The sequence below is a fragment of the Paenibacillus sp. W2I17 genome (genome assembly GCF_030815985.1).
Lineage (GTDB): Bacteria > Bacillota > Bacilli > Paenibacillales > Paenibacillaceae > Paenibacillus.
In genome coordinates, this window is the sequence record NZ_JAUSXM010000001.1 from 115,343 (window position 1) to 173,013 (window position 57,671).

Genomic DNA, 57,671 nt, shown 5'->3' on the forward strand with positions numbered 1-57,671 from the left:
ATTGTTGCAGGGCCGGATACGACCGTGGACTTGAGAGGTTCGCTCGAAGTAACTTGTCCTCCGCGAGAGATTGATCATTGGGAGCCGTCTCATCGGGGACAAGGGATTGGGAAATATCAATGGTTAATGTCGGGAAATCCGAGATGGATCCGTAAAGAAGATATTTTACGTTTGGATGAACCAACGGAAGGGAATATGATAGCACAGACAGAGGTGATATTAGATCATGAGGGGTGGTTTGTATTCAGTTACGCGCATTTGCTTAGACCTACTGAAGCTTTTGAAGTAAAAGTTAACGGAATGTTAGTACATTATACGTCCATGCAAAGTGCCAGGGAACTAGTGCGTATTCCATTAAAGGCTGGACACAACATCATAGAGTTTCATATTCAAGATAGATTGACAGAGGAGCCATTTAAGTATCAGAAGAATCATTTGTTCACCTATGGTAATAACACGGGTAATACATACCGTACAACGTCACCGCTAGGTTCATATGTTGATGTGACACGTGGATGGGATGTAACCGATGCTGGAGCATCTACACAAACAAATGGAGATACAATTACATACAGCGCAGAGCTCAATCCTGGTGCCAAATTAAAAATTAAAGAGCACATGCGAATCTATCCTGCAATGGATTCCAATTATGACCCAGATAAAGGGACTTCAAGAGATATCGAAATATTTGGAGAGTTATTTAATAAAAAGGATGTGTATAAACCGTCTTTGAAATTTATTGGTGGTTGGAAATGGAAAGATATCAAACCTCCGCAATATAACCCTGACAATCCCCCTGATCCAATCCCGGTTGGAGATGGTGTAATGTGGGCGCAGGGACATAACCAAAATTTTATTTGTGAATTTACAGCTTCAATGAATAACTCTGGATATATATGCTGGCAGTATGGTGGCGACTTTGATACGGGGGAGAAGTTGGAACTACAAATAGATGGCATCAGCGTATGGACAGGAAGTCAATCCAACGGTGATAAAGGTACAGATTGTATGTATCCCCTCCCTGCTGGTAACCATATATTCCGCTGGATATACCAGGATGGGAAGGCATATACTCCTGGTGCCGGAAGTTCAGGAGGCTCTGGAAATACCGGTGGAAATGGTCCAACAAATGAGCAAATAAGAGATGTAGTCACCGATCCTTTTGGACAAAGCTGTTTTCCAGCAGGTACTCAAACTCACAAAATTCAATATGGGCAAGTCTCATATGACGGAAACTCAGCACAGTCTAGCCAGTGGGGATGGAAGAACGATGGATTAATTTATAGTGATAATGGTATGCAGGGTATTAAAGTGCTGGATGAAGGTAAGACAGTCACACGGTATTTTAAAGCTCCACCTACTGGAAGTATCTTATACAGTGAGCAAATTACCGTTTATCCGGTGAAAAATAAAAAAGTTCAAGGTCTAAGAAAAATTATTCCAACTATCATTCCAAGTTCAGGAGTAAGATACCCTAAATTTTTGGGAACATCTTATTATTCTATAAACGTTAAAGGTACAGAGCCTGGAGATAATAAGTCTGATTTTGATAGTAAATACACGAAAAAAATAGAAATCTCTTTTCATTGTGAAGGCAAATTTAGACTCAACTACAAATTTATTAGTTACCTTGTAGACAAGAACCCAAGAGCTAAACTCAGAGTGTATTTCTATCCTGAAGGTCAGTCAAAACAAAAAAAGCTAATTCATGAAGAGAATAATAACAGAGGATACAATAGTAGCACTGTTGATTATGACAATTTTACCAATGAATTTTGGGAAAGATCGGCAGCATCCTATCAATCTGATGTAATTAATGTACCCCGGCCAGGTAGATATACAGTAAGTATTGGTGTTACGGATACCTATCCAGACGAGGATCAAAATAAGCAAAATGTCCGCTATCATGCGACAATTGGTAATTTGCAGATACACACTGAAGACCCTTACAGTAATAATAAAAATAGTCTGATCGGGTATCCCGATTATGATTATGAAACGAAAGTACAAGCAGTAATATGGGATTTAACACTAGATGTGAAAGCGGGAAGTGCCACTTATAATTTATTATTAAACGGAGAGCCTAGAAAATTTACAGACAGCTTTAAAACTTTAACACCTGGTCATACCTATCGAATTGAGTATACACTTCACAAAAAAAAGGGTGAAACAACGAATTCTGGATTGGATGCTGGTGGATTCACTCTCAGTGGAGGCAGCTATTTAGAAACATGGGATGCATACTGCGAAGATGCTCAGGGACTATTGTATGGAGAAGGACAATCACCACATCCTGGGGAGGACTCATGGAATCCACCATTACCAGAAACAACGGCACCAGATGGTGGAAGTCATGCCTGGCTCGATGTAATTCGTTTATATAAAAATAAAAGTAGAGCTTGTTCGGGAACTAAAATTGTCATCGAAACTCTTGAAGAAGGTCAAGTAATTGATACTCGACCAGTTACAAATGAAGATGACCAAATCATTTCTATTGAGGTAGAAAATACATCAGATCAGAAGAAAAGTTATGAGGTTCGTGTTCGATTCGAGCAGGGCTGCCCGGGAGATGGAGCCATGATCTGGGGTGGTTCGATGCAACTCGATGATATAAGCAAATTAGATCCATCCTGGGCTGAGGTGACTCACTTCGAAGTTTGGAATAACAAACCAATCTGGATGGGCGGCTGTGATAACAGTAATATGCGTGTAAAAATTACCCGCGAGGACGGAAAAGTGTTATGGGATGAAAAGTATTACGGGGATGGGTATCGTGGCTTCGAACTGAATGATCTAGCTCCCAAGCCTTATAGCAAGTATAAGGTGGAGATTACAACAGATCAGAAGGGGCAAATCAGCGATTGGACAGGAAAACGATATCTGACCACCTTCAGGGTACATGACTTCAAAGCCTACGAAAGATGGGTATGGGTGCCTGAGCCGTTTGATTGTCAATTGGATTTCTTCATTGACGATGAACTGATCAAAACATTCACCCAAGAGGGTGGATACTATACATTTTCACATCCAGTGCCCAAGGGCAAACATGAGTTCAAATGGGTGTTCACCTCACTTCAGGAAGTGGGTACGCGGAGTTACGAATACGCTAATCTGGACTGGATGGAACTGACCAACTGGATCTGTGATGACGTCTATGTCATTCCTTACTGCGAAGGTGGTGGGGGAGACAAGTGTGTTGAAGCACTTATTAAATGTTTGCTGGAAGTTTGGAAAGCAAGGCCTAAGATGTGTGTAATCGGTAAACGCATCTGGTTATTCACGTAAAGAAAGGAGGATCTGGATGGGAATTGTGAGACGTCAGGAAAAAGGGCTAATCTATTTTGATGAATTCAATAAATCCGAACTTGACTCAGGGTGGGAAGTATTGACTGACGATCATGGAAGGTACAATGCTGATCATGGGGTACTTGAACTAAGACATGGAGAGTCTCCAATATATATGTTTTTCACGGAGTTAACGGAAATTGAAGAGTTCGTGTTTGATGTCAAGAATGAGTATAATCCAACTGTTGAGGGAGACTCCGGGGGACTTATTGTATATGCAGACGATGAGAATGTGGTGAAACTGGAAGAGTATTTTGATGCGGAAAAAGGGATGGCTAGAAGTTATCCTTGGATCCGTCTGGTACGAAGTTTTAATGTATATTCCGCATACTGGTCAGAGGACGGGAAGATATGGCGGTTTATTGGTAATCAGGAAGTCATCTCTTCTGTACCTAAGATCGGGCTTTTCTTAGAATCAGGAACACAAGGTGAACCACTACTTATTAATCATATTCGAATTCAAAGAAGTGCCAGAGTGAAGGTAGATAATCTGAAACAAGGTTATCAGGTTGAACTCCGGGATCAGGCAGGAAAAACTCTTGAAAAGAAAATATGTAAATATGAGAATACCTCCATCATGTTTGACTTTCAACGATATGGTTATCCGTTTACAGGCAGCTTTGCTGTGACTTTGCCTGACGGCAATAGATTTGAGTCTTCAGACATATTAAGTATATACGGTGGCGATACATATTACTTTGAACCTAGAGTGGATCTTTACTATCGTGAGTATAGCGACAATGGAGAATTCCTTGACATGCGGTTACAAGACAACCAGGAACGTTTCCTCGGTTATATGTCCTCTGGTCAATCCGTAACGGAGAATGTATTGTTTATTGCCAAAAATTCATTGAACCAAGGTGTTTTTCAAAATGTTAACTTCGAGCTTGCCTCTTATCGGGGAGATCAGTACCAAAACGTAGTTCGGTTAGCGCCCGATGTTGAGGGAGAACCAGGAGCTTGGAGTATGCAAGTGAACGCAACCGAGATAACTCCAGAAAGCCCTTATCAATTCTGGGTGAGAGTAGAGAGGCTGGATACCAGCACCAATTATGAAGCCCAGGTCACGTTCGGGATCAAAGTTTCTTCAACGTATATATAACTCTAAACTTTAAGTGCTCGACCACGTATAGATTCAGTAAGGGTTGAGTTGGAGGTGAGAATATGTCTGTCCGCTTTAGCGGGACAAGTTCAGGAACGAACAATGGCGAGTTGCTTGACCACAATAGTTTGTTAAACAAAGGGACTCGATCCCACCAAGAAATTGATGAGCATCTTTCAGAGATGGAGGAAGCCAGAAGCGTATATGTCAGCCTCCCTGAGCGTTTGGATCAGATGGAACTTGTAGGCAAACAGAATGAAACAGGGATAACCGGTCATGAATTGCGTATTGCTGAGCTGGAACCTCGGGTATTGAATCAGGGAATATTGTTGGAAGACCAGAAGTCCAAGTTGGGTGAAGTTGAGAAAATCGTAGCGGATCTCAGCACGGATGTTCATGAACAAAATGAACGGTTGGAGAGTTTGGAAAATGAATTAGGAGATAGTCGGGGGAATCGTGAATCACTTGCAGATGTTATATCTGATATAGAGGATTCCATTGATGAACTAAAAACAATCCCTTTGTCTGATTTAGCAATAAGAGCCGCAGCTATGGATTCTAATGGTCTGCTTAAGGTTCAGATCAACGGTGGCAATGCAAGCATTAACAGTACACTCGTTCAAAAAGAGGAGTCTTTCTATTCATTTACAGCTGAGCAAGATACCAGATATTATATATTTCTAAAAAATGATGGAACCTTTGTACATCAGTTGGTTTCCGATGAACCCGATAACGGCATGATTCTGGGATCTGTCACAACAGGTGCCACCTCTGATGCGGTATATCTTAAAGATCAACGCTATTATCTGACCAAAACGGTGTCTACAGGTGATTTTCAAGATCTCCAGGAAAGAATCACAGATGCTCAATCTCAAATCAATGAATTGGACGAAGAAGTGGTCAGGTGGATTGATCATACCGAAGATTTGTCCAAACAAGTTGAAGGTTTTGGTGAAATTAAGGCTGAAGTGTCAAAAGCTAGAGTAGACAAAGATGGCTTTGAATTTGATAAGCTGCCGGATCGTTTAAACCACATGCAATCCAAGCTTGAGCTTGCTGCATCCAGGGGGACGATGGAAAATCAATCGATTTTTCGAATTGAGTACCCACCTGATATAAGGCTCTCAGAACAAAAGAGCTTTTATTGTCCAAAGTATAGCATTGGTTCTGATAGTGTAGAAGTACTTCTGGATGGCGTTAGGGTAACTCCTTGGGGAAGATTATATCGAATATACGGATACGGAAATCCGTTTTCTCTATGATATTCCGGTGGATTCACGTGTGACACTGCTTAGCCGAGGATCGATCATCAATACGTCTTCAACTTCAGAGTATGAGTATGACTCCAAAGGCAGAATGAAGCGTGAGATTATTACTGGAGGTATTAACCGCGTTATTGATTATGAGTACGATCTTGAGGGGAATCTTATAGCGGAACTCATTACGGAGAGTGATGGGCAAGTTAAGACGATAACCTATGAACGGGAAGAAGGAAGAATTAGACGCAAGTTGAACAAAGGGGCAATGTACTTTTACTTACAGGGTAGTTCAGCCTATGATGACCGCCCTATTAAGCAACGTGTGTCTGTGCTTGAAGATATGGAAGAACAGGACGTTTATTTTGAGTATGATCATCAAAGCGGCCTGATTATCAAAGAGATTACATATAACAACGATATAAAACCATTAGTTATAAAGATTATTGAATACAATTATAACTCTGATGGTAGTGTGGATACCGAGATGGTCGACTTTAATGGTTCGAAAATAGTGAAAAAATATAAGTACGATTCGGATGGAAATATCCTTGGCGTCCAAAAAAGAAAGGTAGGCTGATAGAGTGGAATCACACTTCTCAATGACCAAAATTAAAACAGGATTTCGTCCTTTGTTCGACAAAATGGTAGGTACGAACCTTACGCCAATTACAGAGGAAGAGGTGGAACTCCTGATGTTTATGTTGCGGAGCGATATTATCTTCGATGGGACAGGGCAGCAGTACCTTCCGGTGCTTGAAGCTTTGGAACAGGTGGTTCCTCTTGAGTTAACGGACGAAATTAACCAGGAGCTAGTAGATCAGGATACACAACGTCAAGAGCAAGATAGACACATGCAGATCCGCACCGTGTTTCTCACAGCAATGAAAGAGTCGATGCTTCAGGAATTGAAAGTTCGATATGGTATTTAAGGAGGTGAGCGCATGACAGCAACAGTGGTACAGGGGTTTAGACGGTACGAGTTCACGAGCACCGTGACCAATTTTTTGAGTACATTGGCAAAGGAGATGAATACTTATCCATATGAAGATGTCAACTGGAAAGTGACTTATTATCCTAAAGATCCGTATTCTCAGCCGAAGGCCTACAATTCACAGAATCAGCCATATTCTAATCCTCTGGGTGCGGTGACACTTGAGAATATAAATGATGCTTCGCTATTTTTCACTTTGAGTCTAAACCTTTCTGTTTCGTATGGATGGACTACTTTTGGTTACCAATTAAGGTGTGGTTTAAACCGTCCTACTGTTGGAGAGGAGCCTTACCCAGATGTTTCACTTGCTATTGGAGAAGAAAGTAATATCCCCTTCCATACTTCGTCTAATAATGTAACTTTGAATATCACATATAAATGGACCGTGTTCCCCTTGAAAGAAGCTATATTTATTTTTGGAGAAGCTATTACAAATATAGGAAACGCTTATCCGTTTAGGTTATATATGGGAAATGTTACATCTTATGAAAAAGAAGACCCAGCTATAAAGAATGATTTTGTTGGTATATTCTCTCATGCACCTATTGGAAATGATACTAACTGGGCAAATAATAATTTATACAGTGTTGGTAGAGGGGTAGTCAGAACTTCCCGTAATAACAAAAAGTACGAATTATATAACTTTTGTACTAGTGCCCAAGCTACATCTCCTGGTTCAGGAAATCGCTATTTTGTTTCCCCTTGGTATGTGTTTCAACCTAAGGAAGGAGTACGAGGTGAATTTCAACAAATGAGGTCTGCAGTATTTAAAGATGCTAACCAACATCCAGACGGATCCATGATTGATCTGGATGGTAAAAGGTACCATGTATTTCACGTTACCGATCAACAACAACCGACAAGTTACAAATATTGGGTCGACATCTCAGGTCAGACTAGATATATTCAACCCTACTTCTTTGACAGCAACACGCTCTTGGGAGATGGACAGAGAGCAATTTTATTCGAATTACCAACGGAGGGGTCTAAGTAATGGCAGTACCTAAACGATATTCATGGGTGAGTACGATATCCGAGTTTTCAAACACCGCTGAGTTACAGATGGCAGGGGACTCATGGTGGGAAGTGAAAAAATATGCTGCTGGAGCAGTTAGCGGTGGTGGTAATTGGGGAAATGTAGTTTTTACGAATTTGATTGATCGAAGCCTTGAATTGACGATGGCGATCCAAACCAATAATGGTGCTACGATTCGATGGGGTATCAACAGCAATTTATCACCAAGAGCGGATATTCATTTGGATTCTCAGGATAAGCAGATGACGGATACCCCATTTTCTTGTGATACGGGTAACTACAACATAACCTACAAATGGACTTTATTCACTACAAAAGATGGGATTTTTATCCATGGAGAGTATCAAAGTAACATTAATTATGCCTACCCAGTTCGTATCTATATGGGTAGACTTGCTCCACTAGAGCCTGAAGATCCAGCAATTGCAAATGATTTTGTTGGGATATTCACACACATGCCTTCCAATGTGAGTAATAACAGTGCAGCTACATATGGTGACAATAATGTTGGTAGAGGGATTGTGCGAAAATCCCGAAATGGAACTAAGTACGAATATTATAATTTTACTACTGACGCTCAACTTACTTCTCCAGGTGTAGGGGGGAGATACTATGTTAATCCCTTTATGGTATTCAATCCAGCAGAAGGAGTTAGGGGACAATTTCCAGATGTATATGCTGCTTGCCTGAAGGATGCTTCTCAGCACCCGGATGGTTCAATTCTAGATTTGGGAGAAAACAAATATTACGTATTTCATGTCGTGGATCAACAGATGCCGTATAACACGAATTATACTCGATGGTACACCTCATTAGGGGGGATACGCTACTGCGTTCCTTGCTTCTTCGGTAGCAACAACGTCATGGGTGGGCAACGAGTCATTCTATTTAAGATATAAGGAGGTTTTCTATACATGTCATTCTTCAGTGGTAAAGTCAAAATGAATCTGTTATTTCAAGCATTAATTAATGGCTTCAAGGGAATTGCATCCTCGCCTTGGTCGATCTATTTTGAAACATCGGGTATCCTCGTCATTAAATCAGTGGGCTCAACAGGAAAAGATAAGTTATTTATTAAGTTTGAGAAAGGAAATACCAAGGAATTAAACGGCAACTACATCACGGTAACTTCAGCAGAAGATATATTACTTGCTGACGGGAGTATTCCGGAAGGAAAAATGTTTACTACACGGAATTTCTACTGCCATACATCTGTTGTTGATTCCAACCTCTTAACAGACTACCAGGTATCAGTTACAGCAGATCGTGTAATTATGTGGTTGGCGGGGGATGTGAACTCGGTAACAGGGATATCCAATTTGGGGTATTTCGGTCTTATGTATCGCTATTCCCAAGAAAATCACTCGGGTGCTCAAGGGATCGGAGTAAGCTACCAGGGATTCAATGGTATTCGTACAGTTAAGGATCTGGATAACATTCAGACCAATAATGTGTACAAATCTTATTCAGCAATGGTTCCGACCAACCCGGGTTGGGGCGCACTCTATCATCTCTCACCGTGTATTATGGCTAATAATGCAGAAGGCCCACGAGGCGAACTACATGATATTTACTTTGCACCAGCAGCAGGTGTAAGCCACGGGGATGAAATTACAGTAGCAAATAAGACTTACAAAGTATATTCATTGACAACAGGAGGTTCAAGCCTCCTACCGGGAAACACCGTAGCCGTATTGATGCAGTAGAGGAGGAAGAGTATGGCTGTAGCAGGGACAGAAAGTACAATCTATACACCTCATCGGGCAGGCAGGCAACATGATTCAGGAGTACTTTACACATACACTCAGGGTCAATATCGTTCCATGGCAACGCAAAGATTGTCCCTGTATACGAGCAAAACCTTAGGTATGGCAGGTCAGATTAAGGGAGTAGGAGTACAGTATACCTTTCAGGTTGGAGAACTTCAGCATCCTGTCCCAAACAACCCATCCGAACATCACATTTATTCCATCTGGGGGTACGACCAAGCAGACCTTCCGCAATTCTACAACGGACGTCTTATGCTTACCGACACGCATGGAATAATCGTAAGCCTTAGCAAAGAATTAAGTATTTATGGTACTACGGGTTATCTACCAACACACAACACACCAGGAACCAGATTTGCAGGTAGACTAGGAAGAGCAGGTGATCGAGGCTCTTTAACTAGGTTAACGAATGGTCGCTGGGTACATATCACCAATTTCGTTTTTCCATCCGAGGATTCATTTAGGGGAGTTATTCGTTCCTATGTAGTAGGTAGAAGAAGACTAGCCTCATCAGAGCGCACACCACTTCATTATATTGTAAGTCATCTACATCATAGCGAAATGGAAAATCTCAAGGGGCATCTTTCTGGTCAAGGAGGCAATATAGATCCAACTGTACCAACCACGATATTGCCACGAAGGTACCCTGCTACCTATATTCCAGTTCGGAGGAGGCCAGGGCAATGAACAAAACATGGCGAATTATGCAGGAGCTGAAAGATGTGTATAAACAGGTAGAATTGTCTCATGTAGTTAAAGCACTAAACGGTGGGGGGGAAACATTAATCGTTTCGCTCCCCATGGAAAGCCCGCGTTTTCTGATTAAGACGGTACGTGTTATCCCAACCGTAGAAACGAATGTGGAGCTTCATATACTTGATAGTGCAGACAAAATGAAAGCCCAAATTTTATACTTTAATACAGCAGAATTCAGTACAGGAAACTTCATAGACGGGATATACGACAATGTGGATTTACCTTATGACGATAAGGATGGTACATCCCATTTCCATTTTGAAATCATTAACCCAGGTTCCGTGGCTTCAGGTTTTACCATTGAAGTAACGGGTTTGACGGTCAGATAGGAGACAACGATCATGGATATCATTACTTATGGTAAAGTGGTCAAGCTTTCAAACGAGATCAAGGAAGCCAGGGAAGATAGCGGGACTCTAGATGCTCGATTGGACAAGATTGCATTAGGTACGATTACAACAGTAAATGCAAAAAAAGACCTTTCCCCACAAGGGACTCCGGAAGCTATTTATGCCGTACTCACGGATGAAAGTAATCAAAATTTGCCAACATTATATATGTATGGCGAAGAATATACACGTCTTACGGGATCTAATGTTAGCTATAAATCCAATGGCATCCTCACAGTTAACGGGTTGGAGGTCATGGTATACGAGCATCCAGATTTCCATAGTGCCGATATGATCAGCGATGGAGAAACACATGTGAGCATGACTTGGGGTGAACGAAAACGCCTGAATATCATTGATCCGTGGGAATCGATCAGCGATTTGGTAGATTATACGGATGTGGTTACATATTTTGCTTTTGACAATCAGGGAAGAGTTATTCGACAAGTCGTTACAGACAACTACACCGAGCAGCTGGTTAGAGAACCTGTACTTACCATGCCGGCTTCTCCAGAAGGTTATGCACAGGATGATTCCTTCTTGGTCATTTCGATTGGTGAGATATATCGATATGACGGCCTGGACTTCGTGCAGCTTCCTACTTTGGTTGATGTCGTTTATCAGTATGATGATGAGGGAAGATTGGTGACCAAGTCCATCACCAGGTTGGGAACAACACCTGTTCAAAACAACTTCAAATATATATATGACTCATACGGCAATCGTATAGCGGTTAAGAAATACTAATACGGAAGGATAGCATATGCTGTCCTTTTTTCCTTTTACAACGAAATAATTTATGAAATCCACATCTGCATATGAAGATTAGCATTAACACTTAGCTGATCAAGACGTATAGAGAAAGTAGTATGAGAACGTAATTATTCCGGGAGGTAGTGTACGATGAATATTGAACTTACTGCTCATTTCTATTTCAAGGGAAGTGGGAAGAAAAAAACGGTGAACTGGATAGAAGATAATCCTAGATTACAACAGAAAGAGAAAGATTCGGATAAGGTCGTACGCGAAATCCCGTTAACTGCGGATGAGGTTAAGCAAGAATATCGCCGACTATTCACCAAACACAAGAACGAGGGGAAATCGATTACGTTGGAAGATACAGACGATGTGGTTCATATCATTGATCTTACCGATGTGAGAAATATTGAATTGACCTCTAAGGAGGGGAATACAGATGCTGTACAGGCTGACCTTTGCACTGAATGATGAGGAAATTGTCACTACCGAGATGACCTCGGATAAGGAGGATCTGGTTGGAGCCACGGAAGAAGCGTTCGATTTGATAGAAAGAGACTATGGTGCCAATGTCGTTTTGAACCTGGTTGCGTTTAGCCTGCTCAAAATAGAGCTCACCAATGAAATGATAAATTAAGCGTAAAAGCTAACTAATGTTAGCTTTTCAGCACTAACTGCTAATTTATTTGAATAATTATAAAATATAGTTAATAAAGTGATATACCCCAAGCCTAGTTCTGGGGTCTATTCCTTTTTCATGTAAAGTTGATAGTGACTTGATTTAATGCATCCATTGAAACTTGTCTTGTACAAGCAGTTTTGATTAAACTAGGTTGAATTCATATGTTCAGGGGCAGTAGAAGGGGTCAGGATGATTGGCAAGGAGGGATGGGACATTGAGATAAAAGACTTGGAAAGAGAGCTCGCAAAGTTGGCATCCAGAATAAGAAAAGATTTTACTGAACGCGGGCCGGTAGATACCAGAGTCTCTATCATGAATCATTTTATCATCTTAAAGTTTACAGCAAAATTCACCAAGCCTGAAGCGTTCATGCTGGAACATATGCAATCACACTCAAGTCAAATTTTCGCCGAATACAAGATGAAGCTAGCACATATGATGAGAGAAGATTTCAACCCCGTTTTCTCCTATATCAACATGGGTCTGAAGATCGAAGACATCGAAACAACATTTTTTGGTCATGATTTTGCAGAGCAGATTACAGTCTTCAAGATGAACAAGGATGTTGAAGTGCTACTGAAAAGTGATGAGATTAACATGCCTTAAGACCTATGAAATAACGTTTGAATACTGGACAGGTTCTTAGGAACTAATTTTTGTTGTTGACAATATCCTACATATTTCCTTATACTACCCTTATGGCGATCGAATAGATTAATAATCTTGACGAAGCCTGTAACCTTGTTAAAGAACTTGAAGGCCATATCTTCGGTAATTGGGACGAAATAGATGTCAGACCAAGACCGACACATTCCACCATTTTGGTATTTTCCAGTGGTGCGCTCTGTGTTGGTCTTTTTGTTTGTAAAAAATGCTGCTTTACCTTTCACCCTATACTTCGTATATAGTCAGTAAAAGGCATATAAGCGAACGAAATAAATAAAAGTTGCGAACATTAGTTCGTATTTGTTATTCTGAATGTAATAGGATGGGAATGGGGAGGCGGATCAAAGGGGGATTTCTTGATCGTTTGTATGTAATTAGGCTTATGAGCTTCAATTGTGTGTAACAAGACTACATATGTTATATGAGATTTCGGGAGCAATAGCGGGAATGTAGAGTAAGATCATGCTGGATAGCGTCTAGATTGTGAAGAAAGAATACGAACTACTAATAATTAAATAGTTAATGGGGGAAATGTATAATGTCTGCTACAACTGCTATGGGTTTTGATGATTTATTTGAGATTGGGGATATAGACATGTTCCTGAATAAAGCTCAGGAGAAGTGTCGTCACAAGCTTAGAGGTAAAACGTTTGCCGGGATGGAGAAAGAAGATGTGACCCAGGAGATTATGATCAAATTAGTTAACTCCTTGGACAAATATGACGCTGAAAAAGCGAAAATGTCGACGTTTGTTGATCACCTTATCGAAAATAAAATCAAGGACATGTACCGCAAGTGCATGTCTGAGAAAAATCTCAGTGTGGTTAACGCTGTACAGATTATGTGCACGGATCAGGGTGGTGGCGATGAATCGGAAAGCTCAGACATCGCATTAGCGCTTGGTCATGCTGGGTTTGCTTATGAGAATTTTGAGTTTGTAACAGATATTATGGAAAATATGAGGCTGAACGAACGTGAGAAACAAATCTTTAAGCTTCGGACTTCGGGGTATGAATTTGTAGAGATTGCAGGAATGTTAGGTGTATCCAAGGCACGTATATCCCAGTTATGGAAAGCGATTCGTGAGAAATACGAAGCATTGTAGTCATAAGTGGCAATTAATAGCCTAAGTTTGATGAAGATAGATTCAGTAACCTACATAGAATAGAGAGAGCACCCTTAACTGGGTGCTTTTTTATGTCGTATAGAGAGATTAGTACAGAAAGAAAGGCGGAACAAGAATGCTTAGTGTGGTGGTTTTAGGATTTTCTGTGAAGCGTCTAGAGGGGTATTCGGATATCGCTTGGGCAAGTCATGATTCTTCGACAGCTTCTGATTTAAGCAACAGGGAGTATGCCTTGATCATTGAGAAAGTAGTGGTACAGGCTGATGCTGTCTTGGTTAATCTTGAAATGGATCATTTGACCTCTACTGATATTGTGATCATACATCATGCTTATATACATAAAAAACCGATCTTGGGTGTAGGTTTCAGGCCATTGGAGCCTGTCATCGAAGATTTTGTCTCCAAACGAGTGGCTGATCTGGACGTGGCTGTACACCATATGCGGACGAACTATATGGTCCTAAGCAGCGAAACCAATACTTCATCTGTGGCTCCAATTTAACTGCCGCTCCGATAACACGTATAGAGAATGTAAGGGCAAGAATATTCGCTAGACTTTAACTAATGGAGGAATAATTCAATGACACATATGATCAAAGCAAAAGAAGATAAATTAACGGAAGAAATCGTAGTCAGTATGATTGGGAAGTATATCCACGCGCCGACCAATATGCATGAAGTCCAGACGCCAACTGGCGCAACAACAAAAGCCAACGTATGGTTTGCTGGTCGTGTAGCTGGTTACGAAAAAGCCGTTATTGGATTCAACTACGAAGAGGGTACCTTTCATGAAGAACCACAAACATTTTATAACGTTCATTTAACGGATGGTATGGGGTACATTCTGACAAGTGCTTACGAATTGGAGATTCATGAACTGACCGAAGAGGAGTTTAATCAACTCATTGAAGAGAAAAAGGAAGAGGAACAAGACTCATCTGGTGAAGAGCAATGAAGGTGTTAAACTACGCCTCGGATTTAGCTGTAAAAACGTTTGTTTCCGCTAGCGCTGCAGGTGTGGAAAAATTAATCAACACATGGATGTTATCCAAACCACACACGTTCGTTACCGGACTGGAGTTTACCTCCACTGTTGAACCATCCAGTAACACGTTGGAATTTGCAGCAATCATTGTATATCAGCCAAGTGAACAAGACCAATCCTAACGTATGTATGAGATTATTCCTTCTATAATATAGAGGCTTTCAGTAAGGAGGTGGGCGAATCTGTTGCTCACTTTAGAAAGAGTAATAGGTATTGTTATTGCTGTTGTGATATTAGCTTCGCAATACGGGAGTCTATCAGCATTAGGAAATTACAAACCGATCGGCGAAGAAGCGCTTGACTCCAAGAGATTAAAGGAAGTAACACAAGAAGAGCAGATAAAGCAAGTAAAGCCAACGAAGCAAGAAAAGCAAGAGAAACAACAGAAACAAGTTAAATCTGTTGCTCCTGCGTACATACAAATGACGGATATGCTTGAGCAGTATATAGAACTCCACCATGAGAAAACAGTGAGCCGGGCAAAGCTGCTGAAGTATGTGAGGTGGGTAGTTAAATATTCGAAGGATACGGATATCGATTCCGTCTGGATTCTGGCTATGATGTGGCAAGAGAGCCGGATGTTAGAGGAAAGTGTATCATCCCATGGAGCGATTGGTTTACTTCAGATTCTTCCTAGCACAGCGAAATCGTTTGGAGTGAGCAAACAGGAGCTACATCAGCCTGAAACGAATATCAGGACAAGCATTATATACTTGGAATATCTTATGGATAAGTACGACGGAAATCTTCGTACGGCAACCATTGCGTACAATCAGGGGGAGGGCAATGTAGATAAGGGAAAGGCTCGCCCCTGGTACTACAATCAAGTGAAGGAGCATCATAACAAGATGCTTGGAATAATCAAAAAAGGTCAATAAACATCAGTTAACAATAGAGTCTTAATACTATAAGATCGTTTATCAATTTTACATAGGGAGATCCAAATGGGAAAATTTCCAGAACATATTAGCACGAATTTGCAGGTAGATAAGAAGCATTACACAATGGATGACGTAGATAATATTGAACGTTGTAAGCTCGATGAGCATTTCCTCGGGGATTGTATTCTGGTCAATGAGAATCTGATTTGGCATTCCGTTCATAAGTATATTGGAAAGCCCGAAATGATTATTAAGAATCATTGTGTAGAGAAGGATGATATTCTCCAACTGGGCCGTCTGGGATTCATCAAAGCGATTAGGGCGTTTGATACGGGGCGTGGCGTGAAATTTAGTTCGTTTGCTGTCACTGCGATTGTCAGAGAAATCAGATGTTTTCTAAGAGATAGTGCAAGCATTATTCGTCCAACTCGTACAGCTACGGAATTAATCAACCGGATCAATCGACTTGAGCATGATATGGGCTATCTGCCACCAGCACATGAAATCGCATTGCTACTGGATGAGGAGGAAGATAAGATCAACAAAGCACTTCAGGTGGGTAAAGGTGTGAAGTACTTGGATGAGCCTGTAGGGGCTGATGATCAACAAACTCAATCCGTGACATTGATGGATACCATCTATAGCGGGGAGAATATTGAAGAAGGTATTCTGGACAAGTTATACGTTGATGCGGTTATTGATTCGGTCAAGCGTAAGCTTAGTGAAAAAGAAGTGACTGTACTGAAGCATCGTGTAGAAGGATTTAATCAAACTCAGACAGCAGATATGGAAGACATTAGCCAGATGAGGGTCTCTAGAATTATGCGAAAAGTAGCTAAAATGCTGGATAAAAGGGATCAGGCATGATCGTCATCTCAGCCCTTCATATCTTATATAAACGTCTCATACATAACGTCCCTCCCGCATCCAAGCGTGAGGGATTTTTGCTGTTTTTGCCCTATGGGACATACTCCAAGTTGTCCGGACATAAGATAGTACAAGATTCCAAGTGACCCGGAGGAATGAATCGATGCGAAAAATAACGAAAGTCATTGCATGCATGCTTATCCCTGTCTTCTTGCTGTCTTCATTTGGGGTTACTCAAGCCCAGGCAACAATTCAAGGTCCGTCTACACATGCGCAAAGCGCTTCTCTCATTGATGTGACATCAGGCCGGATCTTATACAGCAAAGATGGGGATAAGGAACTGCGAATTGCCAGTTTGACCAAAATCATGACGGCAATCGTTGCGATTGAACACAGCAAGCTGGATGAAAAAGTTAAAGTGACGCCCACTGCTTTTGCCAAAGAAGGATCATCTCTCTATCTCAAGTTAGGTGAAGAGATGACGCTGGAGAACATGTTGTACGGGCTAATGCTCCGTTCAGGCAATGACGCGGCCTCTGCAATAGCGGAACATGTAGGTGGATCGGAAGAAGGCTTTGTCCTGTTAATGAACAAAAAGGCGGAGCAAATCGGTCTGACGCATTCCCATTTTATGAACCCTCATGGACTGGATGCAGAAGGTCACTATTCTACAGCCAATGACTTGGCCCGATTAACGGCATATGCCTTGCACAATCCGGTGTTCAAACGCATCGTAGCCACAGAGGACAAATCCGCACCGAACCCCAATGAAAGCTGGGAATACTCCTGGCACAATAAAAATAAAATGCTGCGGATGTATGAAGGTGCGGATGGAGTGAAAACCGGCTACACAAAAAAAGCTTTCAGATGTTTGGTCAGCTCCGCTACACGTAACGGACAGCAGCTCGCAGCGGTAACGCTGAACGACGGAAACGATTGGAACGATCATGCTCGGATGCTAGATTTCGGGTTTGAGTACTTCCCGTTGGTAGAGGTCGCCAAGCAAGAACAGCCTGTGCAAAATACAGATGTCGTTACGGGCCGGGGATTTTGGTACCCACTGGCTAAGAGTGAACAAGGCTCATTGACCAAGAAACTGATACTACACGAAAATCGAGGACAGTCGGAAACGGAAGGTAAGGAACAATCGACAGATCCTTCGTTCGGATTGGCAGGTCGCATTGATATGCAGCTTGACGGCAAACTTGTTGGCTCAATTCCGGTGTATCGCAAAGGCAGTTATATTCCTCCTGAACCGAAGACAGAAGATGCAACGCTGGGTGGAATCGGTGATGTCTCTTCCTGGGCAGCTGCATGGCGTGCCGTGTTAAGCCACCTGTTGTCTCCTTAGCTAAATCGTCATTGAAGGGAGGATATAATCCATGATTAATCTAATTTGGCTGCTCATGATTTTAATCGGATTTGCTTTTGCAGCCGTCAACGGCAATATCGAAGTGGTCACGCAAGCTGCTTTTGATGGGGCGGCAACGGGAGTCACGGTCTGTTTTGGACTGATTAGTGTGCTTGTGTTCTGGATGGGCATGATGAAAATGGCTGAAGATGCGGGTCTACTGGCTCGTATTGCCAAGCTGCTCGGTCCGGTTGTGGGTTTTTTGTTCCCCGATGTGCCCAAAAATCATCCGGCGATGGGTTATATTCTCTCCAATATGAGTGCCAATTTGCTGGGACTAGGAAATGCGGCTACACCGATGGGAATCAAAGCCATGCAACAGCTGCAGGAGCTTAATCCGGACAAACAAACCGCTTCTCCTGCGATGTGCACCTTACTGGCTCTGAATACGGCTAGTATTACCATTATTCCGACGACGCTGATCGCCATCCGCTTAAACTATCATTCTGCCAATGCAACAGAGATTGTGGGAACAACATTGATGGCTACCATTATCGCTACACTTGCTGCTATAATCGCCGATCGCTGGTATCGGAACAGGGCATTACACAAACCGCCGCGCATACAGAAAAGTGGCAATCCCGGCATGAAAGGATGAGCAGCTTTGTTAACCTTCATCAACTGGATCTCCGTCTGGGCCATCCCGGTTATTATCGCGTTTGTTCCATTATATGCGTTTACCAAAAAGGTTCCGGTTTACGAATCCTTTGTTGATGGGGCCAAGGATGGATTCTCTACTGCAATTAGTATTATTCCGCATCTCGTGGGCATGATGGTCGCAATCAGCGTATTTCGTGCCTCGGGTGCACTGGATTTTGTGATTAGCCTGTTCGCTCCACTTGTGTCATGGATGGGTGTTCCAGGGGAAGTGTTGCCACTCGGAATACTGCGTCCTTTAACGGGGACAGGCTCTCTGGCGTTTACAACCGATCTGATCAAAACCCATGGCCCTGACTCCATGATTGGACGTATGGCATCTACGATTCAGGGAAGTACAGACACCACGTTATATGTGCTGACTGTTTATTTTGGAGCTGTAGGCATAAGGAACGGTCGGTATGCACTCAAAGTAGGGTTGTTTTCCGATGTTGTTGGTTTTATTGCTGCCCTCGCCATTTGTTTGCTCGTTTTTGGTTAAAAGATATCTCCTTTCCTTCCGATATATTAGATATGCTAGAATAATAGCGGAGGAGAGTGAGACATGCAGAAGAGTTGGAAACGAATGCTCCGTGTCGGAATGACAGGCGTGCTTGCTATTGCAATGCTCGCGGGTTCAACGGGGCTGGTGGCGGCTCAATCCGTTCAGACAATACATTTTACAGGTTACTTCGACAAACAGCTGCGTGCACAAATGGCAGTTACGGCAGATTCTTTTCCAGTCGTGAATGTACGTTTGGTCAAGCAGGATGAACCCGATATGGTATATTATGATGTTGGTACCTCGATACTGATCTCGAAGGATGAAGTGCTCACGAATTACCATGTCGTTCAGAGTTTTGCTGAACTGTCTGATGGTGATGAAGGTACACTGACTGTTGCGAGCCCGGGTTCCCTTAGTAAGCCTATAAAGGCGAAGATTATTAAGACAGATCCGGTCACAGACATGGCACTGCTGAAGCTGGACAAGGAAATAGACGCCCAACCGGTCGCATTTGCAAATGCAAGGGATAACCAGGTTGTCTATACGATTGGATTCCCCAAAAATCCTGCTGGTGATCTTGTCATCCTGGATGAAGATTTTCCTTTAACCTACAATACGATAGCCAAAAGCAGAGTGTTCAGTTCCCAAGCTTCGGACGTTCCAGGTAAAAAGGGAATCGGCAGTATTGTGAAATCCATGGCACAAGGTAATTCAGGTGGCCCTGTTCTGGATCAGAACAACCGGGTAATTGGTATGATGACATTTGTGTACGGTGGACGTACCTATTATATTACTTCCAAGACATTGCAGACTTTCATTAAAGAGAGTACCAAACCTGCCAAAAAACAGGTTGCAGTTGCCGGCAAAGTTTCCAATTAAATGATTTGAGAAAAAGGCTTATCTTTACGCCATCTGTGTTCAACAGGTCGTGTAAAGGTAGGCTTTTTTTGCGTCAATCTCAAAGGAAAGGTAGCCTAAAATGCATATTCGTGTCGCCAGTTTACAAAATCCTTGGATTATCCTTGTGATTTCCTTGCGTGATGGGTATCATTAGTGTGAGGTGACATGACAAACATGGAAAGATTACAAAAAATTATCGCACAGGCAGGCATTGCATCCCGCCGCAAGAGCGAGGAACTAATCCTGTCCGGCAAAGTAGAAGTTAACGGGGAGGTCGTAACCGAACTGGGTACAAAAGCGAACCCCGAAGAGGATATGATTACGGTTAATGGAAAACCGATCCGCAGTGAGAAAAAAGTGTACTTGATGTTGAACAAGCCAAAAGGCGTAATCACAAGTGCATCTGACCCGGAAGGTCGGAAAATTGTATCCGACTACCTGAAAGGTGTCAAGGAACGCGTATATCCTGTGGGTCGTCTGGATTATGACACAGAGGGCTTATTGATCCTCACCAATGATGGTGAGTTTGCACATTTGCTGACGCATCCGAAGCATCACGTACCCAAAACGTATCATGCAACGGTTAAAGGTGTGCCGCATGGTACAGCTCTGGAGAAATTAAAGACAGGCATTATGCTGGATGACGGCATGACTGCTCCTGCAGAGGTAGAGTACAAAGATGTGGATACAGCGGCCAATGAGTCGGTCATTTCTATTACAATCTATGAAGGACGTAACCGTCAGGTTAGACGTATGTTCGAGGCAATCAACCATCCGGTAACCCGTCTGAAACGGATTTCGTTTGGTGGTATTTTGCTGCAAAACCTGAAACGTGGTCTGACACGTAATCTGACCAAAGAGGAAGTCAACAACCTGATTACCCTCGCACAATCAGAACCAGCCAAAAAAATGAAAAAAAGGTAATGTGAGGACACATAATTTTCATAAAACCGCCGCAGTTTTGTGACGAAATTCGCTATAATTGTTCATAGGATGTTCACAGTTGTCTTAGACCAATAAGATGCGAATGCTACAGTCACTTAAAAGGGGAGCAGCACATGGGGAAATCAAGAAGAACGGTGCAAATCGTCATTTTGTTATTGATCCTGGTGTTGGGCGGATATGCGATTACTACATCGGTATCCGGCTCGAATGGCAAGCCAAAGGAAGGGGACAAGTCTCCTTCTTTTGAACTGCTGGGCCTGGATGGTCAAGTTCATACGTCTGATGAGTACAAAGGAAAAGCGATGGTGATCAATTTCTGGGGCACATGGTGTGAACCTTGTGTTAAAGAAATGCCTGCACTTCAGGCGCAAGCTGACAAATGGAAGGACCAGGGAGTACAATTTGTCGGGATTAATGTTGGAGAAGACCAGATGACCGTGGATAATTTTGTTCGGCAGGTTGGGGTTACGTTTCCAATCATGTTAGACCGTGAGAAAAACTCGGTTCGTGATTTCGGGATCTCTCCGATGCCAACGACATTTTTTGTATCCGACACGGGCAAAATCTCTACCATTCATATCGGGCAACTTGATTTGGACACACTTGACGCTCAAATTTCGCAACTGGCGAAGCAGCCCTGATAGGAGGTCTATTCGTGTTCCAAAATACCAAATGTGAGTGCGGACACCAGAATCCGGTAGGCACTGTACTATGTGAAGCATGTGGGAAACCGCTGCTGGAGTCTGAAGCTAAATCAGATGAAGTGCTGGAAATGCGTTATGATGGCATGGCGCGCCGTTCACAGCGCAGTAATCCCAACATCATTGACCGCATATGGAACTTTTTTTCTTCCGTTAAAATTGCCGTCTATATGATTGTTTTTACGCTTGTAGGTTCTATGCTTGGTACAATCTATCCGCAAGAAAGTACATTCTTGAATATTGATCCTTCCGTGTATTACAAAGAAACATACGGTCAGTTGGGTCATATCTATTATCTGTTGGGTTTATCCCATACATACGAATCCTGGTGGTTTATTCTACTGCTGGTGCTGATTGGGGCATCATTGGTGATATGCAGCCTGGATCGCGTCCTACCGCTCTACAAAGCACTGAATAAACAGAGAATACGTAAGCATACGCAATTTTTGACAAGACAGCGTCTGGTGTACCAAGGTACCATCGAAGAGGCACCAGAAGACTGGATTAAGAAAGCGGTTACGCCGTTGAAAAAGAAAGGATACCGCGTGCACACCCAGGGGGATGCATTACTCGCCGAGAAACAGCGATTCAGTCGATGGGGCCCATATGTCATCCATATTGGACTCATTATATTTTTGCTGGCGGTACTCGCACGAGGGCTTCCTGGTCTGAATCTGGACGAGCATGTCGCTTTTCCTGAAGGTGAGATCAAAAAGATCCCGAATACGTCGATGTATCTGCAAAATGAACAGTTTAATGTTGAATTCTACAGTGAGGAAGAAGTACCTGAGCAATTCCGTAACCTCAATAAAACCGTTCCGAAACTGTTCGAAACAAAAGTTGTATTGTATGAATGTACAGCAGATTGTTCGGATCTCTCGAAGAAACCTCAGTTAGCTGAGGTGGCCAGACATGATGTACGCGTGAATCATCCATTGAATTATAACGGTCTGAAAGCATATCAGTTTGATTATGATCTAACACCCACCATTCGGTCCGTAACGCCTGATCTGGTCAATACAAAGACGGGTGAAGTATATGGGCCAATTAAGATCGATATGGTAGATACCCAAAGAACATTTGAAGCTGGTCCTTATAAGCTCACGGTAAAAGAAAAGTTTATGGACTTTGGATTGGATGAGAATGGTCAGCCCAAATCAAAATCGCCTTCACCTAATGCACCTGCTTTTCTCTTTCTCATTAAGGGACCGGATCTGCCCGAAGAGGGGATACAATATCTGTACTTTGCAAAGCAGATTGATAAACAACGGTTTCAACAGGATGCGATTAACCAACAGCTGATTGGAGCTGAGATTCCTTTGCAGCTGGAAGTAGACAGCATGGACAAGGTCGATATTATTCAGTCCGTAAGTTATCTCAATATAAGAGTGGATAAGGCAATGCCTTTTGTGTGGGTAGGAGCCGGTATTGTTATGTTGGGTCTGGTCATGGGTTTTTATTGGCATCATCGCCGTATCTGGATTCGTTTTGATGATAAACAGCTCACCTTGGGTGGACATACCAACAAAAACTGGTTTGGCTTCAGGCGTGAAGTTGCGGCCGTCTTGAAACAGATGAATCTGGAAGTGGAAGAGAAGTCGTTGGATAACGGGGGGAATCAGGCATGAGATTATTGGATTTCAGCAGCGACGCATTTATCGTATCTTTCTTTCTCTATTGTGCTGCATTCTTGTTATATGCTGTCGCGGTCATGGGCAAAAAATGGAGTAATCGTGATCCTCTGGACCATATGAATCGCTGGGGTAAAAGAGCTTTTATCGCTTCGACTGTCGCTTTGGCGGCACATATCGTATTTTTTGTAACCCGATGGGCTGGGGCAGGTCATATCCCGGTTAGTAACATGTATGAGTTCATGTCTTTTCTGTCCATGATGATCATGGTTGCATTTATTGTTGTATATGCCATATACCGCAAGTCATTACTGGGTTTGTTTGCCTTACCACTTACCATTATTATTATGGCGTACGCCGCTGTATTTCCTCAGGAGGTACAACCATTAATCCCGGCGCTTCAGTCCATCTGGCTGAAAATTCACGTGACGTTGGCCGCGCTTGGTGAAGCATTCTTCGCCGTGGGTTTTGCCGCAGGGTTCATGTATTTGCTCCGTACGGTTGATTTCAGTGGTAAAGACAAGTCTTCAAGACGTCAGCGAGGATGGGTTGAATTCACCCTGGTTACGATCGTTGTAGTCATCGGATTCATCGGAACGGTATTTGCCTTTCGTACAGCTGGTTACGAGGCGGTTTTTGTACAGAAAACGGTCAGCATTGACACAGAGGTACAGGAAAATAGTACAATAGAGAAAGTGATTTATCGCATGCCTCCGATTTTTGCACCATATAATAGCGAAGTGGAGAGCATGACACCGTTTCTTGGTATGAAAAAACCTTTACTTGAGACGCCTTCCTGGATGAACGGGGTAAATGCCGGGCGTAAGCTGAATACGGTGGTTTGGTCACTTATTGTAGGTCTGATCCTGTATGGAATTGTACGACTTCTTGTGCGCAGACCACTTGGACAAGCGTTACAGCCAATGATGGATGGAATCGATGCCGATGATCTGGATGAGATAAGTTATCGCGCGATTGCCATTGGTTTTCCGATATTTACGCTGGGAGCATTAATCTTTGCCATGATCTGGGCTCAGATTGCCTGGAGTCGCTTTTGGGGTTGGGACCCCAAAGAGGTGTGGGCATTGATTACATGGCTATATTATAGTGTGTATCTGCATTTGCGTTTATCCAGAGGTTGGCAAGGTCAGAAGTCTGCATGGCTTGCAGTTCTTGGCTTCCTGGTCGTCATGTTTACGCTAGTTGGGGTGAATCTGGTAATTGCTGGATTACATTCTTACGCTGGAGCGGACTAGGACAGACTCGTATTGCAAAGGTTGAGTTTAGAAGCGGGAAACACAAACGTACCTTTTTATTGAAGGGTATTCAAATATTGTTCGCCAGATCGAACATAATAGAAGTGATGAGGAGTTACTGCAAAGGGGCTGGAGAGGCATGGCTGAACATGAGAATCGAATACTGGTCGTGGATGACGAAGAGAGAATCCGCAGGCTTTTGAAAATGTATCTTGAAAAAGAAGGTTATGAAATCGATGAAGCTGAGGATGGGGAAACTGCGCTGCGTAAAGCAACAGCAGGGGACTACGGGCTGATTTTGCTTGATGTGATGTTGCCGGGTATGGATGGAGTTGAAGTGTGTACCCGTCTTCGTCAGGTGAAATCAACGCCGGTTTTGATGCTCACTGCAAAAGGTGAAGAGATTAACCGGGTTCAAGGCTTCGAGGTTGGCGCTGATGATTATGTTGTAAAACCATTCAGCCCACGTGAAGTGATTTATCGCGTCAAAGCGATTTTACGTCGATCTTCCGCGACAGCTTATCTCTCCAAGGAGAGCAATTCGAGTAACAACATCGTGTTCCCGCATCTGGTTATTGAGCATGATGCCCACCGGGTAACCGCTGGTGGCGAAGAGATTAGTCTTACACCAAAAGAATATGAATTGCTGCACTACCTGGCAACATCTCCCGACAAAGTTTTCTCCAGAGAAGAATTGCTCAAAGATGTATGGAATTACGAATTCTTTGGCGATCTTCGTACCGTGGATACGCATGTGAAGCGTCTTCGCGAGAAACTTAACAAGGTATCGCCTGAATCGGCGGCCATGATTACGACGGTGTGGGGTGTGGGTTATAAACTGGAAGTACCGAAGTAGTTTTAGTTTTTGGAGATCACTGGTCGGGAAGTTATGGATCACTATTATCTGCCTTGTGGGTTGTGTACTTATAGCGCTGGGTCTTTTTTTGCTGCCCTACATTGATACGAACTTTGCAGAATCCGAATCCAGAGATATTAAGCGGTTGTTCACCTATATCTGTATTATCGGATTCAGTTTAACCACGTTTTTTGCATTGTTTCTATTCACCAAAATAACGCAACCCATGCAGCAATTGATTCAGGCAGCCAATGCGATTCGCAAAGGGAACTACGGAACACGACTCTCCCTGGTAACGAGTGATGAGATTGGTGAACTTGCCAACACATTTAATCATATGGCTGCCCAACTGGAAGATAATATTCGAAACCTTAACCATGAGAAGGAACATTTGGCGAGTGTGCTTCGCAGCATGACCGATGCGGTGGTTACATTTGATGGTGAAGGCAAAGTTATTCTGACGAATCCGCCAGGAGAGAAGATCATGCAGGCATGGTATGATCTCGATTGGGCAAAAATGGACGAAGGACAAGAATCCGAGCAGTCTGACAAGACTTCGCGTGATGTACCTGAGCCCCTTCTTCCTTTGTTCAGAATGGTGATGGAGCAAGGTGGGGACCAGAACTCCAATGTTCACGTACAGCAAGGTGTCTGGTCTGTTCAGATGGCGCCGTTGTATGCTGACAGTGTTGTCAGAGGGGCTGTGGCTGTCTTAAGAGATGTAACAGAAGAAGTGCGTCTGGAGAAAATGCGGCGTGATTTCGTGGCTAATGTATCTCATGAGATACGAACTCCGCTATCCATGATGCAAGGCTACAGTGAAGCCCTTTTGGACGGTATGGCAACCTCACCGGAAGAGAGCGAAGAACTGATCCAGGTCATTCATGATGAGTCTCTACGGATGGGCAGACTGGTTAAAGACTTGCTTGATCTTGCGCGGATGGAAGCTGGACACACGGATATGGTGATGAAGGAAGTTGACCTCGGAGAACTACTTGAACGTGTATATCGGAAGTTCTCGGTGCGTTCAAAAGAACAGGGAATTCAACTGCAATTTAAGTTCGAACAACCAGCCATTGAACTTCAACAAGCAGATGAGGATCGACTTGAGCAAGTATTTACGAATTTGCTGGATAATGCGTTCAGACATACACCTACTGGCAAAAATGTAATGATCTCAGCAGAGCGGGTCACTTATCTTCGTGCTCCATTTGTCAGAGTTTCTGTGAAGGATCAGGGTGTAGGTATCCCTTCATCCGACTTGCCATTTATTTTCGAACGATTCTACAAAGCAGACAAGGCTCGTGTTCGGGGAGAAAGTGTAGGTACAGGGCTTGGTTTAGCGATTGTGAAAAATATTGTTGATGCGCATCAAGGCATGATTACCGTCAATAGTGTGCTTGGCGAAGGAACAGAGTTTATTTTGCAATTTCCTTTGGATTCATCGAAATAGCCTGAATTTCATACAAAAAGTGCGGAAACACCCTCTTAAGGAGGGTGTTTTTTTGTTGAAGACTACCGTTTAATCTTGTTCAACGTGGAACATGAATGGTCTTTTTTTGACTAAAAAGAGTGTCCAAGATAATTTTCCTTCCTATGTTACATAAGCTTGAAAAGCAAGCAAGATAGAGGAGGATTGAGATAAGCATGTCCGATGATCGAAAAAGGGTCAATATTAAAGCTTTTCTGGACGGCAGATCTTTTAGAGCGGGCTCTCCGTTTATTCCAATAACTACAAGAGAACTGGAGGAGTTTGAATCCATACTGCGTTCTTTGGCTGTGGCTATTCCTGCTGCAATCAGTCAGCCGACTTCAGCCAGTATACTGTCTTTGCAGAACGCATTACGCCAGTTACTTACTTTTGTGAATCAATCCGGATTTCGTGCCGGGGTAAAGGCAGAATTACAAGCCGTATTGGAATTAACGATTGCAGGGTCAGAGGTTGTCCCTGTTCCTCTTATTAATCTCGCAGGTAACTTGCAGAACTTACTGGATGACTTGTTAAGTGTGACGCTGCTTCTGGAAGTACCACCTGCAGAAAAAGATAAACTTGTGGGATTAATTCGATCGATCTCCATATCGCTAAGCCGGGCGACGACTACTCTTGGAACTGGAGGGATTACCGGACCAGCTGGTCCACAAGGAGTGCCAGGAGTTCCGGGGGTGCCCGGTGTCCCGGGAGTCCCTGGGGTGAAAGGGGCTACTGGAACACCTGGAGGAATTGGACCAGTAGGACCGGTTGGCCCAGTTGGTCCACAGGGTCCGGCAGGAGCACCTGGTGTTGGCTTGAACAATATTACTGCATATGATCCTGCACTGGGACCAACTTATGCTCAGGGTCAAGTAGTAAGCTACGATGGTAGTCTTTATGTTGCCAATGTAAACGGTCCCTTGGGTACACCCGGAAGTTCTCCAGACTACACTCTTTTGCTGTCGGGTGGAACGACTGGAGTAACGGGAGCAACCGGAGCTGGTTTGACAGGAGCTGTGGCATTTAATCCAGCGCTCGCCCCGAGTTATCCAGCAGGTCAAGTAATTACGTATAACGGTAGTACTTACATTACGAGTGTAGCTGGTCCTCTAGGAACACCAGGATCTTCATCGGATTACACATTAATCGCTGCTGCGGGGGCGACTGGTGTAACTGGAGCCACAGGTGCAGGATTAAGTGGCATCGTGCCATTCGATCCCGCATTAGCACCAACATATCCAGCTGGACAGATCGTCACGTTTGGTGGCAGTACTTACATTACAAATGTCGCTTCGCCAACGGGTACACCAGGAAGTTCTCAAGATTATACGTTGTTAGCAGGATCGGGAGTTACAGGTGCGACCGGAGCTACGGGCATCGGTCTCAATGGTGTAGTTCCGTTTGACCCTGCAGTAGCTCCAACGTACCCAGCCGGTCAGGTCGTTACCTTTAATGGCAGTACGTATATAACGACTGTGGCTTCTCCTACGGGTACGCCAGGTACTTCGCCAGACTATACATTGCTTGCAGGTGCAGGACCTACAGGAGCCACAGGTGCATCAGGAGTAACGGGAGCGACAGGGGTAGGTTTAAGTGGTATCGTGCCATTCGATCCAGCTGTAGCCCCAACGTATCCATCGGGTCAGGTCGTAACGTTTAACGGCAGTACGTATATAACTAATGTGGCATCACCAACGGGAACGCCGGGCACCTCACCAGATTACACGTTGCTTGCGGGCGCAGGGGCAACGGGAGTTACAGGAGCAACCGGCATTGGAGTAACGGGAAGTACCGGAGTGACAGGAGCGACTGGTCTTACAGGGTTGACTGGGGCGACGGGAATTACAGGATCCACGGGATTAAGCGTAACGGGATCAACAGGAGTAACTGGAGGAACTGGAGGAACTGGGGCAACTGGTGAAACAGGAGCGACAGGCGTAGGTTTAAGTGGCATTGTACCTTTCGATCCAGCCATAGCCCCAACGTATCCAGCAGGGCAGGTAGTAACGTTCAACGGCAGTACGTATATTGCGAATGTAGCATCGCCAACGGGAACGCCGGAGACTTCACCGGATTACACATTGCTTGCGGGCGCAGGAGCAACGGGAGTTACAGGAGCAACCGGCATTGGAGTAACGGGAAGTACCGGAGCTACAGGAGTATCCGGCGTAACAGGAGCGACAGGTGTAGGTTTAAGTGGTATCGTACCATTTGATCCAGCCGTAGCCCCAACGTATCCAGCAGGTCAAGTCGTAACGTTTAACGGTAGTACGTATATTGCAAATGTGGCATCTCCAACTGGAACGCCGGGCACATCGCCGGATTACACGTTGCTTGCTGGTGCGGGAGCAACGGGTGTGACGGGGGCAACTGGAGTTGGAGTGACAGGAAGTACTGGTGAAACAGGAGCATCGGGCGTAACAGGAGCGACAGGTGTAGGTTTAAGTGGCATTGTACCATTCGATCCAGCCGTAGCCCCGACATATCCAGCGGGTCAAGTTGTAACGTTCAACGGCAGTACGTATATTGCGAATGTGGCATCACCAACCGGAACGCCGGGCGCATCCCCGGATTACACGTTGCTTGCTGGCGCGGGAGCAACGGGTGTTACAGGAGCAACCGGCGTTGGAGTTACAGGAGCTACAGGAGCATCAGGGGTAACGGGAGCGACAGGTGTAGGTTTGAGTGGTATCGTGCCATTCGATCCAGCTGTAGCCCCGACGTATCCAGCGGGTCAAGTTGTAACGTTCAACGGCAGTACGTATATTGCGAATGTCGCATCACCAACGGGAACGCCGGGCACATCCCCGGATTACACGTTGCTTGCTGGCGCGGGAGCAACGGGTGTTACAGGAGCAACCGGCGTTGGAGTTACAGGAGCATCAGGGGTAACGGGAGCGACAGGTGTAGGTTTGAGTGGTATCGTGCCATTTGATCCAGCCGTAGCCCCGACGTATCCAGCGGGTCAAGTTGTAACGTTCAACGGCAGTACGTATATTGCAAATGTGGCATCGCCAACCGGAACGCCGGGGACTTCACCAGATTACACGTTGATCGCTGGAGCAGGAGCGACAGGTGTGACCGGTGCAACTGGAGTTGGAGTAACAGGAAGTACCGGAGCTACAGGAGTATCCGGCGTAACAGGAGCGACTGGCCTTACAGGGTTAACCGGGGCGACTGGAATTACAGGAGCCACGGGATTAAGCGTAACGGGATCAACAGGAGCAACTGGAGGAACTGGGGCAACTGGTGAAACAGGAGCGACTGGTCTTGCAGGGTTAACTGGGGCGACTGGGATTACAGGAGCCACGGGGCTAAGCGTAACGGGATCAACAGGAGTAACTGGAGGAACCGGGGCAACTGGTGAAACAGGAGCGACTGGTCTTGTAGGGTTGACTGGGGCGACGGGAATCACAGGAGCCACAGGAGTAAGTGTAACAGGTAGTACTGGAGCTACAGGGGAAACAGGAGCAACAGGCGTAACGGGATTGACTGGCGCAACGGGAGTCGGCCTAACTGGAAGTACCGGAGCAACTGGTGTTACGGGGGAAACCGGAGCGACAGGTATAACGGGAGCCACGGGAGTCGGCCTAACGGGAAGTACCGGAGTTACTGGTGCGACTGGTGAAACCGGAGCGACAGGTGTAACAGGAGCCATAGGAGTCGGCGTAACGGGAAGCACCGGAGCAACTGGTATCACTGGTGAAACCGGAGCGACAGGTATAACCGGAGCCACGGGAGTCGGCGTAACGGGAAGTACTGGAGTAACTGGTGTCACGGGTGAAACCGGAGCGACAGGTATAACCGGAGCCACAGGAGTCGGCGTAACCGGAAGTACCGGAGTAACTGGTGCGACTGGGGAAACAGGAGCCACAGGTATAACGGGAGCAACGGGAGTGGGCGTAACGGGAAGTACCGGGGCAACTGGTGCGACTGGTGAAACAGGAACCACAGGTATAACGGGAGCAACGGGAGTGGGCGTAACGGGAAGTACTGGAGCAACTGGTGCGACTGGGGAAACAGGAGCCACAGGTACAACCGGAGCAACGGGAAGTACCGGGGAAACTGGTGTCACTGGTGAAACAGGAGCCACAGGTATAACCGGAGCCACGGGAGTCGGCATAACGGGAAGTACTGGAGCAACTGGTGTTACGGGGGAAACCGGAGCGACAGGTATAACCGGAGCCACAGGATTCGGCATAACGGGAAGTACCGGAGCAACTGGTGCCACTGGTGAAACAGGAGCGACAGGTATAACGGGAGCAACGGGAAGTACTGGAGCAACTGGTGTTACGGGGGAAACCGGAGTCACAGGTATAACAGGAGCAACAGGAGTCGGCGTAACCGGAAGTACCGGAAGTACAGGAGTTACCGGTGCAACCGGAACATCTGTAACATCTAACTCGGCTTTTGCTGAGAACACTAATGGTACGATTGTTGTAATATTGGGTGGTACACTCGTTCCATTACCGAATAACCAAAATATTGGCACAGGTATAACCGTCAATGGGACAAATGACACCTTCACGCTGACCAACGCAGGTCGTTACTATATCTCATACAAAATAAATCTGACAGCTGCGCTTGCTATCCAATCTCGGGTTTTACTTAACGGTGCAGTAATTCCAGCGAGTGTAGTATCTCCAGTACTTTCTCTCAGTCAGCTGCAGTCTGACTTTATGGTCACCGTTACCGCTGGTTCAACAATACAGTTACAATTATTCGGGCTTGTTGGCGCAGCCGTTCTTTCTCCTCCGGGGGCTACACTAAACATTATTCAGTTAAGTTAAATTTTGTTTGCAAGCCTGATCACCGATATTTCAGCGGGTACAGTCATACAATTTCGTTACGACAAAAAAGACGGGAACCACTAGGGTCCCGTCTTTCCTTTTACATATAGAAATATATTTGATTATTCCAGAACAATTTCAACAGCAGTATTAATTTCAGGCAACGCAGCAAGCTGCACAAGCACATCTTTTGGAACAGCTTTATCTACGGTCAGGATCATGATCGCGGCACCACCAATAATTTTACGTCCAACTTGCATGGATGCGATGTTGACATCGTTTTGTCCAAGCAGGGTTCCAACACGTCCGATAATACCTGGTTTATCGTTGTGAGAGATTAAAATTTGATGACTTTCCGGAGCGATATCTACCGGGAATTTGTCCAGACGAACGATACGCTCTCCATAACCTGCAAGCAATGTACCCGCTACACGACGTTCCTCAGCATCCTGAGTTGTAACCAATGTTACGGTAATCAGGTTAGTAAATCCTTTAGTTGCTGAAGTTTGGCTTACAACCACATTCAGATCACGGATTTTGGCCAGATGCATGGAGTTGACGATGTTGGCTTCCCCACCCAAATGTCTGGCGAGAATCCCTTTCACAATGTAACGTGTGAGAGGAGAAGTATCTACTTCAGAAAGTTCACCAGCATAGTCGATCCGAATCTCCTGCACTGCATTTTGTGTAATCTGTGCTGCAAAACTACCCAACGTTTCACCCAGTTTGAAATACGGCTGCAATTTGTTCATCACGGTTGGTGCAACAGCCGGCATGTTAACTGCGTTCTTGAACGGTTCGTTACGCAAAATGTGAAGCACCTGTTCCGACACATCGATAGCCACGTTCTCTTGTGCTTCTACTGTGGACGCACCAAGGTGAGGCGTAACGATAATGCTTGGGTGATTCAGGAACGGGTGATCAGCGGCTGGCGGCTCGCTTTCGAATACGTCAAATGCTGCTCCGGCAACAATACCTTGATCAATGGCTTCGACAAGTGCCATCTCGTCAACTACACCACCACGAGCACAGTTAATGATACGCATGCCTTTTTTCATCACTTCGAATTGTGGACGTGAAATCATATGCCGTGTTTCCGGTGTTAATGGCGTGTGAACGGTCATGAAGTCCGCATTGCGAATGATATCATCTACACTAGCAAGTTTCACTTGCAGCTTCTCGGCACGCTCCTCCGTGAGGAACGGGTCGTAAGCAAGAATGTCCATTCCGAATGCTTTGGCGCGCTTGGCAACTTCACTACCGATCCGTCCCATACCCAGTACACCGAGCGTTTTATTTCTTAATTCCACACCCAGGAAGGTTTTACGATCCCACGTACCCTGAATTGTCTTAGCGTATGCCTGAGGAATGTGTCGTGCCAATGCCATCATCATGGCAAACGTGTGCTCACAGGTTGTGATGGTATTGCCGTCAGGTGCATTAATAACGATGATACCGCGCTGTGTAGCAGCTTCCAGATCAATGTTATCTACACCAACACCTGCACGTCCGATCACCTTAAGGTTGGTACCAGCCGTCATAATACGATCTGTAACACGAGTCTGACTGCGAACCAAGAGGGCATCATAATCACCAATAATGGCAACAAGTTCATCTTCACTAAGACCGGTTTTCTTCTCAACAACAACATCATTTGCATCCACCAGTTGCTGGATCCCCAGATCACTGATTGGGTCCGACACTAACACTTTGTACATGGTTTCTTCCTCCTTAGGTATGTGTATCTATATCGTCAAGGTCTGACCTCAGCGAAGAGGTATTCCTTAAAACCAGGTTGATTCTTCCGCCCAACAACGCGGTGTCGCAACAGAGGGGGAAGGTGAAGCAAATAGAGTGATCCCACAGATATCCTTTAAAATAAATCAAAAAACTCTCAATCCACATACTGCTTGCGCAATAAGGGACGAGAGTTGTCGTGGTACCACCCTAATTCACCGCCGTTTCGCAACGACAGTCTTAGCGGTCAATGAAGACCGAAGAGGATAACGGGTCTAAACCGATTGCACCTACTCCAATTTCAATGCAATAACTCAGGAGCGCTCAAGACCATTTGCCTGCCACCGATTCACACCTACCATCGGCTCTCTGTAAGACGAAGCAACGTCTTTTTTCCATCATCGTGTTTAACGTGACTAATTTTTTCATAATGTATCATGGCTGACATGAGCATGTCAATAGGCTTAAATGTTTTAAATTGTTTTGCAGATGTCTTTAGATTCACACTTAAACAGAGTCACCATAAGTAATACAAAAGTTAATATACCTGCCACAAGAAGATGGAAAGTAGGCTGTTTGATGAACTGAATTTTACTGCTTTAATGAAGTAATGGCATGGACATAAAAGCAGGACTTGGGGCAGGTCTTGAACCTAATTGGTTTTTTGGCTATCATTTAGTATACTATCCGATTGGACAACGTAATTGTTATCCATCAAATTTAACTCAAGAGGACAGACGCATCCGATGAAAAAATTCAAGTTTCCCAAGTTCAAGATTCAGAAGGCTGAGCCACAGCAGCTTACCGAGCGTTTGCTTTTAATCAATCTATACTTTACACAAGGTCTGACACTGATTATCGGAGTTGTGTGGATATTATTGCAGAAACGAAACTTGTTAGATGTACTCGCATGGCCTGACAATTACCAATTTATATGGTGGGGTCTTGGTCTTGCAGGAATTATGCTTGTTATGGACTTGGTACTGTCGTATGTTATACCTCAGGAAAGCATGGATGACGGTGGAATTAACGAGATGCTGTTCCGTGGGCGTCCGATCTGGCACATTGTATGTATAGCAGCCATTGTTGCTGTGTGTGAGGAATTATTATTCCGTGGAGCCATCCAACATGCCATCGGTCCTTACTGGACAAGTATTTTATTTGCAGTTATCCATATTCGTTATTTGCGCCACTGGATTCCAACAGGCTGGGTGTTTGTCTCAAGTTATGGATTGGGTTGGATTTACTTGCAGTCCGGCACATTATGGGCGCCTATATTATGTCACTTTATTATTGATTTGGTGTCCGGATTAGCGATACGTTTTCGGAGGGGATCATGAATCAGCCATTAAGTAGAATGAAGACATATGGCAGTCAGCGCCATCGTCAATCGGATAAAAAAGAGAAATCCGAGCGTCAGGTGGCTTCTCAAGTAAGCATCGTTGCTGAAACGGCAGCAGCTGCTGAGGTTGGCGGAATCACACCAATTACTTCCGTTTCTTTACCTAGATCACAGCGCAAGCCCTATACAGAAAAACTGGAAAGTCCAGTACTTCCTCAAAGGGCACCATCACGCTCCAAAAAAACGCCAAATTCAACGGAAGAATCGATCCCCGAAGCGGGTTCGCTTCCTACACGGACAGAATTGCATCCTTCACGTCGGTTAAAATTGAGCAAGAGGTTTGTCAATTCACTCATTTTTATTTTTGTCATGTTAACGATTAGTCTGGTTTGGTGGGGGGTTGAAGGGGCACCCGCTCTGAATACGTTCCTTCCCTTGCCGTGGTAATGCTTTTACTCGCAGGTTTAATCATTTTGATGGGAGTTTTACTACTTTTTCATATGTGGCGTGAAGCCCATGTTCATCAAATGATTGAAGAAGAGGTTGAAGTGCCTCATCTGCCAACATCCTTTGACGGGGCTAAGATTTTGTATGTATCCGACACTCACAAGCGCAAGCTGAAGCAGAAGGATCTGGAGAACGTTAAAAACAAGGTGGACTGGGTTCTGATCGGCGGGGATGTTGCGGAAAAAGGAATCTCATGGTCTCTAGTTAGACATAACATGAAAATTTTATCGAACATTGCTCCTTCATTTACGGTGTATGGAAACCATGACAAGAGGGCTGGTACCGCTCAACTTGCGCGAATCCTTCGGGAATCGGACGTTAAGCTCCTGCAGGATAATGTGGAATATCTGCAAAGGGGCAATGACAGACTGAGCCTGATCGGCATAGACTATCGTTCCAAACAGGGCGATGTATTACTACAGCAGATCGGTAACCGTTTTTGCAAAATTGTTATCGTTCATGATCCTTTGCAGGCCCTTCGCTTGGAAGAAAATGCAGATCTTATTTTAAGCGGTCATACACATGGCGGACAATTGGTTGTACCATTTTTCGGACCTGTGTTCCTTGGAAAATCGTATCGTCCCGTATCGAACGGGTGGTACTCCCTGAAGCGAAGTCCGGAGGACATTCACCAAGAAGGCAAAATGCTTGTTAGCAGAGGATACGGTACAAATCATCTTCCTCTCCGACTAGGTTGTCCTGCGGAGATGCATATCATCACGTTAAGAGTGCCCGCAGAAAAAGAACTCACAGAGAAACAGCCTTGATCCATTGGATCAAGGCTGTTTTATTTTAATGCGCAAAATTACAATTTAACGAGCTTCCAATTCAATTGCACGCGGATCAACAAAGGAATAACCTTTCTTCTCGAGCTTGGTCAGCAACTCATCCAATGCTTCAACCGTCCAGGGCAACTCATGCATCAAAATATTGCTTCCGGGGTTTAACTGGTCCAGTACATTTTGGATGACTTTTTCCGGTTTGTCTTTGGTGCTTTTATCCCAATCGAGCGAACCATTAGACCAAGTCATATATAACATGCCATTTTTCTTCACAGCAGCCTTCAGTGCATCATTTCCCGACCCAAAAGGTGGACGGAAGAATTGCGGTTCCTCACCAATGGTATCCTTCACTATTTTTTGGACATCTGTAACCTGTTTTGCCGCCTCAGCGTTAGACATTTTTTTGAGATCCTCGTGATCCCAGGCATGATTGCCTACAATCTGACCCCGTTCATGTATGAGTTTGAGCAATTCCGGATGGCTTTTCACCCGGTAACCATTGACGAAAAATATCGCTTTAGCGTTATGTTTATCTAAAGTGTCGATTAGAGAAGTAATCATTTTTTCTTCTTTAGGTCCATCATCAAAAGTTAACAAGACCACTTTGTTTGGGCTCGCTTCATCGTTTGGTTTAATATAATAATTTTCATTCATATGATACGTTTTATCCACTTTCTCTTCTGTAGAAACCTTCTCCGAAGATTCAGGTTCTTCCTCTGTCGGAGTTGAATCTTCCGTGGAAGGCTCGGGCACACCAGTTTCGGGTTCTTCTGTTTCAGTTGGGTTAGAGTTACCTTGCTCTTCTTGAACCGTAGTAGTTGATTCGCCTGCTGGTGCGGAATTATCAGATGTTTTTTCTTCCGCTGTCCCACAAGCTGACAGCAGCAAACTTGCAGCAATTATCAATGCGGCGGTATGTCTAAACATGATTTCAACTCACTTTCCTGTATTTATACGGAATGAGATCGCTCACTACCGCAAACACTAAATATGATTTTAACACTTGAAGGAGGTTGGTGTAATGAAGACGTCATCCTTTTTTTGGGGCATTGTCATTGGTGTTGCAGCCAGTTCATGGCTGTCCAAAGGCAAATTGCCCATGATGTCATCGGGTTCATCAAGAAATATGATGGATCAGGCAAAACATAAGATGATGGAAATGACTTTCCCGGGTATGGACGGGTTCACAAGCAAGCAAAATCAACATGGTGAATCCCACAAAAATCCGGCAGCAAAGACCGCAAGAGCAATCACACCGCAGGAAAAAGAAGCGAATATGAGCATGCTCAAAGATTTTATTCGCACCAATCCGGATGTGAAGCATGAAGTTGAGCAAATTTTAAGTCAAACAAACACAACAGTACCGGGTTTATAAACCAAAACCGCCAATTAGAATCATCCACAGTCTAGATTGGCTGTGGAATGATTCTTTTTTTGTCGATTTTACTTCGTGCATTTAGAGGTATAAAATGATAACATAACTACATAGATTTATTTTCAGCACATATTGTTTTGTGCTTCATAATCTGTTATAAGACTTGCTTATAAAGGGGAGATCCTGTATGAAAATAGAACGACTAAGTCACGATAAGATACGGATTTTCCTGACCTTTGACGATCTGAGCGAGCGCGGAATACAAAAAGAAGATATGTGGCAGGAAATACCTAAGGTTCATGAACTGTTCACTGAAATGATGGATCAGGCCTATTCCGAACTTGGATTTGATGCCACAGGTCCACTCGCTGTCGAAGTATTCGCACTTCCCGCTCAAGGGATGGTTGTCATTGTCACACGTGGAAAATATGATCCGCAACAATATGGTTCAGGTCATGAAGATGATCTTCCTGAAGAAGTATATGAAATGGAAGTTACACTCGAGCAAAGCGATTCCATCGTTTATGCATTCAAGGACTTTGAAGTGCTCATTGAAGCTGCACATATGTTGCGTCAGCATGTTACGGATGCTGGGAGACTTTATTCTTATAAAGACAAGTGGTTCTTGCATTTGGAGCCAGATGAGGTAGATTCCACCAAACATGCGGCATTGATTGCCTTGCTTGCTGAATTTGGCGAAGGATCCTCAGTTACTCCGGCAGTTATGGAAGAGTATGGTAAGGTTGTTATTCCTGCACAAGCGATTGATGTTATCTGCACCCACTTCAAACGCCAGGATTAATCTCTAGTTGTAATCGCGTCTTTAGTCAGAGGAGGGAATTTCGGTGCTTTTGTTTTCGGTCTTAGCGGCAGCAGTTGCTCCGGGTCTCGCCTTGTTAACATACTTTTACCTGAAAGACCGTTATGATTATGAGCCACTTCATATGGTATTGCGGGTTTTCCTCATGGGGATTCTGATGGTACTGCCTGTGATGATTATTCAGCGTGGCATGATGATATGGCTCGGGGATAATCCTTATCTTGAGGCCATTATGATCTCAGGTGGTGTGGAGGAATTCGTTAAATGGTTCGTACTTTATCATATTATCTATAATCACACCGAATTTGATGAGCCGTATGACGGGATCTTATATGCAGTCGCTGTTTCACTTGGATTTGCCACTGTTGAGAATGTGTTGTATGCCTTTGCGGGGAATGCATCCGTCTCAGCCATGTTCCTTCGGGCACTGCTCCCTGTTTCAGGGCACGCTATGTTTGCGGTAATCATGGGTTATTATATGGGTAAAGCCAAGTTTATCGGTGGTAAGAAAAAGCGGTGGTATCTGGTTCTTTCTCTGGTGTTACCTTTTTTCTGGCATGCATTGTACGATGTCATCATGAACACCATGGTGAATCATTGGTTGTGGTTTATAGCGCCGCTAATGGCGGGCCTGTGGTATGGGGCAATGGGTAAAATCACACGAGCTAATAACCGTTCTCCTTTTCGTTTTGTGAAGCGGGAGGAAGAGGTTAAATTATAAAAATACGGACACACTGGTGGACATAAAGCGCATATTGCGCCTATGGCTCCGGTGTGTTTTTATTTTTACAGATAAACTCCCGGGGAATGACCAACAGAAACGGAGATCGTTGTGATGAGAATTAAAATTAAAATCAGATGCAAACAATGTGGTGAACGATTTACATTACGAGGCAAGAAAGAGCGGGGCCGGATTGAGACTGGATTCAAGCAATGCCTCTGTGATAACAGAGACCAGTTCGAAATTGAAGAAGAGGGCATGGCAACTGGGATTCAGCTGAATTAAAAGGAGGACCAAATCGGTACTTTAGCAGCCTGCTTGTGTAAGGACTGGAAATCGCATGCATAAGAGATCTTTCTTCGATCCACAATAGAGGTAGTGGTTTAGAAGAAAGGAGACTCTACGGATGTATAAACGATTAAGTTCAGTTATGTTTCCGATATTTGCGGTTCTGCTGGTCGGTGCGCTCGTGTGGGGCTATCAGGAGAATCAGGAGAAGAATGCAATTCTGATCAAGGCAGAGAATCAATATCAGCGTGCCTTCCACGATTTATCTTTTCATATGGACAAATTGCATTCGGAGATTGGTAACACCTTGGCGGTTCACTCTACATCACAGGGAATGCATCGCAAAGGTCTGATGAATGTATGGCGACTCACCAGTGAAGCGCAGAATGAGATCAACCAACTGCCACTCACCATGCTGCCATTTAACGAGACAGAGGAGTTTCTCTCACGTATTTCCAACTTTGCCTATCGGGCGTCGATGCGTGACTTGACGAACGAACCGCTAAGTGAGAAGGAAATGGGCAACCTGAAAAAGCTGTATCAGAATTCATCCGAGATTACCAAGAATCTGCAGGATGTGCAGCAAAAAGTCCTGACGGACCGATTGCGCTGGATGGATGCAGAGACTGCCATGGCAACGCAAGAGCAAACAATGGACAACACAATCGTTGATGGTTTTCGTACTGTGAACAAAAAGGTACAGGAATACCCGGAGCTTGATTGGGGTCCTTCCGTATCCAATATCTATGCAAAACGATCAGTCAAGAAACTGGGCGGCTTGCCGGTGACCAAAGAACAGATTCAGAGCAAGGCTGCAAAATTTTCTAATGCGGATAGTAGCAAAATCCAAGTGCAGGAGAACGGCAAAGGAACAGACTGGGAGTCCTACACTGCCACGATTGATCATGCCAACAATGGCAAACTGATGATGGATTTCACTCGTAATGGCGGAATGCTGATCTCTTACAGTGATACGCGTCCAATCGGAACCAAAAAAGTGTCTCGTCAGAATGCCATGGCTAAAGCAGATCAATTTCTAATGAACAAAGGTTATAAGGATATGAAGGCTGTAAACTACGATGAATATGGTAATCTGGGTAACCTTACGTATGTGCGTAAGCAAGGGGACACCTTGATCTATCCTGAGAAAATGTCAGTTCGTGTAGGTTTGGATACAGGCGAAGTAACCGGCTTCCAGGCGAGTGACTTTGTCTACGAACATAATGACAAGCGCAAAATTCCGAAAGCAACTCTTACGGAGCAACAGGCGCGGAAAAAGCTTAATTCGGAGTTCGAGGAAAATTATGTTCGCAAATCCCTGATTGAGAATGATTACAGCAAAGAAGTATTGTGTTATGAATTCGGAGGGAAAATTAACGGTTCTCGTTACCGGATATACATTAATGCGAATACAGGAATGGAAGAAGCGGTTGAAGAGATCAAACCGGTCAATGCAACCTCATAAAAAGATGGATAATCTGAATTTTAAGCTGAGCGAATAACTGCGGCAGACCACGATGTGGTCTGTTTTTTTCTTGTTCAATGTGAGAAAGGTCATGGTATAATAGTCCTTGTACGTACGAAGATAAATACATAAAGTGGCGGTGAACAGCTTGTTTCCGAAAATAAATGAAATTTTATACATCCAGATTGCTTCTGCAGATGAAAAAGAGGAACACAAAGAGTACAAATCACGCATTGCAGATATGGATGACAGCAGTTTTCTGATTGAGGTCCCGATGCAACAAGGAAGCAGCCGTCTGAAAAGACTCTTTTTCGGTGAGGAATTGTCCATTTCATATATTACGGAGGATGGGGTCCGGCATTATTTTAATACCTATGTCACGGGATTTGAGGAAGATGTGGTCCGTCTTGTCCGTATCCGCAAACCGCTTCCGAGCGATATATCCAAAATACAACGGCGCAGCTTTCTTCGTGTTCATGCAAACCTCGAATTGGCCATCCAGAGTGAAGACATGACCCGTGCCGTCGGATTGACTGAAGATATTGGTGGCGGTGGATTGTCCATCTACGGCGAAACAGGTTTTTCAATAGCTGAAGGTCAAAAATTGAAATGCTGGTTGCTGGTTCCCTACCGGAATTCAACCATTGAACATGTGAATTTTGAAGCTGAAGTTGTGCGGATCAAAACCTTGGAAACCGGCAGACAGCTATGCATGCTGAAATTTGTGCAGATTTCAGATTCGGAGCGCCAGAAAATTATCAAGTTTTGTTTTGAACGGCAACTTGACTATCGCACGAAATAGGAATGTTGTGGCATAAAGAGAGGCAACTGCGGGTACCGTAATGAAAAAAACGGAGGTATTGCCTTGAATCGTCGTCATGCAACCCGCAGATATGAACGACTTTATTATGTTTTTTCCAGGCGAATGGAACGAAAGGTTACGATTCTGATTACAGCCCTTCTAATCCTGCTTGTGGTATATCAATTGCTGCTGTTGGTACCAGGCTTCAAAAAGAATTTGACCACTATTGACCGCCTGGAAGGAACGCCAATTGAAGTGCAAACGATGAATGATTACAAACGTCATTGATTTGTCTGTTTTTGCATCCATGTGTAGAGTGTGGTATAATTTTCACGATGCAGGCAATGCCTGTTTTTTTATTGAGGTTTATCGTTTGAGGAGGAATGCCCCGTTGGCAAGCCAGAACACATCAGAGAACGGGAAAATGAACGTTGCAATTGACGGACCTGCCGGTGCCGGGAAAAGCACGGTGGCCCGATTGGTTGCAGAGGCGCTCGCGTATGTATACGTCGACACAGGCGCAATGTACCGTGCGGTAACCTTGCATATGCTTCGGAAAGGTATTACACCGGAAGATGTGACACAGGTACTTCAGGAAGCCCAAAAGCTGGTCATTGATTTACAACCGGATCCCGACGGACAGAAAGTGTTCTGTAATGGGGAAGAAGTAACCTCGGAAATCCGCTCCCGTGAAGTGACGGGAATCGTGTCCCGATATGCGCAAATCGAGGGGCTGCGTACGCAATTAGTGGATACTCAGCGGCAAATGGCTTTGCGCAAGGGCGTCGTCATGGATGGACGCGATATCGGAACGACAGTATTGCCCGATGCGGAAGTGAAAATCTTCATGACTGCCAGTGTGGAAGAGCGTGCGCTTCGCCGCTTCAAAGAACTGGACCCCTCTGAAGGACTGACGTTGCAACAGCTGGAGCGAGACATTGCCAACCGTGACAGATTGGATGAGAATCGGGAAATTTCCCCATTGCGTTGTGCTGAGGATGCTATCGTCCTTGATACAACGGAGATGAACATTCATGAAGTGGTTGACAAAATCGTATCTTATTGCACAATGGTCAGAGGAGAGATCGGTCTATGATTTACACATTTTGCAGCACATTACTGCGGATCATTTATACCATTCTTTTCCGCTTGGAGGCCGTTGGACGGGAGAATATTCCGAAAGAAGGCGGCGTACTTTTATGTTCCAATCATATTAGTAACTTCGATCCTCCAACCGTTGGTATCAAAATTCGCCGTCAGGTGCGTTTCATGGCCAAAAGCGAATTGTTTGACATTCCGGTACTCGGCCGAATTATTAAAGCCGTGGGTGCTTTCCCCGTTAAACGTGGAGGTGTCAGTAAGGAATCCATCAAAACCTCACTCAATATTTTGCGTGATGGTCAAGTGCTTGGAATCTTCCCCTCGGGAAGCCGTCACAATGATGGAGGTATCGGCAAAAAAGGGGCAGCGAGTTTTGCTCTCCGCAGTGGCGCTACAGTTATTCCTACTGCTATTATCGGTAACTACAAAGTTTTTCGTAAGATGAAAGTTGTATATGGAGCACCAGTAAGTTTGGACGAGTTCAAGGAAGACCCATCTGGAGAAGCTCTGGAGAAGGCGACTGAAAAGATTATGTCCAAGATTAACGAAATGGTGCAAACGGGCGTGCCAAGCAAGTAATGGCTTCGTCGGTAGCTGAGTGCATGTTTCCATATTTTTGAGGGAGACTAAAGTTTGAGCACTCAGTGATGAAAGTGTTTTGAACTCTGCTACAGGCAGGTTTGAATATAATGGGGTTTTTGAATTGAGGAGGGTATTTGACATGTCGGAAGAAATGAAAAATCAAGAAGCAACCCAAGATGAGTTGGATCAATTCGTTTCCTTGAAAAAAGGAGATACCGTAAAAGGAACCATCGTCAAATTGGAAGATAACCAAGCCTATGTGAGCATTGGATATAAATATGACGGTGTCATTCCAATTCGTGAACTGTCTTCATTACATGTTGACAGCGCGTCTGACGCAGTAGAAGTTGGACAAGAAGTTGAAGCTAAAGTTCTTAGCATTGACGACGAGAAAGAAAAACTCGTTCTGTCCAAACGTGCAATCGACAGCGAAAACGCATGGGATCAATTGCAAAAGCATTTTGAAGACCAAGATGTATTCGAAGTTGTTGTAGGTGATGTTGTTAAAGGCGGTCTGGTAGCAGACGTGGGCGTACGTGGATTTATCCCGGCTTCCATGGTTGAACGCCATTTCGTTGAAGACTTCAGCGACTACAAAGGACGCACACTACGTGTTAAAGTGAAAGAGATCGACCGTGAGAACAACAAAGTGATCCTTTCCCAAAAAGACGTACTGGAGCAAGAATTCGAAGCAAACAAAGCTACAGTAATGGCTGGTTTGCAAGAAGGTCAAGTGATCGAAGGTACAGTACAACGTTTGACTCAATTCGGTGCATTCGTTGATGTGGGCGGAGTTGACGGTTTGGTTCACGTATCCGAGCTGGCTTGGACACACGTTGAAAAACCATCCGACGTACTGTCTGAAGGTGAAAAAGTTAGTGTGAAAGTGCTGAAAGTTGACCCTGAAAAAGGCAAAATCAGCCTGAGCATGAAAGCTGTTCAACCAGGTCCTTGGGAAACAGCAAGCGAAAAATTCAATTCCAGCGATATCGTAACAGGTGTTGTAAAACGTCTGGTAGACTTCGGTGCATTTGTTGAAATCGCTCCTGGTGTTGAGGGACTTGTGCATATCTCGCAAATCTCCCACAAACACATCGGCACTCCTCATGAAGTGCTGAAAGAAGGACAGGAAGTTCAAGTTAAAATCTTGGACATGAACCCTTCTGAGCAACGTGTAAGCTTGAGCATCAAAGAAACAGAAGAAGCTCCAGCTCAACCACAAAAATCAGAAAGACCTTCAAGAAACAACGCTCCGCGTGAAGAAATCAACAATCCAAACGTTTCCTTGAACAATCAAGGTATGAGCACTACGCTTGGCGAACTGTTTGGAGACAAACTCAGCAAATTCAAATAAGTTAACAATGCATGGTTCTAAGTTATATACTGCATATTTTGCTGAATAACAAAAGCAAGATCGGCGAGCCCAAGGCGGGTTCGCCGATTGTTTTTATTGCGAGTAATTTGGCATGAAACGTTAGCCAAGACATATCTTTTTTGCTATGATGAGTATCGTAAGTATGGACAGGAGGAGTGGAATGTATGGCAAGACCCGTTGTGGCAATTGTCGGACGACCGAACGTGGGTAAATCCACCATTTTCAATCGGATCATCGGCGACAGACTGGCCATTGTGGAAGACAAGCCGGGCATTACCCGTGACCGTATATATGGAATCGGTGAATGGAACGGTAAACCATTTAGTATCATTGATACAGGTGGTATCGAAATTGATGGTGAAGATGTAATCTTAAAATCGATTCGGATGCAAGCAGAGCTCGCTATTGAAGAAGCGGATGTTATTGTATTCATGTGTGATGCAAAAGCAGGTATTACGCAATCGGATGAAGAGGTAGCAGAGATGCTCTACCGCTCAGGCAAGCCTATTGTTGTAGCCGTTAACAAAGTGGATAATATCGGACGAAGTGAGCTCATTTATGAGTTTTATGGATTTGGTTTCGGTGATCCTATCGGCGTATCCGGAAGTCACGGTACAGGTGTAGGTGATTTGCTTGATGCAATTGTGGAGAAGCTGCCAGAACTTGAGGAAGAGACTTACGATGAAGATGTCATTCGTGTAGCTCTGATCGGACGTCCTAATGTGGGTAAATCTTCACTGGTGAACGCTATTCTGGGTGAAGAACGTGTCATTGTAAGTGACGTGGCTGGAACGACCCGGGATGCAATTGATACACCTTTTGAAAAAGACGGCCAACGTTACGTGCTGATTGATACAGCAGGTATGCGTAAGCGTGGAAAAGTATATGAAACAACTGAGAAATACAGTGTAATGCGTGCGATGCGTGCGATTGAGCGTGCAGATGTTGTTCTGATTGTCATTAATGGTGAAGAAGGCATTATTGAACAGGACAAGCATATTGCAGGATATGCATTCGAAGCTGGTAAAGCGTCATTGTTTGTTGTGAACAAATGGGACGTGGTAGAGAAGCATGACAAAACGATGAAAGAGTTTGAGAGAAAAATTCGGGATCACTTCCTGTTTATGACTTATGCTCCGGTCGTATTCTTGTCAGCCCTCACAAAACAACGCTTACAAAAACTGTTGCCCGTTGTGCAACGTGTAGCAGAGCAACACTCGTTACGTGTACAGACACATCTGCTTAACGATGTGGTGTCTGATGCGGTTGCGATTAATCCTCCGCCAACAGATAAAGGACGGAGAATGAGAATTAACTATGTGACTCAGGTTGCAGTTAAACCGCCGACCATGGTTATTTTTGTGAACGACCCTGAGTTGATGCACTTCTCATATGAGCGCTACTTGGAGAATAAAATCCGTGCAGCGTTTGATTTCGAAGGAACACCAATTCGCATATTTACTCGGAAGAAGTCCGACGAAAGTTAGGGGAGAAGTGTGTGATTTTACAAATCGCAGCGATTGTACTGAGTTATCTGCTCGGTTCGATCAGCTTTAGTGTCCTCCTTGCCAAAGCGATACGGGGGATCGATATTCGTCAGCACGGAAGCGGAAACGCGGGAGCTACCAATACATTGCGTATTTTGGGTAAAGGACCGGCAATTGCTGTTCTGTTACTTGATGTACTTAAGGGTGTTGCAGCTGTATGGATTGGAATTTGGCTGAGCGACGGTTCTGCCTGGATTCCTGCACTCAGTGGTATAGCAGCCATTGCAGGACATAACTGGCCGCTTTACTTCCATTTTCGTGGAGGAAAAGGAATTGCCACAGCCATTGGTGTTCTGGTGAGTCTTGCTTTCCTACCTGCGTTATGTGCTGGGGTGATCGCCATTCTGTCTATTGTATTGACACGCTATGTTTCATTGGGGTCTCTGATTTTTGTAGCATTTACACCCATCTTTATTCTGGTATTACCCGGATATTCAATGAATATCTTCTGGGGGAGTCTGATTATTTGTCTGTTTGCGTTCTGGAGACATCGTACCAATATTGCGAAGCTCGCCAAAGGACAGGAAAATAAATTGGGATCGAAAAACCCTGGAGGGGGTAAACGAGTTGTCTAAAAAAGTTGCTGTTCTGGTCGCTGGAAGCTGGGGGACAGCTCTGGCCAGTGTACTCGCCGCCAATCAGTTGGATGTGATGATGTGGACACGTGGTGAAGACCAAGCTGACGAAATCAATAACAAGCACACTAATACTCGCTATCTTCCGGATGCGGAGCTTTCAACACGGATTCAAGCAACAACTGATATGGAAGCTGCGGTGGAAGGCGCTATAGCTGTGTTAATTGTTGCGCCTTCATCAGCCATGCGTGCAGTTACGAACCAGCTTAAGGCTTATTACAAGCCTGAGATGTTAGTCATTCATGCAACCAAAGGTTTTGAGACAGAAAGCCTCAAACGGATGTCCACAGTCATTTCAGAAGAGCTTGAATGTGAAGAAGGACGTGTGGTTGTTCTTTCTGGCCCAAGCCATGCGGAAGAAGTGGTGAAGCGTTGTCCAACGACAGTGGTTGTAGCTTCACTGGATAAGGCATCTGCCGAGTCTGCCCAAGCTTTGTTTATGAATGCCTATTTCCGGGTTTACACGAATCGGGATATGATCGGTGTTGAGCTGGCGGGTGCATTCAAAAATATCATTGCTCTTGGTGCAGGTATGTCGGATGGTCTTCAATTTGGTGATAATGCCAAAGCCGCTTTGCTAACACGCGGTCTGGCTGAGATCACACGTATTGGTGTTGAGATGGGAGCAAATCCGCTAACGTTTTCGGGACTTGCTGGAATCGGGGATCTGGTTGTAACGGCTACAAGTCAGCACAGTCGGAACTGGAGAGCAGGTTCCATGTTGGGTCAGGGACAGAAGTTGGATGATGTTCTGAAGTCTATGGGCATGGTGGTAGAAGGCATTCGAACTACGCAAGCTGCCTATTTCATCTCACAAAAATACGGTGTGCAAATGCCAATTGCGGATCAGTTATATCACGTTTTATTCCAGGAGAGACAGCCGCGTGATGCGGTTGAAGCTTTGATGGGACGTGACCCGAAGACTGAAATGGAAGTCATGAAGCTTGAAACCTGGGAGCAGTGGCATTCCTGATTGTAATCACCCTAAACGTACCTTGTGAAATAAGAAGCTTATTCACCTTTTCTGTAGCAGACTCATACTATACACATGAGTATTGCCGGAGGAGGGGAGACGAATGGGTAACAACATTTCCAAAGATGCACTGAATGCAATCAACAAGAAAACGGGTAAAACGATAACGGAAGGTGCCGTTAAGAAATTGGCAAGCACGGTGAAACCAACGACGATTCAGAATGAAGCTCAGTTGCGCCAGTTGATCAAACAAGTATCCGCCATGGCGAAAGTTCCGGTATCTGAGGATACGGTTAAGGATATTGTGAGTGCGGTCAAGAAAAGCGGATTGAATCCGAGCAGTATGGAATCGTTAATGAAAATGATGATGAAAAAATAATAGATCACACCTGCATGTGCAGGTGATCCAGTAAGACAAAAAGACGAGTCGGCTTCTGCCGGCTTGCTTTTTTGTCTTTTTTTTGGAAAGTTGAGCTGAATTTCGTGTTATAATGGTTGCAATTGTCACAGTGTCAGTGATGAATATCGGACTGAAGGGGAGACTGCTGGATTATGAGCGCAATGGACAAGATGTGGCTGTCATTGGTGGCCATCCTCATTATGGGATTATCTGTATTCCTGATTACGTTTGCTCGTGCCAAAACAAAGGGTATTGTACGGGGGATTCTTTCTCTAATTGCATTTTTGATTATGCTGATTGGCTTTTTCGGTGGAATCGCTTCTCTGACCTGATTTCCCATGCCTGAAAGATAACATCCGCATAAGCACATCATAAGAACTGACACAATGAACACGGATGAGGGGAGTGTGAGCCTATGAGGCCGCATGATACGGAGGGTCGGACAGAGCGTTATCCGGAATTACACGCGGCTTTGCTGGAAACGGCCAAAGCCTGGAACACACAGCCGCAGACATGGTTACTTGGAGGAAGTTGTGGGTTGCTGCTTCAAGGGGTGGAGTTGCAACAGGCTCCGAGAGATATTGATATCTATGCGGATGTTGCCGCTGCTAAGGAACTTCACCGTAGCGCTCCGGGGGAAATGCTTGACGAGCCTACAGTGGACAAGACAGGACCGTATGCTTCTCTGCTGAGCCACTATCAGGTGGGTGAATGTGCGCTGGAACTGGTTGGTGGTTTCGAAATATGGGCTCGCAAAAGTTGGTACCGTATCGAGATTGAACATGTACTTGCTCTGCATGCACCAGTAGCACAAGTGGGTTCATATACCCTGCGACTGATGCCGCTTGCGCATGAGCTGTTGTTTAATCTGCTGCGAGGTCGTGAAGATCGTTATGCCCCCATTGCTAGCCAGATGCGCGAGCAGCCAGATGCACATCAACCTATAATGATGCTTTTAAGTCAACAGAATGTATGGACAAGTCGCTTCAGAGCCGAAGTGGAAGAGCTTGTTGGCTTTACATGGCCCCAGTAGGTTGAGGGAGGAAAATGATGGACTATAAAGTTACTTTTTTACCTATGAACAAATCGATAGCGCTCAAACCAGGGGTGACACTTTTGCATGCAGCACGACGTGCTGGAGTCAAGATTACGACTCGATGTGATGGTAAAGCGGCTTGCCTGATGTGTAAAGTGAATGTGGATGAAGAACATCGGGCGGAACTATATCCACCAACAGATGCAGAAAAGCGCAAGCTGGGTTCACTGTTGGAAGCAGGTACACGACTGTCCTGTCAGGCCAAGGTGTGTGGAACTCTATCGGTTCATGTTCCAGAGGACCCGCTGAAGGCAGCCATTCGGAAACAACTGGAACGTCAACAACAGGAAGACGACTGGTTCTGAGCGTTATGAAATTGATTCTCTAATGAGTTATTCAAGGAGGACACGAATGATTAGGAACAAGCCAAATTGTGTGGAAGGAAGCAGACGGCAGCGTCTGAAACATCAGACGGGCGGTCTGCTGTTATTCCTGTTGTTTGCTTTTACAGCAAGTGGTTGTATGTATCCATCCCAGAGCAATTCGGACCCTAAGATAGCCTATCGGGAAAGTGTGAGCCGTATCCAGAGTGCGGTCGAGGCATTCCAGCAAGATGAGGGGATTTTGCCAATCATCAATGCAGATATGGATACGCCAAAATATGAAAAGTTCAGAGTGGATCTGCCCAAGTTGAAACAACTGGGGTATCTGGATGAAATACCGGGGACTGCTTTTGAAAGCGGTGGGAGCGCTTACTTCCTTATTCAGGACGAAGAAGTGAATCCGACCGTTAAAGTGATGGACCTTCTGACCGTACAGAAAGTAAACGATGTGCAACGAATGGTTAATCAATATATGTCCGTACATAACAATAAGCTGCCAAAGGGGGAAGAACTGTATCCGGGGTTATATGCTGTGGATATAGAGCTGGCTGCTCAGGCAGGTACTCCTTCCATTACGCTGAATAGTGTATATTCAGGTCAGGCCTTACCTTTTATGATGGATGACGAAGGCAAGGTCTATGTAGATTATGCTTTTGACATTATGCAGGCAGTGGAAAAGTCTGACATGTCTCCAGCGGAGAGTGATGATGTTAGGGATTTTCTGTTGGAACACTCCTACTTCGTACCCGTTAAATCGGTTCCCTACGCTTGGCAAAATAATGCGCCGGTTGCCCAGCCAATAAAATAAGCATGGTTGCAATGCAAATGATTTAGCTGTATGACCACCATGCCTCTAATGGTTCAAAAAGAGATATTCCAAATAAGGGATATCTCTTTTTCTTTTGTCAGTATGAGCAATAACCGTCATAAAAGCTTCACGGATCACATAAAGTAGATTGAAATAAAGACGCTCAGTCCGAGATCGGGGGATTCTCCTAATGTCATCACCATAAGATAAAAAAACAAAAATACGCGTCATATTGCCGCATACGGATACATAAGATGATACTAGTCCAATTGCATGTACGAGTTAACGCCGCTCTCGCCGGTTTCATCAGAATGCAACGTTCGGCGGCGGACGACTTCCGGGCACTCACAAAGGCGGCTCTACCGTTGCAGGGATTTCAGTCTTCTGATTGAAAAAACGAAGCGGATGCTCTTTAGCATTTTTCCTTCGGAGTAATTTAGGGAGGGGATTTCATTGGAGAAAGTGGACATTTTTAAGGACATAGCTGAGCGGACCGGAGGGGATATTTATCTCGGGGTTGTCGGCGCAGTCCGGACGGGAAAATCAACATTTATTAAACGATTCATGGAAACCATTGTGTTGCCAAACATCACTAACGAGGCTGACCGTGGTCGAGCAGTGGATGAACTTCCACAGAGTGCAGCAGGTAAAACCATCATGACTACCGAACCAAAATTTGTACCAAATAACGCAGTCCAGATCAAGGTGGCAGAAGGACTCGATGTCAATGTGCGCCTTGTGGATTGTGTAGGTTACGCGGTGGAAGGAGCCAAGGGATACGAGGATGAGAATGGTCCACGCATGATCTCCACGCCTTGGTTCGAGGAACCAATTCCATTCCAGGAAGCCGCCGAGATTGGTACTCGCAAAGTCATTCAGGAGCATTCTACACTGGGTGTTGTGGTAACAACAGACGGCACAATCGCCGAAATTGCCCGCAGCTCCTATGTGGAATCTGAAGAACGGGTCATTGCGGAATTAAAAGAAGTGGGTAAACCATTTGTCCTGGTCATCAACTCCACTCGTCCTCGCAGTGAAGAAGCCCTGCAATTGCGTAGTGAGCTTGCTGCCAAATACGACATTCCGGTGATGACACTCAGTGCAGCGACCATGACGGAAGATGATGTGACGGGTGTACTTCGTGAAGTGCTCTATGAGTTCCCTGTGCATGAAGTGAATGTAAACTTGCCGAGCTGGGTTATGGTACTCAATGAGACTCACTGGCTGCGTAGCAACTACGAAAACTCCGTACGGGATACCGTTAAGGATATTCGCAGACTTCGTGACGTGGATCGGGTTGTCGCACAGTTCATGGAATATGAATTCATTGATCGCGCAGGCCTGAGTGGCATGAATATGGGGCAGGGTGTAGCCGAAATTGACCTGTACGCGCCGGATGAACTGTATGATCAGATTCTCGTGGAAGTGGTTGGCATCGAGATTCGCGGTAAGGATCATCTGCTGCAATTGATGCAGGAATTCTCGCATGCGAAGAGAGAGTATGACCGCTTTGCAGAAGCGCTGGAGATGGTCAAAACGACCGGATACGGCATTGCTGCTCCATCTCTCGCCGAGATGGCTCTGGATGAACCTGAGCTCATTCGTCAGGGCACCAAATTTGGCGTACGCCTGAAAGCAACGGCACCGTCCATTCACATGATCCGGGTTGATGTGGAATCGGAGTTCGCTCCAATCATCGGCACAGAGAAGCAGAGTGAGGAACTGGTGAGATACCTGATGCAGGACTTCGAGAACGATCCGATCAAGGTATGGGATTCAGACATGTTTGGTCGTTCACTGCACTCCATTGTGCGAGAAGGGATTCAGGGCAAGATTGCCATGATGCCGGATAATGCAAGGTACAAATTGCAAGAGACGCTGGGAAGAATCATTAACGAAGGTTCGGGCGGCTTGATCGCCATCATTCTGTAAAACATCAAAAGACCGTAAGGGGGGGCATCCCCTCGCGGTCTTTTTTATGTGATTTCTTTATTTTGGATGAAATGGATAGGAAGAATAGTACTTTCGAAAAAACTTAGCGAGTTTTAGCTTTAAATTGCTAAAACCCATTTACATACTAGGGATTAGCCGTTATATTAATATTCAACTATTGTGATCGAGATCACAGAGAGTGGACAGGGGGATACAGAGATGAAAAGAAAAGAGACAAAATGGGTATGGTTGAGTGTGTTATTAGTATTTACATTGGCGTTGTCCGCTTGCGGAATCAAAAAAGAACCGGCAGCCACTCCGGCTTCGGGTGCATCAGATGATACACCAAAAACGGAAGCAGTCACAGGCCCTCTAAGTGGCAAACGGATCGCACTTATTATGGAATTCAATACAGGTACTTTCTCGCAGCAATATGTACAGGGTGTAAAAGAAGAAATCGAAAAATTCGGTGGAGAACTGACAACGTTTGTTGCCGATAATGACAAAGCAAAGATGGTATCCTTGCTTGATAGCGCTATTAACCAGAAATTTGATGCCATTCTCACGGATCACGGTGATTCCCTATTAGAGCCAGGCGTGAAAAAGGCAGTAGAACAGAATATTCCAGTGGTCGTGTTTGACGCAGCTATTAGTGTTCCGGGAGCTACAGTCCTGTCGCAGGATGACCAGAAGATGGCTGAACTGACGCTGGAGCAAATGAAAAAAGATATCAATGGACAAGGCAATATTGTCAAAGTATGGGTAGCTGGTTTCGCACCGATGGAACGTCGTCAGATCGCATACGGTGAATTCATGAAAGCAAATCCGGACATCAAGGAAATAGCTACATTCGGTTCTGCACAGAACCCGGCGCTGGATACTCAAGCCAAAATGGAAGCTATTCTCAAGCAATATCCAAAAGGTGAGATTACAGCTGTATGGACTGCATGGGATGAGTTCGCCAAAGGTGCAGCACGTGCGATTCAACAAGCTGGACGTGATGAGATCAAAGTGTATGGTATTGATATGAGTGACGAGGACCTGCAAATGATTCAGGACCCGAAAAATCCTTGGGTAGCTTCTGCTGCTGTTGATCCAACGGATATTGGTCGCGTCCAGGTACGTTATGCTTATCAAAAACTGAACGGGGACGAAACGGAAGATGCAGTTGTTCTTAACCCGGTCTATGTTCAACGTGAAGCTCTGCCAGATAAACAAATCTCCACTTCGGAGTTGTCAGAGTTCGTTGAAGGTTGGGGTGGCAGTACACAAGGAATCAAGGACTGGATGAGCGAATACGGAATTACTGCTAAATAAGCAGCGTAAGGGAAGCGCGCCGCAAGGCGCGCTTTTTCAAACATAAATGAAGATATGTGTGGTCTGGATGAAAAAAGGGACGCTCCCGGAAGGGAAAGATTGGAGGTTAACATCATGAGCACTGCACCGATTCTGCTTCAAATGGAACATATCCACAAGCAGTTTTCAGGTATTCCTGCACTGAAGGATGTGGATTTCTCTGTAAAAGGTGGGGAGATTCATGCGCTGCTGGGTGCCAATGGTGCCGGTAAGAGCACGTTAATGAAAATTCTGTCCGGTGCCTATCCATTGGATCAGGGGACGATTCAATTGAGTGGACAAGCGCTTCATTTAAGTTCTCCGGGAGACGCTAAGGCAAGTGGGATTCACTGTGTCTATCAGGAAGTGGATGCGGCACTGGTGCCACAGCTGACGGCTGCGGAGAACATCATGTTGGATCAGTTGGCTTCATCTGCTGGAGGTTGGTGGAAAAGTCCACGAAAACTGCAACAGCGTGCGGTTGAGGCGTTGAAGCAATTAGGAGCAGACATATCTGTTCACCAAAAAGTGGCCGATCTGACACTTGCTGAAAAACAGATGATACTGCTGGCACGGATTTTGATCCAGGATGCCAAAGTCATCATTTTTGATGAACCGACTGCACCGCTGAGCCAGGAAGAAACAGGTGCATTTTTCCGGATTGTTCATCTCCTGAAGGAGCGGGGCGTAGCCTGTATTTTCATTACCCATCGTCTTGCTGAAGTGACGGGTCACTGTGATCGCGTTACGGTTATGAGAGATGGGCAGCATGTATTTACCGGTGAAGCAAAGGGACTGACGATCAAAGATTTGGTTACTCAGATGCTGGGCAAACCATTCGAAGAAGAGTTTCCAAAGACGGAAGCGCCCGTGGGGGAGCTGCTGTTGGAGGCACGTGGGCTTCGTCGTGGAGTGAAAGTCAAAGGTGTTGACCTCTCTGTACGCCGAGGTGAAGTCCTCGCTGTGGTGGGTCTGGTAGGCGCGGGTAAAACGGAAAGCTCTCGTTTGCTGATTGGTGCAGATCGGCTGGAGGGAGGCGAGATCCGGCTTAACAACCGTAATCTCCGCCTGTCTCAACCTGCGGATGCGGCGGCTCTGGGGATTGTTTCTGTACCGGAGGAGCGACGTAAACAAGGAATCCTGATTCAGGAGAACGTGGAACGGAATTTAAGTCTACCTTTGCTAAGCCGTCTTAGTACATTAGGTTTCGTAAGCCGTAAGCGGGAACGTCTGAATGCAGAGTCATTGGTGAAACAACTTGGAATTAAAACATCGTCCGTGAAACAGGAAGTGAAATATTTAAGCGGTGGTAATCAGCAGAAGGTAGCGATTGGTAAATGGCTTAATGCGGATGCGGATGTATTTATATTTGATGAGCCAACCAAAGGCGTAGATATAGGGGCAAAAAGTGACATTTTCCGCATCATCAATGAACTGGCTTTGGCGGGCAAGGGTGTAATCTATTTCACCTGTGAACTGGATGAAGGCATGGGAATTGGTGACCGAATCGCTGTCATGTGCGAGGGTGTTATCGTGAAAGAGTTCAAACGAGGCGAAACTAACCAAGAACAGCTGCTATACTATGCAAGCGGTGGACAAGAGGTGCAATCATGAAGGATAAATCACTGGATTTTGCGTTCCGTTACGGGGCGATTATAGTCATCATAGGTGTTATCGCATTTTTTGGCATTAAATTGCCTTATTTCTTTACGTACAGTAACTTGACCGATATTTTGGGCTCGATCTCTATCGTTACGTTTGTAGCGATCGGTGTTACGTTATCTCTCATTGTTGATGGGTTTGATCTTTCGGTTGGGGCGACTGTCTCATTAACTACCGTCGTTACTGCTTCGTTAATGATTTGGTATCAACAACCACTGGCGATCGTCATTATCGTGCCACTGATTATCGGGGCTGTTATTGGTTTACTGAACGCTTTGCTCATTGTAAAATTGCGTATTCCGGATTTGCTCGCAACCCTTGCCACGATGTACATCATCGGAGGTATTCACAAAACGTATGCACAGGGATATACCATTTACAATCACATGCAGTTCCCTGACGGGAGCAAAGCTGCGGGAGAGATGGACCCGACATTCCTGCTAATAGGGCAGGGTAAATGGCTTGGTATGCCGATATCGGTAATCATGCTACTTATTGCGGTAATAGGTGTGCATATCTTTTTGACGTATACGAAATATGGTCGCCAGATGTACATTACAGGTGGTAATGAGGAAGCTGCACGGTTGTCTGGAATCAAGGTGAAAAAGGTGCGTACACTCGCCTATGTAGCCGCTGGAGTGTTTGCAGCAATCGGGGGTATCATCTATGCTTCCAAAGTAGGATCTGGGCAAATTGACGCGGGATCACCGTTGTTAATGGAATCCGTAGCTGCAGTATTTGTCGGTTTCTCTGTGTTTGGTGCGGGTAAACCAAATGTCATCGGAACCTTCATTGGTTCGGTTCTGATTGGTGTACTTGTGAACGGTTTAACGATGATGAACGTACAGTATTTCACACATGATATTGTAAAAGGTGGGGTTCTCGTGCTTGCCTTGGCGGTTACATTTTACGTCTTAAACCGCAACCGGACTTGAAATTGTGGGCTGTCTGTATTAGTATGAAATTTGTTCGGCGTCTGAAATGCCCGTGGTTTCAGACGATATTCTGCCGAAAATGACTGTTGACCGCAGGCGGAGATTTGTGTTCAGCGCTCAAGATGTACGTAGATTTTTTGCGTATGAACGTATATTTCGCTATAAAACGGAAACACAGTATAACATTCAGGACATTGATACAGGAGGTGAAAAACAAATGAACAAATCAGACTTGATTACACACGTATCTGAAGCGACTGAATTGTCCAAGAAAGATGTAACGAAAGCGGTTGATGCCGTATTCGAAGCAATCTCTGAGGCTCTTCAAAGCGGAGATAAAGTACAATTGGTTGGTTTTGGGAACTTCGAAGTTCGCGAGCGCTCTGCACGTAAAGGACGCAACCCGCAAACAGGTGAAGAAATCGAAATTCCTGCGAGCAAAATTCCTGCATTCAAACCAGGTAAAGCGCTCAAAGACGGAATTAAATAAGATTTCTACATATTCCATATGTCGACAAAAAGACCGTGACTTGTTCACGGCCTTTTCTTTTGCCCTTTAATGATGATTCTTACGGTTCATTCGTATAAGGCGCAGGTTGACAAATGAAACAATCTTAATCATCATTAACGCTATCGAACTAAAGAAGGGGACATGCGTGATGGATCATCCAACCGGCAATGATTATATTGTAATTAAGGCAGAGGAAAATGGTGTCCAGGTGATCGGATTAACCCGAGGTCAGGATACACGTTTTCACCACACCGAGAAATTGGACAAGGGTGAAGTGATGTTTGCCCAATTTACCACCCATACTTCAGCTATTAAAATCCGGGGCAAAGCCACGCTGATTACCAAGCATGGACAGATTGAATCGGAGTAATGTACAGATTGAATATATTCAAATGAAGATTGCAGGCATAGCCTGCTTTTTTTCATTGTACAATGAGGTATGAGCCTTTACCGGACAGACTACACTAACAGGTAAAGGCAGGGAGGCGTATATGAAACCGCGGATGATTGTTACTGCTTCAATGCTGGCAACGGTTGCGGCGGTCTTTCTGCTTGTTGCGATACAAACCTTACATATGCGTACATGGGGCGGGGACAACGTACAGCCTGCCTCTGCATCACATCATCCAGTTCAGCTGACGAATGACAATCTGGTTGATGTGCTAAGCTCCATGCAACTATCAACTCCCATTGCAAGAGTGGAATGGAAACAGTCCATTTTGACACTGGACCTCAAAGTTAAAGGAACGGGTACAAGTTACACTGAAATCTATGAGAACATGGCAGCTGTGGCAGATCTGGGCTTCCGGAGTCTGGATAATGTGGATCAGGTGCTGCTACGTATA

The 57,671-nt window shown here is 44.8% G+C and carries 61 protein-coding genes and 1 other annotated feature (2 of these 62 running past the window's edge); of the genes, 59 read left to right on the forward strand and 2 right to left on the reverse strand.

Annotated elements, in window-relative coordinates; translation table 11 throughout:
- The 31 genes from QF041_RS00565 to QF041_RS00715 all read left to right on the forward strand — a co-directional run.
- A protein-coding gene (locus tag QF041_RS00565; RefSeq protein ID WP_307410669.1) for a hypothetical protein crosses the window boundary here: on the forward strand, window positions 1–3,285 show its 3' portion. It extends 1,401 nt beyond the left edge of the window; 3,285 of the gene's 4,686 nt are visible here — the last part of the coding sequence; its start codon lies off the left edge, out of view; its stop codon occupies window positions 3,283–3,285.
- Between the two features lie 16 nt (window positions 3,286–3,301).
- Window positions 3,302–4,447, forward strand: coding sequence for a DUF1349 domain-containing protein (locus QF041_RS00570; RefSeq protein WP_307410672.1), 1,146 nt, complete (start codon window positions 3,302–3,304; stop codon window positions 4,445–4,447).
- 62 nt (window positions 4,448–4,509) lie between these two features.
- The gene (locus tag QF041_RS00575) at window positions 4,510–5,709 is read left to right on the forward strand and encodes a coiled-coil domain-containing protein (RefSeq protein ID WP_307410675.1); all 1,200 of its coding nucleotides are present in this window, start codon (window positions 4,510–4,512) and stop codon (window positions 5,707–5,709) included.
- Window positions 5,710–5,728: 19 nt separating this feature from the next.
- Window positions 5,729–6,283: a hypothetical protein gene (locus QF041_RS00580; protein ID WP_307410678.1), complete on the forward strand. Its 555-nt coding sequence runs from the start codon at window positions 5,729–5,731 to the stop codon at window positions 6,281–6,283.
- Between the two features lie 22 nt (window positions 6,284–6,305).
- Window positions 6,306–6,635, forward strand: coding sequence for a hypothetical protein (locus QF041_RS00585; protein ID WP_307410681.1), 330 nt, complete (start codon window positions 6,306–6,308; stop codon window positions 6,633–6,635).
- A 12-nt stretch (window positions 6,636–6,647) separates the two neighbouring features.
- A complete protein-coding gene (locus QF041_RS00590) occupies window positions 6,648–7,691 on the forward strand; it encodes a hypothetical protein (RefSeq protein ID WP_307410685.1) in 1,044 nt (347 codons plus the stop codon).
- The gene (locus tag QF041_RS00595; protein ID WP_307410689.1) at window positions 7,691–8,632 is read left to right on the forward strand and encodes a hypothetical protein; all 942 of its coding nucleotides are present in this window, start codon (window positions 7,691–7,693) and stop codon (window positions 8,630–8,632) included. Before QF041_RS00590 ends, QF041_RS00595 begins: the two co-directional genes overlap by 1 nt.
- A 15-nt stretch (window positions 8,633–8,647) precedes the next feature.
- The gene (locus QF041_RS00600; protein WP_307410691.1) at window positions 8,648–9,439 is read left to right on the forward strand and encodes a hypothetical protein; all 792 of its coding nucleotides are present in this window, start codon (window positions 8,648–8,650) and stop codon (window positions 9,437–9,439) included.
- Between the two features lie 12 nt (window positions 9,440–9,451).
- Window positions 9,452–10,189 (forward strand): hypothetical protein, encoded by a 738-nt coding sequence (locus tag QF041_RS00605; RefSeq protein WP_307410695.1) that lies wholly within the window; start codon window positions 9,452–9,454, stop codon window positions 10,187–10,189.
- Window positions 10,186–10,587, forward strand: coding sequence for a hypothetical protein (locus QF041_RS00610; RefSeq protein ID WP_307410698.1), 402 nt, complete (start codon window positions 10,186–10,188; stop codon window positions 10,585–10,587). Before QF041_RS00605 ends, QF041_RS00610 begins: the two co-directional genes overlap by 4 nt.
- A gap of 12 nt (window positions 10,588–10,599) precedes the next feature.
- Entirely contained in the window at window positions 10,600–11,394 is a 795-nt protein-coding gene (locus QF041_RS00615) for a hypothetical protein (RefSeq protein WP_307410701.1), read from the forward strand.
- A gap of 156 nt (window positions 11,395–11,550) precedes the next feature.
- Window positions 11,551–11,874, forward strand: a complete 324-nt coding sequence (locus QF041_RS00620) for a hypothetical protein (protein ID WP_307410704.1) — start codon at window positions 11,551–11,553, stop codon at window positions 11,872–11,874.
- Window positions 11,843–12,040: a hypothetical protein gene (locus QF041_RS00625; RefSeq protein ID WP_076251186.1), complete on the forward strand. Its 198-nt coding sequence runs from the start codon at window positions 11,843–11,845 to the stop codon at window positions 12,038–12,040. Before QF041_RS00620 ends, QF041_RS00625 begins: the two co-directional genes overlap by 32 nt.
- 234 nt (window positions 12,041–12,274) lie before the next feature.
- Window positions 12,275–12,691, forward strand: a complete 417-nt coding sequence (locus tag QF041_RS00630; protein WP_307410707.1) for a Na-translocating system protein MpsC family protein — start codon at window positions 12,275–12,277, stop codon at window positions 12,689–12,691.
- 598 nt (window positions 12,692–13,289) lie between these two features.
- Entirely contained in the window at window positions 13,290–13,856 is a 567-nt protein-coding gene (locus QF041_RS00635; protein ID WP_051447053.1) for a sigma-70 family RNA polymerase sigma factor, read from the forward strand.
- Between the two features lie 136 nt (window positions 13,857–13,992).
- Window positions 13,993–14,379: a hypothetical protein gene (locus QF041_RS00640; RefSeq protein ID WP_307410710.1), complete on the forward strand. Its 387-nt coding sequence runs from the start codon at window positions 13,993–13,995 to the stop codon at window positions 14,377–14,379.
- A gap of 78 nt (window positions 14,380–14,457) precedes the next feature.
- A complete protein-coding gene (locus QF041_RS00645; protein WP_307410711.1) occupies window positions 14,458–14,832 on the forward strand; it encodes a hypothetical protein in 375 nt (124 codons plus the stop codon).
- Entirely contained in the window at window positions 14,829–15,044 is a 216-nt protein-coding gene (locus tag QF041_RS00650) for a hypothetical protein (protein ID WP_307410714.1), read from the forward strand. The genes QF041_RS00645 and QF041_RS00650 overlap by 4 nt, the downstream gene beginning before the upstream one ends.
- Before the next feature lie 63 nt (window positions 15,045–15,107).
- Window positions 15,108–15,800 carry a lytic transglycosylase domain-containing protein gene (locus tag QF041_RS00655; RefSeq protein WP_307410717.1) on the forward strand — a complete coding sequence of 231 codons (693 nt, stop codon included), beginning with the start codon at window positions 15,108–15,110 and terminating at the stop codon, window positions 15,798–15,800.
- Window positions 15,801–15,866: 66 nt separating this feature from the next.
- Entirely contained in the window at window positions 15,867–16,670 is an 804-nt protein-coding gene (locus QF041_RS00660; protein WP_307410721.1) for a sigma-70 family RNA polymerase sigma factor, read from the forward strand.
- Window positions 16,671–16,833: 163 nt separating this feature from the next.
- On the forward strand, window positions 16,834–18,021 hold the full coding sequence (locus tag QF041_RS00665; protein WP_307410724.1) for a D-alanyl-D-alanine carboxypeptidase family protein: 1,188 nt from the start codon (window positions 16,834–16,836) through the stop codon (window positions 18,019–18,021).
- Between the two features lie 31 nt (window positions 18,022–18,052).
- Entirely contained in the window at window positions 18,053–18,679 is a 627-nt protein-coding gene (locus QF041_RS00670) for a nucleoside recognition domain-containing protein (protein ID WP_036672256.1), read from the forward strand.
- A 6-nt stretch (window positions 18,680–18,685) separates the two neighbouring features.
- Window positions 18,686–19,219, forward strand: coding sequence for a spore maturation protein (locus tag QF041_RS00675; protein ID WP_017687658.1), 534 nt, complete (start codon window positions 18,686–18,688; stop codon window positions 19,217–19,219).
- A 63-nt stretch (window positions 19,220–19,282) separates the two neighbouring features.
- Complete coding sequence (locus QF041_RS00680; protein WP_307410729.1) at window positions 19,283–20,101, forward strand: S1 family peptidase; 819 nt, start codon at window positions 19,283–19,285, stop codon at window positions 20,099–20,101.
- A 195-nt stretch (window positions 20,102–20,296) separates the two neighbouring features.
- Entirely contained in the window at window positions 20,297–21,046 is a 750-nt protein-coding gene (locus QF041_RS00685) for a pseudouridine synthase (protein WP_062835222.1), read from the forward strand.
- Between the two features lie 134 nt (window positions 21,047–21,180).
- On the forward strand, window positions 21,181–21,708 hold the full coding sequence (locus tag QF041_RS00690; protein WP_017687661.1) for a redoxin family protein: 528 nt from the start codon (window positions 21,181–21,183) through the stop codon (window positions 21,706–21,708).
- Between the two features lie 14 nt (window positions 21,709–21,722).
- Complete coding sequence (resB, locus tag QF041_RS00695) at window positions 21,723–23,396, forward strand: cytochrome c biogenesis protein ResB (RefSeq protein ID WP_074095663.1); 1,674 nt, start codon at window positions 21,723–21,725, stop codon at window positions 23,394–23,396.
- A complete protein-coding gene (gene ccsA, locus QF041_RS00700) occupies window positions 23,393–24,655 on the forward strand; it encodes a cytochrome c biogenesis protein CcsA (RefSeq protein ID WP_307410742.1) in 1,263 nt (420 codons plus the stop codon). The genes resB and ccsA overlap by 4 nt, the downstream gene beginning before the upstream one ends.
- Before the next feature lie 139 nt (window positions 24,656–24,794).
- Window positions 24,795–25,511 carry a response regulator transcription factor gene (locus tag QF041_RS00705; protein WP_017687664.1) on the forward strand — a complete coding sequence of 239 codons (717 nt, stop codon included), beginning with the start codon at window positions 24,795–24,797 and terminating at the stop codon, window positions 25,509–25,511.
- Window positions 25,512–25,566: 55 nt separating this feature from the next.
- Window positions 25,567–26,964, forward strand: coding sequence for an ATP-binding protein (locus QF041_RS00710; RefSeq protein WP_307416861.1), 1,398 nt, complete (start codon window positions 25,567–25,569; stop codon window positions 26,962–26,964).
- A gap of 194 nt (window positions 26,965–27,158) precedes the next feature.
- A complete protein-coding gene (locus QF041_RS00715) occupies window positions 27,159–31,772 on the forward strand; it encodes a BclA C-terminal domain-containing protein (RefSeq protein ID WP_307410745.1) in 4,614 nt (1,537 codons plus the stop codon).
- Window positions 31,773–31,894: 122 nt separating this feature from the next.
- On the opposite strand, the gene serA is transcribed toward QF041_RS00715, so the two are convergent.
- Window positions 31,895–33,490 (reverse strand): phosphoglycerate dehydrogenase, encoded by a 1,596-nt coding sequence (gene serA, locus QF041_RS00720; RefSeq protein WP_076209897.1) that lies wholly within the window; start codon window positions 33,488–33,490, stop codon window positions 31,895–31,897.
- Between the two features lie 199 nt (window positions 33,491–33,689).
- Window positions 33,690–33,920 (reverse strand) — a binding site (T-box leader).
- A gap of 335 nt (window positions 33,921–34,255) precedes the next feature.
- Here serA and QF041_RS00725 point away from each other — a divergent pair.
- The 3 genes from QF041_RS00725 to QF041_RS00735 are packed head-to-tail and all read left to right on the forward strand — an operon-like array spanning window position 34,256 to window position 36,125.
- Complete coding sequence (locus QF041_RS00725) at window positions 34,256–34,849, forward strand: CPBP family intramembrane glutamic endopeptidase (protein ID WP_036607728.1); 594 nt, start codon at window positions 34,256–34,258, stop codon at window positions 34,847–34,849.
- Window positions 34,846–35,298, forward strand: a complete 453-nt coding sequence (locus QF041_RS00730) for a hypothetical protein (protein WP_017687671.1) — start codon at window positions 34,846–34,848, stop codon at window positions 35,296–35,298. The genes QF041_RS00725 and QF041_RS00730 overlap by 4 nt, the downstream gene beginning before the upstream one ends.
- A 29-nt stretch (window positions 35,299–35,327) precedes the next feature.
- Window positions 35,328–36,125, forward strand: coding sequence for a metallophosphoesterase (locus tag QF041_RS00735; RefSeq protein ID WP_307416862.1), 798 nt, complete (start codon window positions 35,328–35,330; stop codon window positions 36,123–36,125).
- Window positions 36,126–36,170: 45 nt separating this feature from the next.
- On the opposite strand, the gene QF041_RS00740 is transcribed toward QF041_RS00735, so the two are convergent.
- A complete protein-coding gene (locus QF041_RS00740) occupies window positions 36,171–37,067 on the reverse strand; it encodes a polysaccharide deacetylase family protein (protein ID WP_237174689.1) in 897 nt (298 codons plus the stop codon).
- Between the two features lie 94 nt (window positions 37,068–37,161).
- Between QF041_RS00740 and QF041_RS00745 the strand changes: the two genes are divergently transcribed.
- The 25 genes from QF041_RS00745 to QF041_RS00865 form a co-directional block, all read left to right on the forward strand.
- Entirely contained in the window at window positions 37,162–37,515 is a 354-nt protein-coding gene (locus QF041_RS00745; RefSeq protein ID WP_047843572.1) for a hypothetical protein, read from the forward strand.
- Window positions 37,516–37,702: 187 nt separating this feature from the next.
- The gene (locus QF041_RS00750) at window positions 37,703–38,317 is read left to right on the forward strand and encodes a genetic competence negative regulator (protein WP_076209900.1); all 615 of its coding nucleotides are present in this window, start codon (window positions 37,703–37,705) and stop codon (window positions 38,315–38,317) included.
- A gap of 43 nt (window positions 38,318–38,360) precedes the next feature.
- Window positions 38,361–39,056 carry a glutamic-type intramembrane protease PrsW gene (gene prsW / locus QF041_RS00755; protein ID WP_237174690.1) on the forward strand — a complete coding sequence of 232 codons (696 nt, stop codon included), beginning with the start codon at window positions 38,361–38,363 and terminating at the stop codon, window positions 39,054–39,056.
- Between the two features lie 114 nt (window positions 39,057–39,170).
- Window positions 39,171–39,341: a hypothetical protein gene (locus tag QF041_RS00760; RefSeq protein WP_165980215.1), complete on the forward strand. Its 171-nt coding sequence runs from the start codon at window positions 39,171–39,173 to the stop codon at window positions 39,339–39,341.
- Between the two features lie 121 nt (window positions 39,342–39,462).
- Complete coding sequence (ypeB, locus tag QF041_RS00765; protein WP_076209902.1) at window positions 39,463–40,809, forward strand: germination protein YpeB; 1,347 nt, start codon at window positions 39,463–39,465, stop codon at window positions 40,807–40,809.
- 148 nt (window positions 40,810–40,957) lie between these two features.
- Entirely contained in the window at window positions 40,958–41,611 is a 654-nt protein-coding gene (locus QF041_RS00770; protein ID WP_307410752.1) for a flagellar brake protein, read from the forward strand.
- 63 nt (window positions 41,612–41,674) lie between these two features.
- Window positions 41,675–41,899: a hypothetical protein gene (locus tag QF041_RS00775; RefSeq protein ID WP_307410755.1), complete on the forward strand. Its 225-nt coding sequence runs from the start codon at window positions 41,675–41,677 to the stop codon at window positions 41,897–41,899.
- A gap of 103 nt (window positions 41,900–42,002) precedes the next feature.
- Complete coding sequence (gene cmk / locus QF041_RS00780; protein ID WP_307410759.1) at window positions 42,003–42,707, forward strand: (d)CMP kinase; 705 nt, start codon at window positions 42,003–42,005, stop codon at window positions 42,705–42,707.
- Window positions 42,704–43,291: a lysophospholipid acyltransferase family protein gene (locus QF041_RS00785; protein ID WP_076209906.1), complete on the forward strand. Its 588-nt coding sequence runs from the start codon at window positions 42,704–42,706 to the stop codon at window positions 43,289–43,291. The genes cmk and QF041_RS00785 overlap by 4 nt, the downstream gene beginning before the upstream one ends.
- 142 nt (window positions 43,292–43,433) lie before the next feature.
- Window positions 43,434–44,648: a 30S ribosomal protein S1 gene (gene rpsA / locus QF041_RS00790; protein WP_307410762.1), complete on the forward strand. Its 1,215-nt coding sequence runs from the start codon at window positions 43,434–43,436 to the stop codon at window positions 44,646–44,648.
- A 185-nt stretch (window positions 44,649–44,833) separates the two neighbouring features.
- Window positions 44,834–46,156 (forward strand): ribosome biogenesis GTPase Der, encoded by a 1,323-nt coding sequence (der, locus tag QF041_RS00795; protein WP_076209907.1) that lies wholly within the window; start codon window positions 44,834–44,836, stop codon window positions 46,154–46,156.
- Between the two features lie 11 nt (window positions 46,157–46,167).
- Entirely contained in the window at window positions 46,168–46,791 is a 624-nt protein-coding gene (gene plsY, locus QF041_RS00800; RefSeq protein ID WP_076209908.1) for a glycerol-3-phosphate 1-O-acyltransferase PlsY, read from the forward strand.
- The gene (locus QF041_RS00805) at window positions 46,784–47,824 is read left to right on the forward strand and encodes an NAD(P)H-dependent glycerol-3-phosphate dehydrogenase (protein WP_307410768.1); all 1,041 of its coding nucleotides are present in this window, start codon (window positions 46,784–46,786) and stop codon (window positions 47,822–47,824) included. Before plsY ends, QF041_RS00805 begins: the two co-directional genes overlap by 8 nt.
- Before the next feature lie 103 nt (window positions 47,825–47,927).
- On the forward strand, window positions 47,928–48,203 hold the full coding sequence (locus QF041_RS00810) for a stage VI sporulation protein F (RefSeq protein WP_017687687.1): 276 nt from the start codon (window positions 47,928–47,930) through the stop codon (window positions 48,201–48,203).
- 173 nt (window positions 48,204–48,376) lie between these two features.
- Window positions 48,377–48,556 (forward strand): DUF2768 family protein, encoded by a 180-nt coding sequence (locus QF041_RS00815; protein WP_017687688.1) that lies wholly within the window; start codon window positions 48,377–48,379, stop codon window positions 48,554–48,556.
- 83 nt (window positions 48,557–48,639) lie between these two features.
- Window positions 48,640–49,257, forward strand: coding sequence for a hypothetical protein (locus tag QF041_RS00820; protein ID WP_307410772.1), 618 nt, complete (start codon window positions 48,640–48,642; stop codon window positions 49,255–49,257).
- Window positions 49,258–49,274: 17 nt separating this feature from the next.
- Window positions 49,275–49,625, forward strand: a complete 351-nt coding sequence (locus tag QF041_RS00825; RefSeq protein ID WP_307416863.1) for a 2Fe-2S iron-sulfur cluster-binding protein — start codon at window positions 49,275–49,277, stop codon at window positions 49,623–49,625.
- Window positions 49,626–49,671: 46 nt separating this feature from the next.
- Window positions 49,672–50,451 carry a hypothetical protein gene (locus tag QF041_RS00830; RefSeq protein WP_307410775.1) on the forward strand — a complete coding sequence of 260 codons (780 nt, stop codon included), beginning with the start codon at window positions 49,672–49,674 and terminating at the stop codon, window positions 50,449–50,451.
- A gap of 453 nt (window positions 50,452–50,904) precedes the next feature.
- Window positions 50,905–52,383, forward strand: coding sequence for a stage IV sporulation protein A (gene spoIVA, locus QF041_RS00835; RefSeq protein WP_036607700.1), 1,479 nt, complete (start codon window positions 50,905–50,907; stop codon window positions 52,381–52,383).
- Between the two features lie 219 nt (window positions 52,384–52,602).
- On the forward strand, window positions 52,603–53,700 hold the full coding sequence (locus QF041_RS00840; protein WP_036672016.1) for a sugar ABC transporter substrate-binding protein: 1,098 nt from the start codon (window positions 52,603–52,605) through the stop codon (window positions 53,698–53,700).
- 114 nt (window positions 53,701–53,814) lie between these two features.
- Window positions 53,815–55,332 carry a sugar ABC transporter ATP-binding protein gene (locus QF041_RS00845; RefSeq protein WP_307410778.1) on the forward strand — a complete coding sequence of 506 codons (1,518 nt, stop codon included), beginning with the start codon at window positions 53,815–53,817 and terminating at the stop codon, window positions 55,330–55,332.
- Entirely contained in the window at window positions 55,329–56,315 is a 987-nt protein-coding gene (locus tag QF041_RS00850) for an ABC transporter permease (RefSeq protein ID WP_017687695.1), read from the forward strand. Before QF041_RS00845 ends, QF041_RS00850 begins: the two co-directional genes overlap by 4 nt.
- A 217-nt stretch (window positions 56,316–56,532) precedes the next feature.
- On the forward strand, window positions 56,533–56,805 hold the full coding sequence (locus QF041_RS00855) for an HU family DNA-binding protein (protein WP_024630670.1): 273 nt from the start codon (window positions 56,533–56,535) through the stop codon (window positions 56,803–56,805).
- A gap of 169 nt (window positions 56,806–56,974) precedes the next feature.
- Window positions 56,975–57,196: a trp RNA-binding attenuation protein MtrB gene (gene mtrB, locus QF041_RS00860; protein WP_017687697.1), complete on the forward strand. Its 222-nt coding sequence runs from the start codon at window positions 56,975–56,977 to the stop codon at window positions 57,194–57,196.
- A 121-nt stretch (window positions 57,197–57,317) separates the two neighbouring features.
- Window positions 57,318–57,671 carry the 5' portion of a hypothetical protein gene (locus tag QF041_RS00865; RefSeq protein ID WP_307410782.1) on the forward strand. Its footprint extends 198 nt past the window's final position, so 354 of the gene's 552 nt are visible here — the first part of the coding sequence; it begins with the start codon at window positions 57,318–57,320; the stop codon falls past the right edge of the window.

What these genes read in the sequence shown, in the direction of transcription:
- QF041_RS00615 (WP_307410701.1), top strand. Translation starts at nt 10,600, where the DNA reads ATGGATATCATTACTTATGGTAAAGTGGTCAAGCTTTCAAACGAGATC.
- serA (WP_076209897.1), bottom strand. Translation starts at nt 33,490, where the DNA reads ATGTACAAAGTGTTAGTGTCGGACCCAATCAGTGATCTGGGGATCCAG.
- QF041_RS00705 (WP_017687664.1), top strand. Translation starts at nt 24,795, where the DNA reads ATGGCTGAACATGAGAATCGAATACTGGTCGTGGATGACGAAGAGAGA.
- QF041_RS00690 (WP_017687661.1), top strand. Translation starts at nt 21,181, where the DNA reads ATGGGGAAATCAAGAAGAACGGTGCAAATCGTCATTTTGTTATTGATC.
- QF041_RS00740 (WP_237174689.1), bottom strand. Translation starts at nt 37,067, where the DNA reads ATGTTTAGACATACCGCCGCATTGATAATTGCTGCAAGTTTGCTGCTG.
- QF041_RS00680 (WP_307410729.1), top strand. Translation starts at nt 19,283, where the DNA reads ATGCAGAAGAGTTGGAAACGAATGCTCCGTGTCGGAATGACAGGCGTG.
- QF041_RS00660 (WP_307410721.1), top strand. Translation starts at nt 15,867, where the DNA reads ATGGGAAAATTTCCAGAACATATTAGCACGAATTTGCAGGTAGATAAG.
- QF041_RS00570 (WP_307410672.1), top strand. Translation starts at nt 3,302, where the DNA reads ATGGGAATTGTGAGACGTCAGGAAAAAGGGCTAATCTATTTTGATGAA.
- QF041_RS00635 (WP_051447053.1), top strand. Translation starts at nt 13,290, where the DNA reads ATGTCTGCTACAACTGCTATGGGTTTTGATGATTTATTTGAGATTGGG.
- ccsA (WP_307410742.1), top strand. Translation starts at nt 23,393, where the DNA reads ATGAGATTATTGGATTTCAGCAGCGACGCATTTATCGTATCTTTCTTT.
- QF041_RS00685 (WP_062835222.1), top strand. Translation starts at nt 20,297, where the DNA reads ATGGAAAGATTACAAAAAATTATCGCACAGGCAGGCATTGCATCCCGC.
- QF041_RS00605 (WP_307410695.1), top strand. Translation starts at nt 9,452, where the DNA reads ATGGCTGTAGCAGGGACAGAAAGTACAATCTATACACCTCATCGGGCA.
- QF041_RS00620 (WP_307410704.1), top strand. Translation starts at nt 11,551, where the DNA reads ATGAATATTGAACTTACTGCTCATTTCTATTTCAAGGGAAGTGGGAAG.
- QF041_RS00830 (WP_307410775.1), top strand. Translation starts at nt 49,672, where the DNA reads ATGATTAGGAACAAGCCAAATTGTGTGGAAGGAAGCAGACGGCAGCGT.
- QF041_RS00625 (WP_076251186.1), top strand. Translation starts at nt 11,843, where the DNA reads ATGCTGTACAGGCTGACCTTTGCACTGAATGATGAGGAAATTGTCACT.
- QF041_RS00815 (WP_017687688.1), top strand. Translation starts at nt 48,377, where the DNA reads ATGAGCGCAATGGACAAGATGTGGCTGTCATTGGTGGCCATCCTCATT.
- QF041_RS00600 (WP_307410691.1), top strand. Translation starts at nt 8,648, where the DNA reads ATGTCATTCTTCAGTGGTAAAGTCAAAATGAATCTGTTATTTCAAGCA.
- rpsA (WP_307410762.1), top strand. Translation starts at nt 43,434, where the DNA reads ATGTCGGAAGAAATGAAAAATCAAGAAGCAACCCAAGATGAGTTGGAT.
- QF041_RS00585 (WP_307410681.1), top strand. Translation starts at nt 6,306, where the DNA reads ATGACCAAAATTAAAACAGGATTTCGTCCTTTGTTCGACAAAATGGTA.
- QF041_RS00595 (WP_307410689.1), top strand. Translation starts at nt 7,691, where the DNA reads ATGGCAGTACCTAAACGATATTCATGGGTGAGTACGATATCCGAGTTT.
- der (WP_076209907.1), top strand. Translation starts at nt 44,834, where the DNA reads ATGGCAAGACCCGTTGTGGCAATTGTCGGACGACCGAACGTGGGTAAA.
- QF041_RS00750 (WP_076209900.1), top strand. Translation starts at nt 37,703, where the DNA reads ATGAAAATAGAACGACTAAGTCACGATAAGATACGGATTTTCCTGACC.
- QF041_RS00825 (WP_307416863.1), top strand. Translation starts at nt 49,275, where the DNA reads ATGGACTATAAAGTTACTTTTTTACCTATGAACAAATCGATAGCGCTC.
- QF041_RS00785 (WP_076209906.1), top strand. Translation starts at nt 42,704, where the DNA reads ATGATTTACACATTTTGCAGCACATTACTGCGGATCATTTATACCATT.
- QF041_RS00735 (WP_307416862.1), top strand. Translation starts at nt 35,328, where the DNA reads ATGGGAGTTTTACTACTTTTTCATATGTGGCGTGAAGCCCATGTTCAT.
- QF041_RS00670 (WP_036672256.1), top strand. Translation starts at nt 18,053, where the DNA reads ATGATTAATCTAATTTGGCTGCTCATGATTTTAATCGGATTTGCTTTT.
- QF041_RS00840 (WP_036672016.1), top strand. Translation starts at nt 52,603, where the DNA reads ATGAAAAGAAAAGAGACAAAATGGGTATGGTTGAGTGTGTTATTAGTA.
- QF041_RS00650 (WP_307410714.1), top strand. Translation starts at nt 14,829, where the DNA reads ATGAAGGTGTTAAACTACGCCTCGGATTTAGCTGTAAAAACGTTTGTT.
- QF041_RS00575 (WP_307410675.1), top strand. Translation starts at nt 4,510, where the DNA reads ATGTCTGTCCGCTTTAGCGGGACAAGTTCAGGAACGAACAATGGCGAG.
- mtrB (WP_017687697.1), top strand. Translation starts at nt 56,975, where the DNA reads ATGGATCATCCAACCGGCAATGATTATATTGTAATTAAGGCAGAGGAA.
- QF041_RS00850 (WP_017687695.1), top strand. Translation starts at nt 55,329, where the DNA reads ATGAAGGATAAATCACTGGATTTTGCGTTCCGTTACGGGGCGATTATA.
- QF041_RS00845 (WP_307410778.1), top strand. Translation starts at nt 53,815, where the DNA reads ATGAGCACTGCACCGATTCTGCTTCAAATGGAACATATCCACAAGCAG.
- QF041_RS00715 (WP_307410745.1), top strand. Translation starts at nt 27,159, where the DNA reads ATGTCCGATGATCGAAAAAGGGTCAATATTAAAGCTTTTCTGGACGGC.
- QF041_RS00745 (WP_047843572.1), top strand. Translation starts at nt 37,162, where the DNA reads ATGAAGACGTCATCCTTTTTTTGGGGCATTGTCATTGGTGTTGCAGCC.
- QF041_RS00665 (WP_307410724.1), top strand. Translation starts at nt 16,834, where the DNA reads ATGCGAAAAATAACGAAAGTCATTGCATGCATGCTTATCCCTGTCTTC.
- QF041_RS00725 (WP_036607728.1), top strand. Translation starts at nt 34,256, where the DNA reads ATGAAAAAATTCAAGTTTCCCAAGTTCAAGATTCAGAAGGCTGAGCCA.
- QF041_RS00610 (WP_307410698.1), top strand. Translation starts at nt 10,186, where the DNA reads ATGAACAAAACATGGCGAATTATGCAGGAGCTGAAAGATGTGTATAAA.
- QF041_RS00820 (WP_307410772.1), top strand. Translation starts at nt 48,640, where the DNA reads ATGAGGCCGCATGATACGGAGGGTCGGACAGAGCGTTATCCGGAATTA.
- QF041_RS00855 (WP_024630670.1), top strand. Translation starts at nt 56,533, where the DNA reads ATGAACAAATCAGACTTGATTACACACGTATCTGAAGCGACTGAATTG.
- QF041_RS00730 (WP_017687671.1), top strand. Translation starts at nt 34,846, where the DNA reads ATGAATCAGCCATTAAGTAGAATGAAGACATATGGCAGTCAGCGCCAT.
- QF041_RS00810 (WP_017687687.1), top strand. Translation starts at nt 47,928, where the DNA reads ATGGGTAACAACATTTCCAAAGATGCACTGAATGCAATCAACAAGAAA.
- QF041_RS00630 (WP_307410707.1), top strand. Translation starts at nt 12,275, where the DNA reads ATGATTGGCAAGGAGGGATGGGACATTGAGATAAAAGACTTGGAAAGA.
- ypeB (WP_076209902.1), top strand. Translation starts at nt 39,463, where the DNA reads ATGTATAAACGATTAAGTTCAGTTATGTTTCCGATATTTGCGGTTCTG.
- QF041_RS00590 (WP_307410685.1), top strand. Translation starts at nt 6,648, where the DNA reads ATGACAGCAACAGTGGTACAGGGGTTTAGACGGTACGAGTTCACGAGC.
- QF041_RS00645 (WP_307410711.1), top strand. Translation starts at nt 14,458, where the DNA reads ATGACACATATGATCAAAGCAAAAGAAGATAAATTAACGGAAGAAATC.
- QF041_RS00640 (WP_307410710.1), top strand. Translation starts at nt 13,993, where the DNA reads ATGCTTAGTGTGGTGGTTTTAGGATTTTCTGTGAAGCGTCTAGAGGGG.
- QF041_RS00760 (WP_165980215.1), top strand. Translation starts at nt 39,171, where the DNA reads ATGAGAATTAAAATTAAAATCAGATGCAAACAATGTGGTGAACGATTT.